The organism is Nafulsella turpanensis ZLM-10 (genome assembly GCF_000346615.1).
GTDB lineage: Bacteria > Bacteroidota > Bacteroidia > Cytophagales > Cyclobacteriaceae > Nafulsella > Nafulsella turpanensis.
Genome location: NZ_ANNU01000017.1, coordinates 57,672 through 115,342, shown reverse-complemented (window position 1 = coordinate 115,342; position 57,671 = coordinate 57,672). Strand labels below are relative to the sequence as shown.

The 57,671-nt window shown below is 47.6% G+C and carries 43 protein-coding genes (1 of these 43 only partly in view); 17 read left to right on the top strand and 26 right to left on the bottom strand.

The annotated features are described in order from the left end of the window. The first annotated feature begins 240 nt into the window (after nucleotides 1-240). The 6 genes from F752_RS25285 (at nucleotide 241) to F752_RS0108190 (ending at nucleotide 5,790) form a co-directional block, all read left to right on the top strand. Nucleotides 241-1,572: a YkvA family protein gene (locus F752_RS25285; RefSeq protein WP_017731252.1), complete on the top strand. Its 1,332-nt coding sequence runs from the start codon at nucleotides 241-243 to the stop codon at nucleotides 1,570-1,572. 197 nt (nucleotides 1,573-1,769) lie between these two features. Beyond that, nucleotides 1,770-2,180 carry a hypothetical protein gene (locus tag F752_RS0108210; protein ID WP_017731251.1) on the top strand — a complete coding sequence of 137 codons (411 nt, stop codon included), beginning with the start codon at nucleotides 1,770-1,772 and terminating at the stop codon, nucleotides 2,178-2,180. 121 nt (nucleotides 2,181-2,301) lie between these two features. Next, nucleotides 2,302-2,958, top strand: coding sequence for a deoxyribose-phosphate aldolase (gene deoC / locus F752_RS0108205; RefSeq protein WP_017731250.1), 657 nt, complete (start codon nucleotides 2,302-2,304; stop codon nucleotides 2,956-2,958). Then, a complete protein-coding gene (locus F752_RS0108200; RefSeq protein WP_017731249.1) occupies nucleotides 2,955-3,224 on the top strand; it encodes an acylphosphatase in 270 nt (89 codons plus the stop codon). Before deoC ends, F752_RS0108200 begins: the two co-directional genes overlap by 4 nt. Before the next feature lie 216 nt (nucleotides 3,225-3,440). Further along, nucleotides 3,441-4,778 (top strand): cytochrome ubiquinol oxidase subunit I, encoded by a 1,338-nt coding sequence (locus F752_RS0108195; protein WP_017731248.1) that lies wholly within the window; start codon nucleotides 3,441-3,443, stop codon nucleotides 4,776-4,778. 1 nt (nucleotide 4,779) lies between these two features. Beyond that, nucleotides 4,780-5,790, top strand: a complete 1,011-nt coding sequence (locus F752_RS0108190) for a cytochrome d ubiquinol oxidase subunit II (RefSeq protein WP_017731247.1) — start codon at nucleotides 4,780-4,782, stop codon at nucleotides 5,788-5,790. Nucleotides 5,791-6,094: 304 nt separating this feature from the next. Here F752_RS0108190 and F752_RS0108185 read toward each other — a convergent pair whose 3' ends face one another. The 11 genes from F752_RS0108185 to F752_RS0108135 form a co-directional block, all read right to left on the bottom strand. Beyond that, nucleotides 6,095-6,616 (bottom strand): PRC-barrel domain-containing protein, encoded by a 522-nt coding sequence (locus tag F752_RS0108185; protein ID WP_017731246.1) that lies wholly within the window; start codon nucleotides 6,614-6,616, stop codon nucleotides 6,095-6,097. Nucleotides 6,617-6,783: 167 nt separating this feature from the next. Then, a complete protein-coding gene (locus tag F752_RS0108180) occupies nucleotides 6,784-8,139 on the bottom strand; it encodes a PhoH family protein (protein WP_017731245.1) in 1,356 nt (451 codons plus the stop codon). 73 nt (nucleotides 8,140-8,212) lie between these two features. Beyond that, nucleotides 8,213-11,983 carry a PAS domain S-box protein gene (locus tag F752_RS25280; RefSeq protein ID WP_017731244.1) on the bottom strand — a complete coding sequence of 1,257 codons (3,771 nt, stop codon included), beginning with the start codon at nucleotides 11,981-11,983 and terminating at the stop codon, nucleotides 8,213-8,215. 129 nt (nucleotides 11,984-12,112) lie between these two features. Then, nucleotides 12,113-12,850, bottom strand: a complete 738-nt coding sequence (locus F752_RS0108170; protein WP_017731243.1) for an AlbA family DNA-binding domain-containing protein — start codon at nucleotides 12,848-12,850, stop codon at nucleotides 12,113-12,115. 89 nt (nucleotides 12,851-12,939) lie between these two features. After that, a complete protein-coding gene (locus F752_RS0108165) occupies nucleotides 12,940-14,487 on the bottom strand; it encodes a hypothetical protein (RefSeq protein ID WP_017731242.1) in 1,548 nt (515 codons plus the stop codon). A 2-nt stretch (nucleotides 14,488-14,489) separates the two neighbouring features. Continuing rightward, nucleotides 14,490-15,587: a vWA domain-containing protein gene (locus tag F752_RS0108160; protein WP_017731241.1), complete on the bottom strand. Its 1,098-nt coding sequence runs from the start codon at nucleotides 15,585-15,587 to the stop codon at nucleotides 14,490-14,492. Nucleotides 15,588-15,728: 141 nt separating this feature from the next. Continuing rightward, the gene (locus F752_RS23725) at nucleotides 15,729-16,436 is read right to left on the bottom strand and encodes an NRDE family protein (protein ID WP_017731240.1); all 708 of its coding nucleotides are present in this window, start codon (nucleotides 16,434-16,436) and stop codon (nucleotides 15,729-15,731) included. Nucleotides 16,437-16,472: 36 nt separating this feature from the next. After that, entirely contained in the window at nucleotides 16,473-17,306 is an 834-nt protein-coding gene (locus F752_RS0108150; RefSeq protein WP_017731239.1) for an NAD(P)H-binding protein, read from the bottom strand. 102 nt (nucleotides 17,307-17,408) lie between these two features. After that, complete coding sequence (locus tag F752_RS0108145) at nucleotides 17,409-18,026, bottom strand: sterol desaturase family protein (protein ID WP_017731238.1); 618 nt, start codon at nucleotides 18,024-18,026, stop codon at nucleotides 17,409-17,411. Nucleotides 18,027-18,117: 91 nt separating this feature from the next. Continuing rightward, on the bottom strand, nucleotides 18,118-19,266 hold the full coding sequence (gene bshA, locus F752_RS0108140) for an N-acetyl-alpha-D-glucosaminyl L-malate synthase BshA (protein ID WP_017731237.1): 1,149 nt from the start codon (nucleotides 19,264-19,266) through the stop codon (nucleotides 18,118-18,120). 63 nt (nucleotides 19,267-19,329) lie between these two features. Beyond that, entirely contained in the window at nucleotides 19,330-22,308 is a 2,979-nt protein-coding gene (locus F752_RS0108135; protein ID WP_017731236.1) for a glycoside hydrolase family 3 N-terminal domain-containing protein, read from the bottom strand. Between the two features lie 71 nt (nucleotides 22,309-22,379). Between F752_RS0108135 and F752_RS0108130 the strand changes: the two genes are divergently transcribed. From F752_RS0108130 to F752_RS0108115, 4 genes are all read left to right on the top strand, one after another. After that, on the top strand, nucleotides 22,380-22,745 hold the full coding sequence (locus F752_RS0108130; protein ID WP_017731235.1) for a bromodomain-containing protein: 366 nt from the start codon (nucleotides 22,380-22,382) through the stop codon (nucleotides 22,743-22,745). A gap of 179 nt (nucleotides 22,746-22,924) precedes the next feature. Continuing rightward, on the top strand, nucleotides 22,925-24,865 hold the full coding sequence (gene mutL, locus F752_RS0108125) for a DNA mismatch repair endonuclease MutL (protein WP_017731234.1): 1,941 nt from the start codon (nucleotides 22,925-22,927) through the stop codon (nucleotides 24,863-24,865). A 5-nt stretch (nucleotides 24,866-24,870) separates the two neighbouring features. Then, nucleotides 24,871-25,671 (top strand): rhomboid family intramembrane serine protease, encoded by an 801-nt coding sequence (locus F752_RS0108120; protein WP_017731233.1) that lies wholly within the window; start codon nucleotides 24,871-24,873, stop codon nucleotides 25,669-25,671. 12 nt (nucleotides 25,672-25,683) lie between these two features. Continuing rightward, nucleotides 25,684-26,628 carry a rhomboid family protein gene (locus F752_RS0108115; RefSeq protein WP_017731232.1) on the top strand — a complete coding sequence of 315 codons (945 nt, stop codon included), beginning with the start codon at nucleotides 25,684-25,686 and terminating at the stop codon, nucleotides 26,626-26,628. Between the two features lie 102 nt (nucleotides 26,629-26,730). Here the strand turns inward: F752_RS0108115 and F752_RS0108110 are convergent, their stop codons facing one another. The 8 genes from F752_RS0108110 to F752_RS0108075 all read right to left on the bottom strand — a co-directional run bounded on the left by F752_RS0108110 (nucleotide 26,731) and on the right by F752_RS0108075 (nucleotide 36,314). Then, nucleotides 26,731-27,588, bottom strand: a complete 858-nt coding sequence (locus F752_RS0108110) for a DUF4249 domain-containing protein (RefSeq protein ID WP_160164095.1) — start codon at nucleotides 27,586-27,588, stop codon at nucleotides 26,731-26,733. A 10-nt stretch (nucleotides 27,589-27,598) separates the two neighbouring features. Then, complete coding sequence (locus F752_RS0108105) at nucleotides 27,599-30,262, bottom strand: TonB-dependent receptor plug domain-containing protein (protein ID WP_017731230.1); 2,664 nt, start codon at nucleotides 30,260-30,262, stop codon at nucleotides 27,599-27,601. 31 nt (nucleotides 30,263-30,293) lie between these two features. Beyond that, entirely contained in the window at nucleotides 30,294-31,283 is a 990-nt protein-coding gene (locus F752_RS0108100; protein ID WP_017731229.1) for a FecR family protein, read from the bottom strand. Nucleotides 31,284-31,313: 30 nt separating this feature from the next. Then, on the bottom strand, nucleotides 31,314-31,736 hold the full coding sequence (locus F752_RS0108095) for a hypothetical protein (protein ID WP_017731228.1): 423 nt from the start codon (nucleotides 31,734-31,736) through the stop codon (nucleotides 31,314-31,316). A 100-nt stretch (nucleotides 31,737-31,836) separates the two neighbouring features. After that, entirely contained in the window at nucleotides 31,837-32,382 is a 546-nt protein-coding gene (locus F752_RS23720) for an RNA polymerase sigma-70 factor (protein ID WP_017731227.1), read from the bottom strand. Between the two features lie 241 nt (nucleotides 32,383-32,623). Then, the gene (gene rlmN, locus F752_RS0108085; RefSeq protein ID WP_017731226.1) at nucleotides 32,624-33,697 is read right to left on the bottom strand and encodes a 23S rRNA (adenine(2503)-C(2))-methyltransferase RlmN; all 1,074 of its coding nucleotides are present in this window, start codon (nucleotides 33,695-33,697) and stop codon (nucleotides 32,624-32,626) included. A gap of 119 nt (nucleotides 33,698-33,816) precedes the next feature. After that, nucleotides 33,817-35,052 (bottom strand): tetratricopeptide repeat protein, encoded by a 1,236-nt coding sequence (locus F752_RS0108080; RefSeq protein ID WP_026135599.1) that lies wholly within the window; start codon nucleotides 35,050-35,052, stop codon nucleotides 33,817-33,819. Between the two features lie 128 nt (nucleotides 35,053-35,180). Then, the gene (locus F752_RS0108075; RefSeq protein WP_017731224.1) at nucleotides 35,181-36,314 is read right to left on the bottom strand and encodes a serine hydrolase domain-containing protein; all 1,134 of its coding nucleotides are present in this window, start codon (nucleotides 36,312-36,314) and stop codon (nucleotides 35,181-35,183) included. Nucleotides 36,315-36,637: 323 nt separating this feature from the next. On the opposite strand from F752_RS0108075, the gene F752_RS0108070 reads away from it, so the two are divergent. The 3 genes from F752_RS0108070 to F752_RS0108060 all read left to right on the top strand — a co-directional run bounded on the left by F752_RS0108070 (nucleotide 36,638) and on the right by F752_RS0108060 (nucleotide 39,373). Next, a complete protein-coding gene (locus F752_RS0108070) occupies nucleotides 36,638-37,354 on the top strand; it encodes a PIG-L deacetylase family protein (RefSeq protein ID WP_017731223.1) in 717 nt (238 codons plus the stop codon). Between the two features lie 196 nt (nucleotides 37,355-37,550). After that, the gene (locus F752_RS0108065; RefSeq protein WP_017731222.1) at nucleotides 37,551-38,180 is read left to right on the top strand and encodes an ABC transporter ATP-binding protein; all 630 of its coding nucleotides are present in this window, start codon (nucleotides 37,551-37,553) and stop codon (nucleotides 38,178-38,180) included. Continuing rightward, the gene (locus F752_RS0108060; RefSeq protein ID WP_017731221.1) at nucleotides 38,177-39,373 is read left to right on the top strand and encodes an ABC transporter permease; all 1,197 of its coding nucleotides are present in this window, start codon (nucleotides 38,177-38,179) and stop codon (nucleotides 39,371-39,373) included. Before F752_RS0108065 ends, F752_RS0108060 begins: the two co-directional genes overlap by 4 nt. Here F752_RS0108060 and yidD read toward each other — a convergent pair. The 5 genes from yidD to F752_RS25275 all read right to left on the bottom strand — a co-directional run bounded on the left by yidD (nucleotide 39,370) and on the right by F752_RS25275 (nucleotide 46,872). Further along, nucleotides 39,370-39,618, bottom strand: a complete 249-nt coding sequence (gene yidD / locus F752_RS0108055) for a membrane protein insertion efficiency factor YidD (RefSeq protein WP_017731220.1) — start codon at nucleotides 39,616-39,618, stop codon at nucleotides 39,370-39,372. The genes F752_RS0108060 and yidD overlap by 4 nt on opposite strands. A 110-nt stretch (nucleotides 39,619-39,728) precedes the next feature. Next, on the bottom strand, nucleotides 39,729-40,313 hold the full coding sequence (locus tag F752_RS0108050) for a hypothetical protein (RefSeq protein WP_017731219.1): 585 nt from the start codon (nucleotides 40,311-40,313) through the stop codon (nucleotides 39,729-39,731). 62 nt (nucleotides 40,314-40,375) lie between these two features. Then, on the bottom strand, nucleotides 40,376-42,802 hold the full coding sequence (locus F752_RS0108045; RefSeq protein ID WP_017731218.1) for a TonB-dependent receptor: 2,427 nt from the start codon (nucleotides 42,800-42,802) through the stop codon (nucleotides 40,376-40,378). Nucleotides 42,803-43,048: 246 nt separating this feature from the next. After that, complete coding sequence (locus F752_RS0108040; protein ID WP_017731217.1) at nucleotides 43,049-43,480, bottom strand: Fur family transcriptional regulator; 432 nt, start codon at nucleotides 43,478-43,480, stop codon at nucleotides 43,049-43,051. Nucleotides 43,481-43,644: 164 nt separating this feature from the next. After that, nucleotides 43,645-46,872: a T9SS type A sorting domain-containing protein gene (locus F752_RS25275; protein ID WP_160164094.1), complete on the bottom strand. Its 3,228-nt coding sequence runs from the start codon at nucleotides 46,870-46,872 to the stop codon at nucleotides 43,645-43,647. 609 nt (nucleotides 46,873-47,481) lie between these two features. On the opposite strand from F752_RS25275, the gene clpB reads away from it, so the two are divergent. Further along, nucleotides 47,482-50,094 carry an ATP-dependent chaperone ClpB gene (clpB, locus tag F752_RS0108025; protein WP_017731214.1) on the top strand — a complete coding sequence of 871 codons (2,613 nt, stop codon included), beginning with the start codon at nucleotides 47,482-47,484 and terminating at the stop codon, nucleotides 50,092-50,094. A 193-nt stretch (nucleotides 50,095-50,287) separates the two neighbouring features. Further along, complete coding sequence (locus tag F752_RS0108020; RefSeq protein ID WP_017731213.1) at nucleotides 50,288-51,214, top strand: isoaspartyl peptidase/L-asparaginase family protein; 927 nt, start codon at nucleotides 50,288-50,290, stop codon at nucleotides 51,212-51,214. A gap of 76 nt (nucleotides 51,215-51,290) precedes the next feature. Here the strand turns inward: F752_RS0108020 and F752_RS0108015 are convergent, their stop codons facing one another. Continuing rightward, on the bottom strand, nucleotides 51,291-51,905 hold the full coding sequence (locus F752_RS0108015) for an outer membrane beta-barrel protein (RefSeq protein ID WP_017731212.1): 615 nt from the start codon (nucleotides 51,903-51,905) through the stop codon (nucleotides 51,291-51,293). A 564-nt stretch (nucleotides 51,906-52,469) separates the two neighbouring features. On the opposite strand from F752_RS0108015, the gene F752_RS0108000 reads away from it, so the two are divergent. Then, complete coding sequence (locus F752_RS0108000; RefSeq protein WP_152425070.1) at nucleotides 52,470-52,910, top strand: hypothetical protein; 441 nt, start codon at nucleotides 52,470-52,472, stop codon at nucleotides 52,908-52,910. 469 nt (nucleotides 52,911-53,379) lie between these two features. Here the strand turns inward: F752_RS0108000 and F752_RS25270 are convergent, their stop codons facing one another. Then, the gene (locus F752_RS25270; protein WP_160164093.1) at nucleotides 53,380-56,115 is read right to left on the bottom strand and encodes a PAS domain-containing sensor histidine kinase; all 2,736 of its coding nucleotides are present in this window, start codon (nucleotides 56,113-56,115) and stop codon (nucleotides 53,380-53,382) included. Between the two features lie 505 nt (nucleotides 56,116-56,620). Between F752_RS25270 and F752_RS0107985 the strand changes: the two genes are divergently transcribed. Then, nucleotides 56,621-57,671, top strand: the 5' portion of a protein-coding gene (locus F752_RS0107985) for a serine hydrolase domain-containing protein (protein WP_017731208.1). Its footprint extends 197 nt past the window's final position; only the first 1,051 of its 1,248 coding nucleotides appear in the window; its start codon is at nucleotides 56,621-56,623; its stop codon lies beyond the right edge, outside the window.

Below are 57,671 nucleotides of genomic sequence, written 5' to 3'. Positions count from 1 at the left end.
AAACGAATTAAAACCTAATAAGGTAGTATTCGTCTTAATATACAAATAAAGGAAATAGTTTAGCAGGGACAGGTTTTCATGGAATTCAGCGTCAAAAAATTAAAACTTTTTGACGAAAAGTCAGTTGATAGGAGTAGCCCGAGGTCCGGGTGTTTACTGCCATTCTTCCGTAATTTTTTGCCATGGAAGCCGGAACTGCTGGCAGGTATTTTTAATCGGTTCCAATAAACATTTTTTGATATGAAGAGAGATCGTAATTTAGAACAACTGAAGAATTCGTTACACGAAACACAGGATATTTTAGATAAGCTAATTGCTGAAACCAGTGCAGAGGTGGGCAAGCAGTGGGAAGGAACCCGCACCGATGCTACCAAACGACTAAAGGTTGCAAGCAAAAGGCTTGATAAGAAGTATGGGAAAGCCCGCACGCAGTTAGATAGTACGCTGCGAAATTCCACGAAGGAGGCTGAAAAACTATATGCCTATTCTCGTAAAGATGCAGAAAAGAAAATTAACCAAACGCGCCGTGACTTAGAAAAAAACTATGCGGAGGCTCGTAAATTAGCCAATAAGCGGCTGGGGGAGTTCAAAGGAATGGCGAATGCCCGTAAAGAAGAACTCCGACTCCGTGGTGCTAATTTAATGCAGGCGATTGCAGCTACTTTCCTGGCCGGCCGTAACCGGCTTGAGCCTAAGAAAAAAATGGCCCTTCGGAATGAAAAGGACAAGCACCACTTAGGAAAAGGAGGAGGCTTTAAGCGCTTTATTGCCGTTGCCTTAATTATTGTAGCTAAAAAAGACCTTATCTTGTCTTTAGGGCAGCAACTTTATTCGAAACTGCAGGATGGAGATGCCCGCAAAGCAATGAAGGACGATGCCCGCGAGCAAGTAGATACTATGCGTCGCCTGATGAAAGCCTATGCCAACGGACATTACCGTGAGTTTCCGTACACGTCCATCGTAAAAATTATTGCGGCGGTGGTTTACTTTGTTTCAGTTGCAGACCTTGTTCCTGACTTTATTCCGATTATAGGTATAACAGATGACCTTGCCATCCTTGCATGGGTTTACAGCTCTGTAAAAGACGATCTGCAGCAGTTTGTGGACTGGGAAGAAGCGAATGAGCGTCGTCGTGAAAAGATGGAGCAGCAAAAGTCCTCTTCCGGAAGTACCAAGTCTACTACACCGGCAGCCGACCGTGATGCTACTCCGGGAAGCACCGCTGCCCGCAGCGCCAGCAGCAGCACGAACAGTCAGGCCGCCACGGCAGCTGCCAGCACTGGCGGTACTGGTACACAAAAGGAAAGTGCCGCGACTGGAAGTACGGGAGGTAGTGGAAGCAACGTAAGTTCCACCAGCAACACAGGCAACACAGGCGCTGGCTCTACCAGCTCTAAGAGTGATAGCAACAGCAGTAATTCAACCAAAGGGAGTAGCGGTAGCGGAGCTACAGGCAGCACAGGTTCCAGTTCCGATAAGAGTTCTTCTTCCGGCGGAGGTAGCGCTAACCGTAGCACAGGCGGTACCGGTTCCTCCTCAGGAAATTCGGGTTCGAATAGCTCGAATAAATAAATTATAAGAAACCACCATTCTTTAAAAAATCCACCGGCTTTTGTCGGTGGATTTTTTTTGCTTTTGTTTATCCTTGAAGTTGGTGAAGGTCAATCGTTTTTCTGGAAACCACCTGCGAGTGAACTATTCAGCAGCCTTTGCAATTTTCCTGAAGGAACAGAGTTAATAGATAAACAGGTGTATTTAAACCAGTGTATATGAAATTTTCTAATTATTCCTTTTCTCTCCTTTTCGGATTAGTGTTTCTGCTGGCGGGCTGTGCCTCTAGCAAAAAGCCCGCCCTGAACCATGGAGCTTCTTCTTATGGGCAGGCAGCCCCCTCTTCCCGCACACCGGGTGAGAGCGGTAGTAATAATACGGCTGCTATTATAAAGGAGCAGAGCAATAGCAAAGGGGGTAGGCGCGGAGTAAAAGGCAAAACTCATGCAGATTTAGTAAAAGAGTATGAAGCCAGGATGGAAGCCAATGCAGAGCGATATGAAAAAGAAGCCAAAATGGCGGAGAAGCCACAGTATTCAGATTTTAGCTACTTCGGTCATAAAAAGAAGCCCAAAAAGAGACCTGTCGGCAAGCGTAAGTTCTGCAAAGAATGCGGTATCGTCCATTAAACCTCTTATCCATTTTCGTGTTAATTAGAAGCAGTACCCGTTGGTTGTACTGCTTTTTTGTTTTGAACTTTTATAAATCTGCCTAACTTGTTTAGCTTTTCTATATTTTCTGTCCTTATTCATGAAAAATTTACAACGCTATATTGAGCATACGAATCTCAAGACAACCGTAGATGCTTATGCCATAGAACAGCTTACTGCAGAGGCCGTGGAGCATCAGTTTAAGGGAATTTGTGTGCCTCCTTTTTGGGTAAAGAAGGTGCGGCGCGATCTGGGCGAAAGCGATGTTCAACTGGTAACAGTGGCTGGTTTTCCACTGGGTTACCATATGACGGAAACCAAAGTAGAGGAGATAAAAGTGGCCCTGCGCGATGGTGCTGATGAAATTGATTTGGTAATGAACATTTCGGCTCTAAAGGCACAAATGCCCTGGGTAAAGGTAGAGTTTGCAAAATGTGCCAAACTGGTGCATGAACAGGAGCGGATCTTAAAAGTTATTATTGAAACAGCCTACCTGAATGAACAGGAACTGGAACTGGCCTGCCGCTGGTGTGCCGATGCCGGGGTCGATTTCGTTAAAACCAGTACAGGATTTGCCCCCGAAGGGGCAAAAGTGGAAGTAATTCGCCGGATGCGGGAAATCTTACCCAGCAATGTTGGCATAAAAGCCTCGGGAGGAATTAAAAGCTATGAGCAGGCAGTGGCTCTAATCGAAGCCGGTGCAGATCGGATCGGCACATCCTCCGGAACAGAAATAATGAAACAGGCAGAACTATGATACGATACCGGATTAAAGTAAAAGGCAAGGTGCAAGGAGTTTTTTACCGTGCCAGCACTCAGGCAATGGCAAAAGAACTGGGACTGAATGGATGGGTGGCCAATGAAGAGGACGGCTCGGTTCTTATTGAAGCAGAAGGCGAGGAGCTGAAGCTGGATAAACTGCTGGAGTGGTGCAGGCAGGGACCCGGAGCGGCTATCGTAAATGAGGTAGTACATGAAGAAATTGAGCCAAAAGCTTCGGGTGGTTTTGAAATCAGGCAGTGAATTTGAGGGGAAAGTAGCAGAAGCATTCAGTTCCGGCCTCTTTCAATAACTTATTATCCCTTATAAGCCAGCGTTTTTCTTCTCTCTTCTCTGGTAAATCTTTTCTTCCAAACTTTCGCTTAAATGTGTGGGTAAAATCAGCGCTGGCTTGTACCTTTAAAAGGTAAAAAGAAGGGCAATTCCTTTAACATTTACCAAATTTTTAACCTCACGATAATGGAGGATCTACTGGCTGCACGTCTGCAAATGGCGGTTTCGCTCGGCTTTCACATTATTTTTTCCTGTATTGGTATGGCCATGCCTTTTCTAATGGCTATTTCCGGCTTTAAATATTTAAAAACAGGTAAGCAGCTGTACAAGGACCTTACAAAAGCCTGGTCTGTTGGCGTAGCTATTTTTTTTGCAGTTGGGGCTGTTTCAGGCACTGTTCTTTCTTTTGAGTTAGGTTTGCTTTGGCCAACGTTTATGGCGCATGCCGGTCCTATATTTGGTATGCCATTTAGCTGGGAAGGCACTGCTTTTTTTATTGAAGCCATTGCACTAGGGCTCTTTCTGTATGGCTGGGATAAGCTGCACCCATGGGTACACTGGGGAGCGGGAGTAGTCGTAGGAATTTCCGGAGTGGCTTCCGGTATTTTTGTGGTGGCCGCCAATGCCTGGATGAATGCCCCCGCCGGTTTCGACTGGATTAACGGCAAAGCCTATAATATCGATCCGGTGGCGGCGATGTTTAACGATGCCTGGTTTTCTCAGGCGCTTCATATGACTATTGCGGCCTTTGTGGCCACGGGTTTTGCCGTGGCTGGTTTACATGCCTTTTTACTCCTGCGCCGGCCTGGCAGCCTTTTCCATAAAAAAGCCATGCAAATTGCCCTTACTGTGGGAGCTGTCTCTGCCATACTGCAACCGCTGAGTGGAGACATTGCGGCTAAGGATGTGGCAGAACGCCAACCGGCAAAGTTTGCGGCCATGGAAGCCCACTTCGAAACGACACAACCTGCAGCACTTATACTCGGGGGTATTCCGGATGAAGAGAAAAAGACTGTTAACTATGCCATCCACCTACCGGGAATGCTGAGCTTTCTTGCTCATGGCGATTTTGACGCACCTGTTATAGGACTTGATGCTATTCCTGACGATGAGGAGCCCCCCGTCCTGATTACCCATCTTGCCTTCCAGGTAATGGTGATAACTGGAATGCTGATGGCCCTGATTGGTTTTCTATTTCTGTTGTTCAGCTGGCGCTGGAAACATTTAATTAACCGGCGCTGGTTTTTATGGCTGGTGGCACTGGCGACTCCCCTGGGTTTTATCGCTGTGGAAGCCGGCTGGACAGTTACAGAGGTAGGGCGGCAGCCATGGATTATCTACGGGATTATGCGAACCAGCGAAGCAGTTTCGCCTATGCCGGGGCTGGAGGTGCCATTTTATTTGTTTACTGTGGTGTATCTCCTGCTAAGCTTTATATTGGTGTGGCTGATGCGGCGGCAAATTGCTACCCTGCCAGAAAAGTACCCTTCTGTGAAAGCGGAGTATCTGACAAAAAATAAATAGTATGCTATTTTTCGTCATTCTTTTTTTAGCACTTTCTCTGCTGGCCTACGTCCTCTTCGGTGGAGCCGACTTTGGGGCAGGTATCATTGAAATTTTTGCTGGAAATAAAACCAGAAAAACGATTACACATGCTATTGCACCGGTGTGGGAAGCGAACCATATTTGGCTCATACTCGTAGTGGTCATTCTTTTTATGGGTTTTCCACTTATTTATGCCCAGGTTTCGCTCTACCTGCATATTCCTCTGGTGGTGCTGCTGTTGGGAATCGTTTTAAGAGGTACTGCTTTTACATTCCGGCATTACGATGCAGTAATCGACCGCTCGCAAAACTATTATTCCTTTATCTTTAAGCTTTCCAGTGTAATTTCTCCCTTCTTCCTGGGGGTAATTATGGGGGCTCTCATCTTGGGAAAAATTCCGCTGGAGCCTGGCTCCTTTTATGATGCCTTTATGGCGCCCTGGCTTAACTGGTTCTGTTTTGTGCTGGGGATTTTTACCTGCTGCCTTTTTGCCTTTCTGGCAGCCGTATACCTGATTGGCGAAGCGGAAGATCAAGTAATCAGAAAACACTTCCTGCGGATGGCAAGGAATGCCAATTTAGCTACTGTGGTAGCAGGAGGCTTTGTTTTTCTTTCGGCCGAAGTCAGCGGTTATTCATTGGCTACACAGTTCCTGCAGTCTACACCTGCCATCGTAGCCATGGTGCTGGCCACCCTGTCTTTGCCTGTATTGTGGTGGAGTCTTCTGCGGGAGCAGCTTATATTACCCCGATTCCTGGCAGGCTTTCAGGCTACTGCTATACTCGGAGCCTGGTTTTGGGTGCAATACCCGGTGGTAATCCGCTATGCAGATGGTTCCTATCTGGGCTTACTCGATACGGCAGCACCTTTTCCAACTATTCGGCAGCTGGCACTCGCCTTAATTGTTGGGTCCCTGCTCATATTGCCTGCTCTTTACTTTCTGATGAAGACTTTTAAAGCAAGAGAAGCCCTGATGGATCGTGAAGTATAAAAAAAGGAAGGGAGAAAGGAGGAGCATCAGTACCTGAGTATTAATTGGTGAAGGACAAAAGAAAAGCCTTCCCCAATAATACTATTTCGTGTGAAGAGGATTTTACTCAATAGTTTTTAGCGGGAAGGCTTTTGTTCTAACCTCAGGTCTTAATTTACAATTTATTTACTAAAGTTGGTATATTATATACTTTGTTTTGCCAGCTTTTGTTTCTAAAATTTTTCAAAAGTTTATTTTTGGCAGATAAAATTCTGAAATATGCCCCGGCACGCTCTTTGGAAAAGGCCTTGAGCTGTTAAGGAATTTATTTTTTATCTTTTGGTAAACCTTTCATTTTATCAAAGTCAACTTCGTCTTCTGTGTGAGAGCCCTTGGGCCCGGGATATTGTTTTGTAATCTCGTATGAGCCTTCTGCCGCCGGGTTGTGGTCTCCTACATCTTCGCCGCTCCGGTAGTTCTGGTGCAGGGGCTGGCCTTCCTGGCTTTCTTCCTTCCAGATATTTTCGTAACCGTAGTAGTTATATATTTTGATGAGCTCCTCTCTGTCCCCATCGTGGAGGCGGTTCATATCAACTTCCGGTGCGTGCTCTACCGTTTCCTTATTCAGCTCTGCCGTTACATGCCGGGTGTTGGGATTGACCCGTAACGCCTGAAAGGGGAGCACAATGGTATCTGTGGAGCCTCCGGATGAGATAATTGCTAAAACAGCCTTCCGGTGGCCGGGAGAAAAAAGAATATCCCTGATGGTTCCGTAGTTATTGCCAAGGCTGTCGGTCACCTTTTGCCCGATAAGTTCTTTGGTAGTAGCGTAGTCTAAAAGTTTCATACCTAAGTGTTTGCTTTATAAAATGAACGGCGTTAAAAAAGAAAGGTTTAGCGGGTATGGCCTGAGAAAGAGCGTACGCTTGGTAGAGGCAATATGACCATGCTTATGTGTCTTAGCTTTGGATAAATTGCTAAGGAAGAAAGCATTAGACTTCTTCTGGGCCTTAATTAGAGCAGCTCATTTGCCAGATTCGCCAGCTCGGAGCGTTCTCCTTTTTCGAGTGTAATATGGGCGTAGAGCGGATGATTCTTCAGCTTATCAATTAAGTAGGACAGGCCATTACTCTGGGTGTCGAGGTAAGGAGTATCGATCTGGTAAATATCGCCGGTAAAGATGATTTTTGTATTTTCGCCTGCACGGGTAATAATGGTTTTTACTTCGTGGGGCGTGAGATTTTGAGCTTCATCCACAATAAAGAAAATATTGCTGAGGCTTCGGCCACGGATATAGGCAAGGGGGGTAATAACAAGCTTTTCCTTTTCCACCATTTCCGTTATTCGGTGGTAATCTTTATCAGACTCATCGAACTGGTTCTGAATAAACTTGAGGTTATCCCAGAGCGGGTCCATGTAGGGGTTCAGCTTAGACTTTATGTCGCCCGGCAGGTAGCCAATGTCTTTATTGCTGAGGGGAACTATGGGCCTGGCCAGGTATATTTGCCGAAAGCTGCTTCTTTGTTCGAGGGCTCCTGCCAGCGCAAGAAGGGTTTTGCCGGTACCGGCTACACCCTGCAAACTTACCAGCTTAATATTAGGGTTGAGCAGGGCATGAATGGCAAAAGTCTGCTCGGCATTGCGGGGCTTAATACCATATACCTGCTTTTTCTCTACCTTCTCAATTTGCTGTTCCAGTGGGTTATAGTAGGCCAGAACGGAATTTTTGCTGCTTTTAAGGATGTAATAGCTGTTGTCGACCGGTTTGCTTTTTTTTAAGGCCTCTCTGGCCTCACAGCTGCCGTTTTCGTATAGCTTATTTACCGTTTCTACAGAAATCCGGGAAACTTCATTTTTACCCTTGAAAAGCGTCTGGACATTCTTGATCTTCCCGGTTTCATAATCTTCAGAAGGCAGGTTTAGCGATTTGGCTTTTAAGCGTAGATTAATGTCCTTGCTTACGAGCACCACTCTGCGGGCCGACTTGCTCTTGTTTTCTTCTTCCTGCAGCTTTAAGGCGGCATTGAGTATGCGGTGGTCGGCTTTTTCTTCACCAAACACCTGCCGGGCATCCACCTTGCTGTCGAAGCCCATGAGCACCTTAAAGTGGCCCTTTTTATCGCTGCGGCTATCGATAGGAATCCAGGTGTGCAGCATTTGGTTGGCGGAAAGCTGGTTGAGCATCCGGATGAATTCGCGGGCCTCAAAATTTTTATTTTCGTTGCCCTTCTTAAACTGATCAAGCTCCTCCAGTACGGTAATTGGAATGGCTACATCATGTTCGGCAAAGTTCATGATGGCATTGTGGGCGTACAGAATTACAGAGGTATCTAAAACGAAAATTTTGCGGGTAGCATCTCCTGTAGTCATACGAGCGGGTTTGGTGAAGAGTAGATACTAATAAAATTCTTAAACCCGCCGAATTGTTTTGAAAGATGGTCGCTTATTCCTTAACGGTAAGGCTACTTTTTTCCAGGGCTTTCTGAAGGGTTCGACTGGTTCTATCCATTTCTTCTATAAATTCTCGGCTTAAGGCACTAATAAGGCTGATGTCGGCAAACTCATTGTGCAGTAGCTGATGAATTTTGCTGCTCAGCTGCAGCATCCTTTCCTGCCTGAGCATACTTATAGATGGCTTCATTTTATGAAAAATCCTGCGAAGCTCTGCCGTATCCTGGGCATTCAAACCATTTAAGGCTTCCTCCCTGAGCAGGCGGAACTGTTCGATGTAAAGCCTTATCAGTTCCTGCATAAAAGTAGGATCGTCGCCGGCAAGTCTTTCCATTTCTGAGAAATCTACCTCGGATCCGGAAACTGTGTGGTTAAAGCCGGCCCCGCCTTCATTCATGGAGCTCTTGTTCAATCTTTGGTAGGGGCAGTACTGCCGGAGTTTATTTAGTAATGCATCTGGCTTAAAAGGCTTGGAAAGCATACTGTTCATGCCAGCCTCCCTCACTCTCTGCTCAATGCCGCCCTTACCCCCGGCAGTAACGGCAATAATGGGAGTGGTGCGATGGTCGGGCTGTGTGAGCCTGCGAATCAGGCGGCTGGCTTCATAGCCATCCATCAGGGGCAGCTGCAGGTCCATGAGAATAAGGTCAAAGGCTTTTTCCTTTGCAGCGGCCACTGCTTCCATACCATTTTCGGCAAGGGTGAAGCTAATGCCCCAGCTTTTGAGAAATTTCCCGGCTACTGTCTGGTTTATTTTATTATCCTCTACTAATAAAAGGTGTAGGCGGCTCAGGTCTGCTTCCGAACCGGTAGTGGATGGCTCTGGCAGTAATGTTTCGGACTCTGGTGCCACCGAATAGGGGAGGGTAACAGTAAAGGTACTTCCCTGTCCCGGAGTGCTGTTAACACTTATTTCCCCGTTCTGAAGCTCTACAAGCTGCCTGGTGATAGAAAGGCCCAGCCCGGTGCCGCCAACATACTGGTCACGGTCCTGAGGAGCCTGTTCGAACTTATCGAAAATCAGGTCCAGCTGTTCAGGTGCAATGCCTCTGCCGGTATCTTTTACGCTGATGGTAAGCGCATAACCTCCATTCCCGCTTAAGTCTGCTGAAAGATACACCTCAACACTTCCTTTAGGGGTAAATTTAATGGCATTGCTCAGGAGGTTTGTCAGTATCTGGATGAGCCTGTGGGGATCGCCCAGCAGCTGCTCGGGGATATGATCGTTCAGGTACACTCTAAAAGAAAGTCCTTTTGCTTCGGCCTGTGCCAGGAAGCTCTGTTTCAGACGATTAATGACATCCTCTGGTTTAAAAGGCACCTTCTCTATTTTAACTTTTCCTGCTTCTATTTTAGAAAGGTCGAGGATATCGTTAATGAGGTTTAGCAGGTTTTCGGCAGAGAATTTTAGGATGTTTAAATCTTCGAGCTGGTCTTCGCGGGGCTCATTTTCCAGCATATGGTGGGTAAGACCAATGACTGCATTAAGAGGCGTTCGTAGTTCATGACTAACAGATGAAAGAAAGTTCTCCTTACTTTCGGCCACTAATTCTGCTCTTTCTTTGGCTATTTGTAACTGCTGCTCATAAGCCTTTACCTTATCCAGATTGGTATAAACCGACACAAATTTATGCAGCTCACCTGCTGAGTTGAAAACCGGGTTAATGGTAAGGTACATCCAGCGATCTTTTTTACTTTTATCGCAAATCAGAATTTCATCTTTAAAGCTTTTACCTTCCTGCAGGCAGCTGTTTATTCTTCGGATGGTTTCAGTGTTGGTTTTTTCTGAGAGCAGAAAGCTTGCAGGAAAATGGCCTTTTATATCCTGCAGATTATATCCTGTGCTCCGTTCAAAAGCGCCGTTTACCCATTCCACCCTAAAATCGGCATCGGAAATCATTACCGCATTATCGGTGTGGCTGGCGACCAGCGAAAGGTTGGAAAGTAGTTTTTCATCCATTTTCCTTTCTGTAATGTTGCTGCCCATTACCATTATGCCACTTACTTCGCCCTGGCTGTTTTTTACCGGGCAAAAGTAAACCTCAGTCCAGTATTCTTCGTCGGTACTATTCATCCCCTTGTATTCAAGTAAACTGCTTTCGCCGCTGGCTGCTCGTTTAAGGTGTGGTTTTAGCTGAGCGAGCGCAGCAGGAGGAATTACATCGGGGATATGCATTCCTTTTTTCAAGTCTACTTTCCACCACAACTTCAACCGCCAGGAAGCTTCATGGTTAAAAGCAAGGAGGTGGTAATCGAGGTCGAGGATGTAAATACTATGGCGCGGATTGTTAAAAGCGGCTTCGACATACGACTCAGAAAGGGCAAGGGCCTGCCGGTTGAGCTGGATCTGTGATACATCCTGTACAGTGCCTAAAATTTTAATCTTATTTCCTTTCTCGTCGCGGATGAGCCCGGCTTTGCTGTTCAGGTAGCAAACACTGCCGCCATGACTAATGGCCCGGTACTCCAGTGTAAATTCACTGTTTCTGGTAATAGCCTGCAGCAGGGTGTTGCGTACCTGTTCCCTGTCATCAGGATGAATGTACTCCAGGTGCTGTTGCAGTTTAAGTGGGGCGGGTGCGTCAATACCAAGAATTTTGCATAAACCGGCCGAATAGGTAATCAGCCCTGTTCCGACATTGATTTCATAAAAGCCGGTGTGGGCAATTTTTTCAGCCTGCTCAAGCTTGGCGGCATTCTCCAGGGCTGCCTGCAGTACTTTTTTTCTGTGCGAAATATCTGTTGCGGAACCTTCGTACAAAATGCTTCCTGTATTTTCATCACGCCTCACAGCGCAGCTTAGCTGGACCCAGAATTTCTCTGTACTACTATTTTTATTCCGGCGGCTTACTTCCACTTCCATGCCCTCGATAAAACCCTGCTCATTCACCTTTCGGCTAATTTCTTCGAGTTGCTGAACGCTGAGGAAGGGAACAGTTTGTTCTGTTATTAGCTCATTGGCGGAATTGTAGCCGAGCATTTGGGCAAAATGATCATTAGCATAGGTAAAGCCATTTTTTCGGTCGAGCCTGAAAATCCCCTGCTGCATATTTCGGTTCAGGGAATTAAGGGTGTGCTCCGTCATGCGCAGCATGGTGTGGCTGCTGCGGAGCTCGGCCGACTGTGCTTCTATTTTTTCAATGCTTTTAAGGTTTCTTGCTTTCAGTTCATGGACAGAACGTGAAAGTAAAAAGAAGATGCTTCCAAACAGCAGGTGGTCGAGCAGGTGAGTGTACCAGATGGAAGCTTCCTGAACAGTGAAATAAAGGGCTAAGAAATAAAGGACATGGGCGGTGCCCAGTAAAAGAATCAACTGTTGTGCGGACCAGTAAAGGCCGACCATTAAAGCTGCGGTAGTGAATAAGAACACTGATACCTCGGAAGAACTGCTGTAAGTGGCAATGGAAGTCCCGGCAGCATGTAATAAAACAATTGAAATAAAGGCATTTATGAAAATATTCTTACTCTTTGGTTTATTTTCTACACTGAATGAGGGGGCGATCCAGTAAAAGAGTAACATGAAGAGGGTTACCGATAGCTGAAGTATTAAAACAGGTATGGAAAGCTCGGCCGTAAGCTCAGGAATGCTCAGGAAAATAAGTATATCGGGGATTGCTGCAAATAGAATGACTGCTATAGCAATGATGAGGGAAAACTTTCGAATCCTTTCAATATTGATATTGGCTAGTTTCTCCTCATAGCGGCTGTAATCCCAGTCCTTTAGCGAGGAGGGGAAGTAGCCAGATAAGAACGTTTTGAGCATATACCCTGCCTTTGTTCCGTCAAATAAATTTATTTAAATGTACCAATTCAATAAGCTTGTTTTGATGTAGTTTAGACAGATACAAGAGTCATGTAGGGAATTGGATGTAAATGAATGTTTATTTCTGGCTTAGGTGTTCTCCTTCATTACAAACTTATCCTCTATTTCGGCAGGGATAATTTTGAGAACATTGCCCAGCACCAGTAGAACCAGCGTGCGTGAAGCCTGGTAAGGGCGGATACCAGCCAGCCGGGCAAATTCCTTAACTGTAATGGATTGGTGTTCGCTCAGGTATTGTACCAGCTGCTGTTCCCGCTCTCCCCAGCTAAAGCGGATATCTCGTTGTTTACGTTGCCTGCGAAGAATTTCCCGCAGCTCACGACTGGCCTGAATGCTTCGGTCATTTACCCTGAAGTAGGCACGTTTACGGAGCTGTGCTACGGAGGAAGACTTCTTTACTTGCCCATTTACCTTTTTATTCTGTAATGATTGGGAGGCATTGTTTATTTCTGTAGTGGAAGCTACTTCTGTTTCCACCACATGGTGGGGCTTTTGGGAACTTTCAGGAATAAAATAACGGACAATCGTTTTTTTATCGGAAATTGCTATGTACTCTCTCTGGTACTCAATGGCAGGCCGGCAAAGCCGGTTTATTTCCCGCTCCAGCATATAAGCATCTTCATCAGGAAACTTAAGACCGGTTAGATTGCCATCGTCATTTACCCCAATAAGAAGATTACCGCCACGGGTATTGGCGAAAGCCACTATCTCCTTTACAATTTTTTCAGGATGTGCCACCTTTCTTTTAAATTCAAGGGTAGTATGCTCTCCTTCTTTTACTAACAGCTGTAGCTCTCTTACAGTCATCGGGCAGATTTTCGCGGGAAAAGAAGGCAGCTGATGAGCTGCCTTCTAAAAAAGCTAATGGTGCAGCTTTAACGCTGCCATTCTTAATTTTAATAATCTTCGTCCTCGTCTTCGAAGTCGGCCATGCCCGGCATCGAAAACATGCTGCTGAGCAGGTCGCCAAACTGGGTGCCGGCGGTGAGTTGTCGTTTACTGAGCATACTGTATTCGGCAAGGCCGTGGAGCACAAATTCCATAAAAAAGAAACGATCCTGTGCAGGTACATCGGGCTGATGCCTTTTAACAAGCTCCTGCAGCCCGGGTACTTTCAGGAGTGCCTCCTGGTAAGCATTATTGCTGGCATCGCTGAGTACATCTACCGTATGCCCTTCTCCAAACCAGTCGGTAATGATTTTATAAGGTGTAGCCTGCTTTCCCTTTGGCTTTTGCCCGTCTTTTTGGTTATTAGCAGGTTTAGGGTCCGGAAAATAATTCACAAACTGGCTGCGGATGGCCTTGCCAAGCAGGTTTTGGGCAACAATGCCGGCACCTTCCTGCTCTCCTTCATACACCAGCTCAATTTTACCGGTTACGGCCGGAATTACCCCAACCAGGTCGGCCAGCCGAATATGTGTTTGCTTATCGCCATTGATAAGCGTACGCCTTTCGGCGGCGCTTATCAGGTTTTCATAAGCCGAAATAGTCAGTCGGGCCGATACGCCGCTTTTGGCATCGACATACTCGCTGTTACGGGCTTCGAAAGCAATTTGCTCGATAAGGTCCTTGATGGTTTCGTTCGTGCTAATTTTTTCCTTTTGGGCAGGGGTGAGGGCCGCTTCCTGCTGTGTGATGTTTTTGCCCACCTCAATGGAACGTGGGTAGTGGGTAATAATCTGGCTGTCGATACGGTCTTTAAGCGGCGTTACAATGCTGCCCCGGTTGGTATAATCCTCCGGATTAGCGGTAAATACGAACTGAATATCGAGCGGCAGGCGCAGTTTAAAGCCACGAATCTGGATATCGCCTTCCTGCAGAATGTTGAAGAGGGCTACCTGTATGCGCGGCTGCAGGTCGGGCAGTTCGTTGATGGCAAAAATACAGCGGTTCGAGCGGGGAATGAGTCCGTAGTGGATAACGCGCGCATCGGAATAAGGGAGCCTTAGTGCGGCGGCCTTTATTGGGTCCACGTCTCCTATGAGGTCTGCTACACTTACATCGGGCGTAGCCAGCTTTTCAGTATAGCGATCGCTGCGGTGCAACCAGGCAATAGGGGTCTGGTCTTCATTTTCTTCAACCGTTTTACGGCCAAAGTAGCTGATGGGGTTTAATGGATCGTCGAGCAGTTCGGCACCATCAATATAGGGAATGTACTCGTCGAGGAGCATCACCATCTGGCGGGCCATGCGCGTTTTGGCCTGGCCGCGGAGGCCCAGCAGGTTAATATTATGGCGGGAAAGAATGGCCCGCTCCATATCCGGTATCACTGTTTCTTCATAGCCCAGGATGCCTTCAAAAATGGTTTCTTTCTTTTGGAGCTTTTTAATCAGGTTTTCGCGAAGCTCTTCTTTTATGCTGCGGCTTTTGTAGCCGGCTGCTTTTAACTCTCCAAGAGTAGTAATTTTTTGTAACTGCTCGGCAGAGCGTTCATAATATTGCATAGTTAAAAGTTTTTTCTTCTGTTCCGACGATAATCTTCAAAAACGAGATGCCCCAACCCCTGCAGGTTGCTGTAATAAGCATTGCCATTATTTACCTTCGTAAATTCCTGCACAAACTGCTTCAGGTAAGGGTCGGAGGCAATCATAAAAGTGGTAATAGGTATATTGAGGCGGCGGCACTGCGCAGCCAGGTTTAGTGTTTTATTCAGGATTTTGCTGTCGAGCCCGAAGGAATTTTTGTAGTACTTAATCCCCTGCTTCAGGCAGGTGGGCTTTCCATCGGTAATCATGAAAATCTGTTTATTCGAATTTTTACGCTTCCTGAGCAGGTCCATAGCCAGCTCCAGCCCGGCGACGGTATTGGTGTGGTAGGGGCCCACCTGCAGGTAGGGCAGGTCTTTGACCTGTATTTGCCAGGCATCGTTGCCAAACACGATAATCTCGAGCGAATCTTTCGGGTATTTGATCTTGATAAGCTCTGCCAGGGCCAACGCTACTTTTTTGGCCGGGGTAATACGGTCTTCGCCATAGAGAATCATGGAGTGGCTGATATCAATCATTAGCACCGTGGAGGTTTGGGTTTTAAAGTCTTTCTCGTGCACCTCCAGGTCATTCTCGGTAAGCATAAACTGCTCCATGCCATGGTTTACCTGTGCATTCCGTAGCGAATCGGTTACGGAAATCTGGTCTAGGCTGTCGCCGAACTGGTAATCGCGCAGCTCGGTACGTGGCTCTTCGCCGGCTCCGCCAAAATGAGTATGGTGGTTGCCTTTGTTGCCCTTTTTCAGTTTTCCGAAAATCTCCTCCAGGGCAGAGCGGCGGATGGATTGCTCACTTTTAGCGGTTAGCTCGAAGCGTCCTTCAGGGTTTTCATCCGTGATATACCCTTCCTTTTTGAGGTCTTCGATAAAGTCGCCGATGCCGTAATCTTCGGAGCTGAAGTTATACTGCTTATCGAGATTGCTTAGCCAGTGAAGCGCTTCCGATACATCGCCGGAAGTAACGAGCAGCAGCTGCATAAATATTTTCAGGAGGCTGTCGAAGGTGGCTTCGCCGGCCATTTCCTGGGGTATATACTGGGAGAAACGATATCCTAACATCTGATTTCTTTTGCTTTTATAGGTTAGGGACTGCAGGAGAACAGCAGTTTAAAGTTATAACGATGAACTATTGGCTGAAGGTATGCAGCCTCCTTTTCAATCAACAAAATAGGATTTATTAAGTTTCATTCCGGCAGCGCTTCAGGGGTCAGTTTGTAAAGGGATGTGCCTCATTTCCATTCCTTTATCGTTTGCCTGTACCTGGGTAATGCTCACCGTTTTTACCTGCTCACGCCGAAGGAGCAGGCTGTGCTCCGGCTGCTCTTTTCCGCCACTTCCGTGGCGGCCACGGAAGTGGAAGTCCAGAATGGCTTCGGGAGTTCGGGAAGGGTTTGTCTCCAGCCATTGCAGAAACCAGCTTTCCCTTTCCTGCTGCTGAGGGGGCGAATATAATTGAGGGGCGGACCAGATGTGAGGACGGGCCGGATCATGGGTGCGGGTATACTTTAACTTACCATTCCACTTGAGTTCATAGATGGCAAGGTTATGCTCCTTTCTCTCAAAACAGAGCAGCGTAAAAGGCTCTATACCCTCCAGTGAATAGTCTTCTGCAAAAGCTGAGAAAGAACCACTGGCAGCATCGAGCAGAATCTGCCCGCGGCTCTGCCTGTATGGCGGCTTCGGTTGGTGGTGCCCAATTCCGCCGTTCATGAGGCAGAAGAGGCGCTTCCTGCAGTCGGTGGCTATCCAGGAGCCGCCTCCCTGCGGGTCCTGCGGGAAGAGCAGTTCCGTTTGGTTTCTTCTTTCCTTTACCGGAAACACCGCTGGTGAACGCAATGGGCTCTCATCGCGATTCTGGGTTAGAATAAAGCCGGCAGTAGAAATGGGCAGGTAAGTGATGGTGCACATAAAGGTTGTTTATGTTTCTGGATACTCATGCAGTGGTTAGGAGTGGCTGTAGGGAAACTCCAGCGGGTTTGGGTGCAGGAACTGATAGTTTAGCTCGCTGAGCAGTTTGTCGCTGCTTACAACTTTAAAACCCTCTGCTTCGGCTGGAGCAAAGGTGGGTGCTTCAAAATCAAATTCCCGTGCATTCTGCTCATAAACCTCCTGCCGGGTGGGGTGTTGCGGAGCCACTGCATTGAGCGTTTCATTCCAGTAGTTCTGCCTGATAATGGCTGTGATGATGCCGATAACATCGTCGCGATGGATGTAGTTGACCGGCACCTGCCCTGTGGTGAGATTCTTTTGTCCGGCAAAGTAGCGGCCGGGTATCCGGTCGTAGCCCATAAGGCCGCCGCAGCGGAGAATGGTGCAGTTTAAGCCGGAAATACTTTTTAAAATATTTTCTGCTCCGGAAATGGCCGCGTGCCCACCTTTAATCCCTGCATCTTCTTCCTTTACCTCCCGCTCCAGGTTTGGGTATACCGATGTGGAGCTGACATACAGGCAGTGGCTTATTTTATGCTTTTTAATTTCATCCGAAATGGCTTTTATCTGTGCAGGGTGAAAGTCATCTCCCTCTTTACGGCTTTTTGGCGGTATGTCAATAATGAGCAAATCGGTCTGGAAGAAATCTTCCGCACTACCCTGCAGCCCAGGTTCCAGCCGCAGCAGGAAGGGCTCAATGCCTACGCCCTTCATTACGCTCATCTTTTCGGTGCTGGTGGTGCTACCTTTTACGGTGTAACCTTCGGCCAGCAGTCGCCTTGCCAGTGGCGCACCAAGCCAGCCACAGCCTAAAATACTTATCGTCGAATTTTCAGCTGATTTTTTCAAATTGCTATTGCTAAAGTTGCGGAGAGCCCGGTTATGCAGAAGTCGGAGCGTATCGTTTTCTGTTTACCATTCTATCATTCCTTCATTCACTCATTCAAAAATTTATTTGGGCATGGTCCGGAAAACATAATCCCACAGGGGAGAGGTAACGCCAAAGGCAACCTCAGGGTCTTTATAATGATGGATGCCATGGTGTACCCATAAAACCTTCAGGAAATTTTTAGGCGGCTGATAGGCATGGACAATGTAATGGATAGATAAATAGGTTGCATAGCCCATCAGGATGCCGGGCAGAAATCCATACACCAGGTCGCCCAGCAGAAAATGGAAGAGGAAGTAGAGAATGGTGGCATATATCAGCGCGATAAAAGGAGGCATGGCCAGGCGGTCTTTGTCTTTCGGATATTCGTGGTGGATGCCATGCACAGAGTATTGCACCTTTGCTTTTACTTTATTGGTGGGCAGCATATGGAAAAAATAGCGGTGTGCCAGGTATTCCAGCAGGGTAAAAAATAGAAATCCTGTTATAAAAAGACCGGCAGTTGTTAAAGCACCCAGTCCTTCTTCGGCCAGGGCATAGTATAATAGGCCGATGGATAAAATGCCAAACAGGCTAATGGGTATGGCTACATTTGTTCGGGTAAGGCGTTCTAAAACAGGGTTCGAGAACAAAGCCCTGGTTCCTTTATTCTTTGGTCTGATGTGAGTATACTGACTCATGGTTTCCTTAAGTATCAGTTAAAAATATAAGTACAGCGGAACGGCAAAAGGCCGTATCCTTAAAAATGAAAAAGGGTAATTCTGTGCCCCGTTAGCGGGTTTCGGAGGTAAGCAGGTCCTGTTCGGCCTTTACTTTTTTGTAGATGTCTTCGTACATCGGTAAGATGTTAGCAACATCAAATTCCTGAGCCCGCTGTAAGGCATTTGCTTTAAATTGCGGAAGGTTTTCTTCCTGTAATATAAAAAGAGCTTTTTCGGTCATTTGTTTAACATTTCCGATAGGACTCACAAAGCCGCTAATGCCATCCTGCACTAATTCCGGTAAACCTCCGGCATTAGAGGCCACTACAGGTACCTCGCAGGCCATGGCTTCCAGGGCGGCCAGTCCAAAGCTTTCTTTCTCCGAAGGCATAAGGAACAAGTCGGCAACACTCAGTACTTCCTCCACCGCGTCGAGCTTCCCGAGCATGCGCAAATCATCGCAAATCTGTAATTCGCGGCACAGGCTTTCGATGTTCATCCGCTCAGGACCATCGCCCACCAGGAGAAGCTTACTCGGAATTTGTTTACGAATTTTGCTGAAAATCCTGACCACATCCTCCACCCGCTTTACCTTTCGGAAGTTAGAGGTGTGGACAATCAGCTTTTCTCCGTTCGGGCAGATAGCGGTTTTGAAATGATCTTTCTTTTGCTTTTTGAATCGCTCCAGGTCAATAAAGTTCGGGATAACCGCTATATTTTTTTTAATATCGAAGTGCTGATAGGTATCCTTTCGGAGGTCTTCCGATACGGCGGTAATGCCATCCGACTCATTAATGCTGAAGGTGACCACCGGTGCATAAGAAGGATCTTTGCCTACCAGGGTAATATCTGTACCGTGGAGAGTAGTAACAACGGGTATGTCAATGCCCTGTGTCTTCAGGATTTGTTTCGCCATATAGGCGGCCGAAGCATGCGGTATGGCATAATGCACGTGCAGCAGGTCGAGTTTCTCGTACTGCACCACATTTACCATTTTACTTGCCAGTGCCAGCTCGTAAGGCGGATATACGAAAAGGGGATAGGAGCGAATGCCTACTTCATGATAAAAGAGGTTTTCGTTAAAAAAGTCGAGGCGCGTGGGTTGAGAGTAGGTAATAAAGTGTACCTGGTGCCCTTTTTTAGCCAGGGCTTTACCGAGCTCTGTGGCCACTACACCACTACCACCAAAAGTGGGGTAACAAACAATGCCTATTTTCATCCGGATATTGATTTTAAAGCACAACACTCCATTATTTTAACGGAGATTGCCGCCTTTTAAGCGCTAAGGTACGAGCTTATATTTATTAAAGCTTTGCATAGCCTTATAAATTTCGTCCTGTATACGGGTACGAAAGTTGTAACGAATCAGTTTAGTATTTCCGGCATCGGGGTGAATGCGATTCGATAAAAAAATATATACCAGGTCAAATTCCGGGTCAACCCAGGCGGCAGTACCGGTAAAGCCGGTATGACCAAAGGTGGAGGGGGAAGCAAGGTTAGAGGCCGGTCCGTAAAATTCATCGAGGGCTGGTTTGTCCCAGCCAAGGCCGCGGCGGTTATCTTCAAATTGTTTCTTGCTAAACCTGCTCACCGTACCAGGAGCAAGGAACTTGCGGCCGCCATACACCCCATCCTGCAGGTTCATCTGGAGTAAGGTGGCTAAATCGCGGGCGTTGCTAAAAACACCTGCATGACCTGCAATACCACCAAACATGGCGGCTCCCTGGTCGTGTACCATGCCGCATACCAGTGAATTACGGAAGTAATTATCCTGCTCGGTAGGGGCAATCCGCTCCATCGGAAACTTACAGAGGGGCAGGTAAGTCATGGTTGTCAGGCCCAGTGGTTCATAAATATTCTGCGAGAGGAAGGCGGCCATTGGCTGGTTCAGTGTTTTCTCTGCAATCCGCTGCATGATGTAATAGCCTACATCGCTGTATTTATATTCATGCTTTTTCTTGCCCTTTTCCAGTGGGAGCAGTTCAGAATGTTTAATCCACTGCCAGATGGAATCCTGCAGACTGTTGGCGGCATAGATGCCACTGGCCACCTGGAGGTTGTAGTCGGGTATGGGGTAGGCACTGTAGAAATCCTGGTTAAGTCCTGTTTCTGTTACGGTGTTTTTCCAGAAAGGAATATAGGGAACCAGCCCGGCCTGGTGCGTAAGGATATTGCGAAGGGTGAGGTTGGCCTTGTTGCTTCCTTTCAGGTCTTCCAGATAAGTGACGATGGGTTTATCCAGCTCTACCAGCCCTCTTTCCTCCAGAAACATCATTACCTGCAGGGTAGCCGCTACTTTGGTAATAGAAGCGATATCGTATATGGTTTGGTTGTTAACCGGCTGCAGACTGTCGTAGCTCAGGTGCCCAAAAGATTTATGATAGACAATTGAGCCCTTACGCGCAACCAGCACCTGTGCACCAGGAGTGGCCTGTATTTCGATGGCCTCCTTTACAATTTCATCGATATTGGCCAGCACCTTCGAGTCCAGCCCTACATCTTCGGGGGTGGCATAACTCAGGCGGTCCAGCTCCCGGGTGGCTTCGCCCATATCGCGCCGAAGCAGGCCGGAAACAGTTACAGGGAGCTCACCTTTTGCCCGTAAGCCGCCGAAAATAATAGCAGGTACTATTTTGCGGGTGTAGGTATTGTCTTCGTAGGCAACAATGAGGTGAGGAGCCTCCTCGAAGTATTTAAGACTGTAAGGGGATCCAAAGACTGAAAAGATAATATTCGGCTTTCTTTTTAGTTTACTGATAAAGGTAAGTTCCGCATCCGTTAAGCCGAACTGCTCTTTGGCCGAGCGTTTCATTCCCTGAACACCTACTACTACATAATCGTAGAGCATTAATTTTTGGTAGAGCGCTTCTATCTCCTGGCCTGTAGCATTTTCGGGCAAACTGTAGTGGGTAAAAGGGGCATATTCGTTGAGCATTCGGCTAAACTCGGCAGTGGCTTCCGCACTTTCTGCCCCGCCAATGGCGACAGAAGCAAAGTTGCGCTCTTCCAGCCGGCGGATTGGAATGGCTTCCTTACTGTTTCGTACCACCGTAGTGCTGTGTTCATAGAGTTTCTGGCGAATAAGGTCGGAGACAGGTTCGTTAATCTGGCGAACAAGGTTAGCGGTATCGGTAGGCTGGTAGTTATGAAGTCCGGCCCAGTATTTTGCCATCAGTATTTTTCGTACCCGTTCGTCTACTTCTTTCTGGTCAATTTCGCCCCGGCGAATGGCGCGCTTGAGCTTACGAATAGCATCGGGTACATCTTCTGAAAAAAGAAGAATATCATTACCCGCCTTAAAGGCTTCTACATCTACTTCCCCGGGTTCGTAAAAGTTGCTTACGCCCTTCATGTTCAGGGCATCGGTAAAGATGAGGCCTTTATAGCCGATTTCCTTTTTCAGGAGGTCGTTAACCGCTGCCGGGGAGAGGGTGGTGGCTACATTTGGGCGGTTGTCGAGGGCGGGCACATGCAGGTGGGCCACCATTATGCTGGCCAGGCTGTCTTTAATCAACTGCTCAAAAGGGTATAGCTCTACACTTTTCAGCCGCTCCATATTATGGCGGATAACCGGCAGGGTAAGGTGAGAGTCGGTGTCGGTATCGCCATGGCCGGGAAAGTGTTTGGCAGAGGCCAGCACGCCATTATGCTGAAGGCCCCGCATATAGGCTATGCCTTTACGGGCCACATTCATTTTGTATTCTCCAAAGGAGCGGGTGCCAATTACCGGATTTTCGGGATTACTGTTTACATCGACAACAGGGGCAAAATTAATGTGTACTCCCAGCAGCTTTAACTGGCGGGCAATTTCGGCACCCATGGTGTAAATCAGCTGGTTATCCTGTATGGCTCCCAAAGTCATTTGCCGCGGAAAATCAGGAATGCTGTCGAGCCGCATACCCAGTCCCCATTCGGCATCCATGGCTATAAAAAGAGGTACATCGGCTTCGGCCTGCAGCTCGTTGGTGATGAGTGCCTGCCTGACGGGGCCGCCCTGGAAAAAGATGAGCCCGCCAATTCCCTGGCGTTCTACCAGCTTTCTGAGCTCTTTAAAATGATCATCATCACGGTTCGAATAGGCCGCAACCATAAACAGCTGGCCCAGCTTCTCTTCATCATCCAGGCTGTTCATGACGCTGTCTACCCAGCGGTCCCGCTTTAACAACCAGGCTTCCTCCCCAGCACCTTCAGTAATTTCCTGGGCGTGCAAACTGCCGCCTAACAGAAAGAGAATGAGTGCTATACAAACTTTTCCGGACATACCAACGTTACCAAACAAATTTTATAAGAATAATCAATTATCTTTGTAGCAGAGATGCAAATTACTGAATTATGAAATTTCCTTCCCTGATAAAACTCCCTAAATATAATAAATTTAATTTCGAGCCTCGGTATTACGATCCTGTTAAAGAAGAAATCGAAATCAGGACAAGTAAGATAAAACAGGAATTGGAAGCCGAAAGCCGGATTACTACTGACCAACGGGCTCAGTTTAAGGCCGAAATGGAACAGGTGTTCAGGCGAAGAGCGAACGAGGATCGGCAAACCGGCATCATTCAGGCCGTCTTTATCCTGCTGTTCGCTTCTGTTTTTGTAGGATACCTGTTCTATGGTAATAACGCTTTTTACGTTGCTTTGATTTTACTTCCGATCTATATTTTGTACCGGAGGAAGAGCTTTACGCGTAATAAAAAATAAAAACTTCCTGTTTTTAAGGGAAAGAAAGCTGCTTTTACGAAGGCGGCTTTTTTTTTGCTGCTCACACCTCAGTTGTGGTAGTTTTGAGCGTTTAAAGCTGCGGGCGCTTTGTGCAAATTTTGTATATTTGTTGTTCTGAAAAACCAGCCCTTTAACGGTTTAACCTATAAATTTTTTCCATGTCAGATATCATCAAGTTACTTCCGGATGCCATCGCCAACCAAATTGCTGCCGGCGAGGTAGTGCAGCGGCCGGCTTCCGTGGTAAAGGAGCTGATGGAAAATGCCATTGATGCCGGAAGTACACAGGTGCAGGTCCTTATTAAGGAAGCAGGCAAAACCCTTATTCAGGTAATCGACGACGGTAAAGGAATGTCGCCTACCGATGCCCGTATGAGTTTTGAGCGCCATGCCACTTCTAAAATACAAACCGCCGACGACCTTTTTTCTATCCGTACCAAAGGCTTCAGGGGCGAAGCACTGGCCTCCATTGCAGCGGTTGCGCAGGTAGAGCTTAAAACGCGGGAGCGGGAAGCGGAGTTGGGTACCTGTATAAGCATAGAAGGTTCGGAATTGAAAAACCAGGAGCCGGTAGCCTGGCAGGAGGGAACGTCCATTGCAGTAAAAAACCTCTTCTTTAACGTCCCGGCCCGGCGAAACTTTTTAAAATCAAATGCCGTGGAAATGCGGCATATTGTCGATGAATTTCAGCGGATTGCCCTGGCGCATCCGGATGTAGCCTTTAGCCTGTTCCAGAATGACCTGGAAACCTATCAGTTAACGGCCGGAAAGTTAAGTCACCGCATTGTACAGCTGTTTAATAAGAGTTATAAAGAGCAGCTGGCCTCCTGCCGCGAAGAAACGCCTCATGTAAGCATCCACGGGTACATAGGCAAACCCGAATTTGCCAAAAAGACCAGAGGAGAACAGTTTTTCTTCGTTAATAACCGCTACATCAAAAATAATTACCTGCACCATGCAGTCATGAATGCCTATGAGGACCTGCTCGCTTCAGATACCTATCCTTTTTATGTGCTCTTTATCGAGATAGATCCGAAAAACATTGATATCAACGTCCACCCGACGAAAACCGAGATTAAGTTTACCGACGAACGGACTGTCTATGCCATTGTGCAGTCGGCCGTACGCCAGGCCATTGGTTCGCACAATCTTACCCCTTCTATTGATTTTGACCAGGATGTAAATTTTCAGGCCTTTATCACCGGCACCTCAGGCCCGCGGACGGACGAGGAAAAAAGTGCAGGCAGGCAGTGGGAACAGTTTCGGCAGCCGACATCCGGCCATGGAGCACAGGAGCGGAATAACCTGCAAAACTGGGAGAAGCTGTTCGAAGAAGAAAAGCCGCGGCAGTCCCGCTTTCCGTTCGACCCGGGGCATTCGCCGCAGCCCGGACAGGCGAGTCCCAGCCATTCGCGCGAAAGCATTATTCAGCCTTCCAAAGCTTTTGGAGAATCGGTTACCTTCGAGAGTGCGGCCAATGAGTTAAAGCAGGGCACTACTAAAACAGAGGCCAGCTCTTTTGCTCCCAGCGAAGCCGAGAGCAATACCTTTCAGCTGCATCAGCGGTACATCATTAGCCAGGTAAAATCAGGCATGATGCTGATTGACCAGCAGGCTGCCCATGAGCGTATTCTATACGAAAAGTATATTTTTAACCTGGAGAAGAAAAGCGGCGCTTCACAGCAGTTTTTATTCCCGCAGAAAGTAGAGCTGAGTACAGCCGATTTTGCCCTGGTGAGCGACCTGATGCAGGAAATACGGGACCTTGGCTTTGATGTAGCACCTTTTGGTCAGCAGTGCGTGGTGATAAACGGTGTGCCGGCTGACCTTGCCGGAGCCGATGAGAAGCATCTTTTTGAAGGACTGATTGAGCAGTTTAAGCACAACCAGGCAGCACTAAGTCTCGATAAGCGCGAGAATATGGCAAGGGCCCTGGCAAGCCGCTCATCCATTAAAAAGGGACGGAAGCTGAGCGGGCTGGAAATGCGGGCTCTCATAGACCAGCTCTTTGCCTGCCGGAATCCGAACTATGCCCCTGACGGAAGGCTTACGTTCTGCATTCTGGAAATGGAAAAATTAGCAAACTTTTTCACTAAATAAATCAGATGTTCCGATTCAGTCCTGTAGTTAAAAACCTTTTAATTGCGAATGTTGCGATATTTGTCCTGTCGTTTCTTTTATACAGCCAAACCGGTATAGACGTAAACGATTACCTGGCCCTTTATTATTTTGCATCCGATAACTTTGAGCCATGGCAGTTTGTTACCTATATGTTCCTGCATGCCAACTTCAATCACATTTTCGGGAATATGATAGGGCTGATCGTGTTTGGCACCTGGCTGGAGGAGGTGTGGGGCTCGAAACGCTTTTTGCAATACTACCTTATTACAGGCGTAGGAGCAGGTGTTTTATTTATGGCGGTCGATTATTTTGAAAAGGCAGCCATAGAGGAGAAAGTGGAGGCCTTTTTAACCGAGCCTGCCCCTAAAGATTTTGAACTGCTGGTGGGAGAGTACTTTTCCCGCGGGTATAATTATGAGTCTGGTTTTATCGATGCTTATTATGAAAATCCTGAAAGCAATCAGTACGAGCGGCAGGCAAGGATTTTTATACAGGATGCCTATAATCAGCAGTTAAATATTCCGATGCTGGGTGCCTCCGGGGCAGTTTTTGGTATACTGCTGGCAGCCGGTCTCTTATTTCCGCGCCGCCGGATTATGCTTCTAATTCCGCCGATACCTATGCGGGCGAGAATATTGGTTGTTTTATATGGGGCTTATGAGATTTACTCCATCTTCCAGCGGGCGCCCGATGATAATGTGGCCCATTTTGCCCACCTGGGTGGCATGCTGGTAGGATATATTCTATTGTTAGCTTGGCAGGAACACAATACCCGATACGAATAATTTTAATCGTTCATGAACCGATTCGCTGAAGAATTAAAAAATGCCTTTAACAGGCCTAATAATGGTTTAATCAGAATTATCCTGATCAACCTGATTGTGTATGCGGTGCTGATAGTGCTGAGGGTAATCCTTAACCTTTCAGGAGCAGCGGAGGTGTTTGCGCTCATTATGAGCCAGCTGATGCTGCCGGCTGATTTTACTGCCTTTTTATACCGGCCATGGACGGTAGTTACCTATATGTTCACCCACCTGGATTTCTTCCATATCCTGTTCAATATGCTGTTCCTGTACTGGTTTGGACAACTGATTATGGATTATCTGGGGAGCAAAAAATTCGTTAATATCTACGTACTGGGTGGTTTGGCAGGAGGAGTGTTTTATATGCTGATGTATAACCTGCTGCCTTATTACCAGGAGCAGGTAGCGGCCAGTGTTTTGCTGGGCGCATCTGCCGGCGTTTCGGCCATTATTATTGCCGCTGCCACACTGGTGCCGAATCATTCCTTTATGCTGATTTTTATCGGCCCCGTTAAAATCAAGTATATCGCCATCTTTTATGTTGTCTTTAAATCATTTGCCGGTCTCGACGGCCCTAATGCCGGTGGCGAGCTGGCGCACCTTGGTGGTGCCCTTATCGGTTACCTCTACGTTCAGCAGTTGCGAAGTGGCAATGATATAGGCAAATGGATTTCCGGACTTCTGGACTGGATAAAGAACCTTTTTGAGCGGAAACCTAAAATACGGGTAAGCCATAAACAAAGCACCTATACAGGTAATAAAAGTACCTATACCCGCACGGCAGAGCGCCATCGGAGCGCCACCTCTACCACTACGGGAAGCCGTACGGCTGTGGAGCAGGATGAAATAGATGCCATTCTGGATAAAATATCTGCCAAAGGCTATGAAAGCCTGAGCAAGGAAGAAAAGCAAAAGCTTTTCAATGCCAGTAAACGGTAGGGAGAAGTTTTAGAATTGAAAAGAAGTAAGGGAGCTTGCCGGTTAATGACCGGCAGGCTCCCTTACTTCTTTTAGATGCCCGTTCAAGGTATAGCCTGTTCTTTATTCTACTTTAAAAGTGAGCGTCTGGGCATTGTAAGCACCAAAAAGGCCCATGCCATTTATAATATTATTGCTGACGGAAACAGGCGTTAAATTTAAGTTATCGCCATAAGATTGCTTGTCCAGTGTTTTTACATACTGGTAGTATTCCTTTGTAACTTGTGCTATCTGCACATAGGTTGTTCTATAGGGGTTATTTTCGAGATTTAGCTTTAGCTCTAAGGCCTCTCCGTTAAAAAGTTTGTCGCTAAAGAACAGGCGGGTTTCCATTGAGAACTCATATTCAATTGGCGAAGACGATTCAAGATGTACATACCTGTTGAATGCCTCTCCATCCCCCGTGGTATCAGGTGTAAATGCCTGGAGATAGTAAAAGTTTTCCTCATTAGGCGTATCCTTAAGGGTGAAAAAAGCATTGAGGGTCGTTCCCTCCCAATCGGAGCGGGCAGGTTCGACAGTCGCCTGTAAGTTATCAATAACCGCCTGCCCGGGAACACTGGTTATGGCACTGGCCTGAGGGAAACCGGCTGCACTTACGCGTAGTTCGTACTGTTGAAGGGCTTCGGGTTTTTCTGCTGCCTGGTAAATACCGTTGCCGATGTGCGGGAAGTCTAATAAGTGCTTTCCTTCCTGAAAAAGACTAACAGTTGCATTTTCAAGCTGTTGGTGTTCGTTGTTGGAGAAGGCGCTTTGGCTGGCGCTAACATCTACAGTAAGCAGGCTATCAGGATTAAAAACAGCATTTACTACTAACTTTGGTTCATGTTCGGGAAGATCTATTTCCACCACAGTCTGGCAACTCCAAAGCAGGAGCGAAAAAGCAGACAGGCAAGCAATAATATTTTTGAATCCTTTCATTTTAACTTTCTTAGAATTTAAAACCATAACTAACAGAGGGGATAATAGGGAACAGGGAAACCTTATACAGCATCCGTTGCGAACTGTTCTTATAGTAAGTGCCGGGACTGGAAAGCTGTATGAAATAAGGGTTCATGCGATTATAGGCATTGTAAACTGATATGTTCCAGGAGCGCTCTCCCCATTTCTTTTTTTTGGTGTGGGTCATGCTCAGGTCGAGCCGGTGGTAGGCAGGCATACGGTAGTTATTGTGTTCGCCAATGTAATCAACTGTTTCGATAGAAGGCGACCAGCTATCCGGCTGATAAAGGGGTTCGTTGTATGCTTTATAGTTTGCCGATGGAAGTGTGGTTATAAAGCCAGTATGGTATACCCAATTGCCGCCTATACTTAGCTTTTCGGTCAGCTGGTGGTTGATTACGATGGAAATATTATGCCGGCTGTCGTAGGTGTAAGGATACTTTTGGTTAAAGTTAATGCCCTCCAGCTGCCGCCACGACCAGGCAAGGGTATAGCCAAGCCAGCCGGTGGTTTTGCCATGGCGTTTTCGCAGCATCCACTCCGAGCCATAACTCCAGCCCTCGCCGCTGCTTATGCGGGATTCATATGGCGGAGCAACAAAATTGGCGAAATTCGTTTCCGGTCCGCTGCGTAAGAAGTCATTTACAAAGTTACTTCCCGCCTTAAACTCTGCTACATCTTTCATTTTTTTATAGTAGAGTTCAGCGGTAAGCTCCAGTTTATTTTGCGCCAGCAGGGTGGCTCCACCCAGAGTAACCTGCCAGGAGCGCTGCGGTTTTACCTTGTCGGTTGCCGGTACCCAAATGTCGGTAGGGGTGCCGGTAGAGGTGTTGCTGAGCAGGTGCAGGTATTGTGTCATGGTGGCGAAGGAGGTGTGCACACTTAAATTATCGGAGAACTTATAGCCAAGTGCCAGCCGGGGCTGCAGCGATTTATAAAAGGTGCCGTTTACCGCAAAGCCTGAAAAGTGCGCCCCTACCCTGGCCTGTATATGCTCGTTAAGCTGAATCTGATCTTCGGCATAGGTATAAAACTCATGGGCAGATATGAGGGAAAAGGAATCTGTCGTGAGGCTGATGCTGTCGGCCTGCACCCGTACAGCTTCGGGCCTGAAATGGTGGAAGGTGTAACTGCCACCAAAGCGGATGTGGTGCTTTGGGTGGGCCGCATAGTCGAAATCGGCTTTGGCGCCCCAGTCCCTGATGCTTGAACCATAATCTACCTGGCGCTTAAAAGTGATGTCCTCTTCCGCAAAGCGCGATTCGGTAGTTTTCAATTCTGTATCCTGTCCAAAGCTGTATCGGCTGTGGGTAAAGGTAAGGTTGCTGAACAAGCTGGGGCCATATACATGGTTCCAGCGCAGGGCACTCGTAATGTTGCCCCATTGCATCCTGAATTTTTGCTCCTCCAGAACACTGCCGAGAGAAAATTCCTGTTTGTCTGAAAATTTATCCTGTCCGGCATATACACTTAAAAAGATGCGGTCCTTTTCAGAGAAGGTATGATTGATTTTTGCATTCAGGTCATAAAAATTGTAGCTGGTCATTGACTCTCCGCTCAGAGCACCCAGGGTGGCGATTATCAGGTCGAGGTAAGTACGGCGTGCAGCAATTAGGTAGGCTGTTTTGCCATTTTTAACAGGTCCTTCCAGCAGCAGTTTAGAAGAAATAAGTCCTACAGCGCCTTCACCCGAAAAGCGTTGGTTGTTTCCTTCTTTCAGTTGTACGTCCACTACAGAGGAGAGCCTTCCGCCATAGGGGGCCGGAAAGCCGCCTTTAATAAGGTCGACGTTTTTTATGGCATCCGGATTAAAAACGGAGAAGGTACCCAGCAGGTGCGAAACGTTGTATACCGGCACGCCATCGAGCAAAATCAGGTTCTGGTCGGGACTGCCACCGCGTACAATCAGGTCGGAGGAGCCTTCTCTGCCGGCCATGGCTCCAGGCATTAGCTGAATCGCCTTTATGGCATCGGCTTCGCCCATCATGCGGGGAAGCTCCTTCATCTCCTCCCCACGAATGGAAAGCAGGTTGGCTTCTTTCAGATCTGTGACTTTTCGGGCGCTTATTCCTACTTCCTGCAGCCGGAATGGTGCTGGCTGTAACTGAAAAGAAATAGTAGTATCCTGTTTTAAAGCAGGGAGCCGGAGGTAGAAGGGATCATAGCCGAGGTAGCGGAGGTGCAGGGGAGCGCCATCTACCCTTAGACTGTAGAATCCATAGGTATTTGCAGAGGCTCCCGTTTTTTCTGTTATAATGGTGGCTCCCGGCAGAGCTTCTCCGGTGGCAGCATCTGTAATATATCCGCTAATGGTATAATGCTCCTTTTGCTGAGAGTTCTCTTTTCTGCTCACGGGGTTCAGGATAATCTGCTCTCCAAGGAGGGTGTAGCGGATATTCTTGTCGCGGAACAGCTCATCCAGCACCAGTTTAAGAGGCTGGTCTTCAGCCTGAATGCTTACCTCCTGCTGCAAAGGCACTAAGTTGTTGCTGTAAGAGAAGCGAAGGCCATAGGTAGAAGACAATTCCGTGAGGATTTCTTCAAGGGTAGCAGTCGTATGAAGGGTAATTTTTTGCTCCATGGCCGATTGGGCCAAGAGGGAGCAGGTAAAAAGCAGCCAGCTTACGCTAAAGCATAAGATATTTTTACGCATAGTTATAGTTAAAGAATGTTGTATGCTGAAATTATTTGTTGCACCCTTGCCCTGTTAAGGTATAAGTTTGTTCGTTCTGCCGGGTGTATTCCAGCTGCAGAGCAGTCGCCAGTACCTGCAGCACTTCTTTTAGGGCAGGCTCCTGAAAGCTGCCGGTGAAGCGACAATTTGCCAGCTGAGGGTTCTGTAAACGAAGATTTACTCCATAATAGCGCTCCAGTACAAGGGCAACCTCTGCTAAAGACTCGCCCTTAAATGTAAGGCTGCCGCTTTTCCAGGCCCAGGCATTTTCTGATAGGTTCCGGAATTTGCTGATAGTATTTACCGGCTTCTGCAGGATGGCTGCATAACCTGCTGGCACCAGGGCCTGAGCCTGCTCTTCTTCTGCAGCAAAGGCCACTTTGCCCGTAGCCACCCTTAGCTCAACAGTTTCTTCTTCGGGGTATGCCCTGAGGTTAAAGGAGGTGCCCAGTACGGTGGTAAGAGCTTCGGCTGTTTCTACTGTAAATGGTTTTTCAGGATCGTGTTTTACCTCGAAAAAGGCTTCTCCTTCTAAAATTACCGCACGTTCCGCACCCTCAAAGTCGGGCTGGTATATTAGCCTGCTGTGTTTATTCAGCCATACCTGGCTGCTGTCGGGGAGTAAAAACATCTTTTGCTCATTTCCGGAGGCCACCACTTCCATAGAATAATAGGGGAAGAAGAGGAGTTGGACAAGCCAGGCAAGGCCGATAAGCAAAGCTACTGAGGCGGCTATTCTGGCTGTTAAAGGCCAGAGTGGTCGTTGTTTTATCTTCTGCTGTTCCGGGCGAATGGTCTTCCGGACTTTTTCCCAGGCAGTCTGCGTGTCGATTTTAGCTGGAGGCGGTGGTGAGGTGAGTACCCACAAACGCTTTTGTTCCTGGTACTGCTTCTGGTGGGCCGGGTCTTCGGCCAGCCATTGCTGCAGTGCTTCCAGTTCCGAGGGCGATGCTTTCCCTTCAAGCTGTTTGGCTGTTATTTCCCAGAATTTAGTATTCATGGCAGGGGTGAAGTTTGGGTGGCTTTCCGCTTATTTCTTTTTCAGGTCGATTACAACATCATACTCTTTACCAGCTTCAGCAGTACCCGAAAAGGTAATGCGGCTGCTGCTAAAGTTATTTATTTGGTAAGTGCCTCTGAATATAATTTCTGCTTCGGAGAGGGTGCTGATATGTACTTCTTTTGGGCTGGCCTGGGCATTGTAGCCAATCGATCCCCTGTCGTACCCTTCCAGCTCATAGTAGCCGCTGCAGTTGCCATTGCCAAGTTTACGTTTTTCAAAGTAAAACACGCCTATGGGCGCTGAAGCTATGGAGTCCTGCCCATTCGACGTGAACACTATTTGCTGAATTTCCCACTCTCCATCGAACTGGTTTGTTAAACTCTGGTCTTTGTCGCAGGCAGTAAAGAACAGGAGAAAACAGAAAATAAAGGGGTAAGAGTGCTTTTTCATCTTTATAAGATTCTGTTGGGCAAAAATGTAACTTCAGGAGTGGGTGTGAATTCCTGTTCCTGTAATAATGACCAGTGCAGGGAGTTTTACCGCTACTCAGTTAAGAAAAAAAATAAAAATAAATTTGAAGAAGGGCCAGGAACAGCCCTAACAGCACTTTCCGGAAAGCCGCCAGTGCTTTTTTGATGTGGTTATCGACGGTGTTCGGAGAGATCTCCAGGAAAGAGGCAATTTGCTGGTGCGACATGCCTTCGTAGCGGCTAAGCATAAATACTTTTTGGCACATTGGGGGGAGCTTATCTATGATTTGTTGTATTTGCAGCTCCAGTTCCTGCTGTTCCAGCTCCTGCTGAGGATTTTGCCCTGCTTCCTGCTTTTGCGCCTTAAATTGCTCTTCCTGCAACTGTTTTCTGCGTTGTGTGCTGCTAACATAATTTAAGGCTTTATTAATGGAGGCTTTGTATAGGTAAGCATCAGGGGTTTGTATGGTTTGTTCTGGCTTGTTCCAGAAACTAATAAATACCTCCTGTACAATGTCTTCGGCGGCATTAAGGTCGTGGGTAATGCGGTAAACCCGCTGACAAATACGCTGATAATTGCGCTTGAATATTTCTTCGAAATAGGCTTCGTCCTCTCTGGCAGACATAGGAGTGGGTGTGCACTTTTAGCAAAGATATCAATTTTTTATAGCTGACATAAAAGCAATACGATTTGTTAGCGAAGTGATTCCAAGACCTAAAGGTTAATAGGCGCGATTAGAACCACAGCCGACGAAGGCTGGCTGAAACAGAAAAGATGGAGGTGAGAGGTAGCAGCAGTACCTCCTGATGCAATAAGTAAACAGGGAGACAGATAGGAGAGGCTTGGAGCCTTCAAAAGGTTCCCGCTTAGGCTGCCGATTCTTTCTCTTTATCCCGGTTGGCCAGCTGCCCGCAGGCCGCATCGATATCTTTGCCACGGCTTCGGCGAACATGCACGTTCACCCCTTTTTTGCGGAGGTAATTACTGAACTGATCCAGCCGGTCCTCTTCGGTATTAATGAAATCAGCTTCTTTAATAGGATTGTACTCAATGATGTTTACCATCGAAGGCACCTTTTTAGTGAAGCGGTAGAGCTCCTCTGCATCTTCGAGGGTATCATTAAAATTATAGAATACGATATATTCGAAGGTAATTTTGTTTTTCGTCTTCTGGTAAAAGTACTGCAGGGCTTCGGCCAGGGCTTCCAGAGTATTGCTTTCGTTAATAGGCATAATCTGGTCGCGCTTTTTATCGTTGGCGGCATGCAGCGAAAGAGCGAGGTTAAACTTTACCTCATCATCGGCCAGCTTTTTAATCATTTTGGCGATACCTGCCGTAGAAACGGTAATGCGCTTAGGCGACATGCCCAGTCCATCCGGAGAAGTGATATAGTCGATGGATTTGAGTACGTTGGCATAGTTCAGCAGGGGCTCACCCATGCCCATATATACAATATTAGTCAGGGGTTGCTGATAGTTTTGCTCCGCCATATTCTTTATTTCCACCACCTGGTCGTAGATTTCGGCGGCATCCAGATTGCGCTTTCGTTCCATATAGCCGGTCGCACAAAATTTGCAGCTAAGAGAACAGCCTACCTGGCTCGATACACAGGCCGTCATCCGATCATCGGCCGGAATCAGCACCCCTTCCACTAAGTGGGTGTCGTGCAGGCGGAAAGCCGATTTGATGGTTCTGTCGCTGCTAATTTGCTGGTTATGTACTGCTATTGGGCGGAGGCAGAATTCCTCTTTCAAACGTTCGCGCAGCGCCACGGAAAGGTTAGTCATTTCCTCAAAATCGCGGGCAGATTTCTTCCAGAGCCATTCATAAATTTGTTTGGCACGAAAGGATTTCTCGCCCCAGGTAAGCAGGCTGGCTTTCAGTTGCTCGAGGCTGAGACTACGGATATCTTTTTTAGTGGAAATAGCAGTGGCTGTCATGCTGCAAATATAATTGAAATTAAGCGCAAATCATTTAGCCCCACCCGAAAGTAGGGCCATAGAGTCAGAACAGGAGCGCAGGCGGAAAGGTTCTTTTTCGTTTTAGTGGGTAGAATTTATTAGCGGCAGTGGGTACGAAAGGCTTCTTTAGCCTCTTTTGAGCCAAGCTCGGCGGCTTTTGCCCAGGCGGCGCAGGCGTCTTCCTTTTGCCTCCACTGAAAGAAGTTTTGCCCCTGTAAAAGGTAAGCCGTCGGATTCTCCGGTCGTAGAAAGATAGCCCAGTCAAGCGCCTTTTGTGCTTTTTTGTGCATTCCCAGCCTGGTATAGGTTTGTCCGAGGCCGCAATGGAGCTGGTAGTGGCTTTCGGGCGTTTTAACAGGATTGACCACAAGGGCATAGGCCTGGCCATAGAGGTTCTGGTATTCCTGCACTACAATATTGGTGGCATCGTGGTACTGCTTTAAAGCCTCCTCGTAATTTTCCATTTTTAAAAAGAGGGCTGCCATACGGGTGCGGGCCTCTATGGTGAAAGGCTCTGCCTTCACTACCTTTTTATAGGTTCGGATAGCCTTCTCATAATCCTCTGTCATTTCGTAGCTGTTTACCAGTTTGGCATAGGTAAGGGCATTATAGCCGGGCTGGTTTTGGGCCAGCAGCTCGAAAAGCTCTGCCGCCCTTTTGTAATTTGCCTGCTCGAAATGCTGGTTAGCCTCCTGCTCCAGCTCGCCTAAAATCTGCTGCCTGAGCAGGCCTGCTTCATAGGAAAGGCTGTAATCTTTGTTCAGGCTTTTGAGCATGGCAAGGGCATCAGCATAGTTCTGCTTCTGATAAAAGAGCACTGCTTTCTCGTAGATGCTTTCAGAAAGAGCAGCCTGTTCGGCCAGTTCTTTTTCGTGCTGGTAGGACTGGTAGCCCCCTAAACCCATTACAATGGCAGCGATGGCAAAGAAAATACCAAATGCCCAAGCCGTGGCAACCATGTTTTGCCGCCTGCTTACGAAAGGCGGTGTATGGTAAGGTTGCCAGCTATAAGGGTTTCGCTGCCGCCGACCAGTATAGGGAGGAGGACTATAGGAGGCTCCATTACTGGCTTGCTTGTAAGCCTGCTCCTGTTGAGGTTGAATGGTTTGTGCCTGAAAGTCCTGGTAATCCAGCATATGGTCATGCTGTTCCTTTTTTAGCGGGTTTTTTAGAACCTGATAAGCATGGCTGATTTCCTTAAAGCGCTCCTCTGCATAGCTGCTACCCGGATTCCTGTCAGGATGGTAGCGGAGGGCCAGCTGGCGATAAGCTTCCTTTATTTCTTTCGCCGACGATCGCCGACTCACGCCCAAGATGTGGTAATAATTAATCAATGCTCTTTTAGTCCTACAATGGTGGATACGTACGTAATTAAATCCACACTGCTACTGACGGGCAGGTGGTAAAGCGGCAAAAAGGCTATACATATAATACCAAAGCAGGCGAATATGTTCCCTCAAAATTACGGAAGAAGTGAATAGGCGGCATCCAGGTACAGGTACACATCTTTTGGGTGGTGCTGAATATATTCCGAATCGCGCTCGTGACCGAGGCGTACAAGTACAGATTCTTTATCTGGCAGCACAAAAATATACTGCCCTAGTATGCCTCTGGCATACGGAATGGCCTTTCCTTTATAATTGACCACCCACCACTGATACCCGTAAAAGTCAACAGGAGCGCCCTCTTCATCTACAAGATGGGCGGCTGGCTTCAGTGCCTCCTCCAGGTAAGCCGGCGAAATAAGCTGCTGGCCCTTCCATTTTCCTTTATTAAGTACCAGCTGGCCCAAACGGGCAAAGTCGCGTGCATTAGAGTTAAAGCAGCAATAAGCTTTTTCTGTACCATCTGGTTTGTCGAGGCTCCAGAGTGCCGGCGAAGATGCACCCAATGGCTTCCAAAGCTTTTCAGAAGCATATTCGCTTAACCTTCTGTGGGTGGCTTTTTCCAGTACCAATGCCAGCAGCTGCGTATTGCCACTCAGGTATTTCCACTCCTTACCGGGGGCTTCAATTACCTGCAGCTCATTAACAAGTTCCGGCAGGTCACTGCCATAGTAGGCTTTGGTGGTAACGGAAAACGGACTGCCATAGCTTTCGTCCCAGTTGAGACCGCTGCTCATGGTGAGCAGGTGACGAATGGTCAGCTGGCTGTTATCTCCCTGCTGGTAGGCTGGCAAATAATTCCCGACAGGCTCATCAAGGCTTTTGATGTATCCCTCTTCAAGGGCAATGCCTGTTAGCAGGCCCACAATACTTTTGGCCATAGAGAAAGAGTTAGAGTAGCTCTGGTTACCGTAACCATCCCAGTACTGCTCATGTACAATTTCCCCATCCTTAACGAGCAGAAAAGCTACCGGATCCAAGGTTTCAATGGCTTCCTGAAGGGTATCTGCCAGTGGAGTTGTATTATACGCCCTGCTTAACGGCCATGGATGTACACTGCTATTTGGTACCTTCCGGTTCTCGAAGATGGTATAATCATCTATATTGGCGTGGTAATAGGTGAGTGCATTGCGCAGGTAAGAGGGCAGCACAGCATAAATGACCAGTAAAAGCAACAAGGCCAGGAGAGAGATTTTTAAACCTTTTTTCATAAAGAATACCTTAAGCTACCGAAGTAAAAGATAGTGGTGGTAAAGCCGGCATTATTTTACAAATTACAAATTCTTTTGGTAAAGTACTATGTGGTGAGGGTAAAGAATTATTGGTTCATTATTATAATGTGCTGTATCACAGCTTTGTAAAGAGGTTTGCTTGAGCAAATCTTCTTTTGCTGTTTAAGCCCTTTCCACAGGAGTTAAAAGGAGAGGCCCTTTCCAATCAATTTATTTCCTATCCTGCTAGGAATTTATGACCTTTAATTTTGCCTTAAGCGCCTATCCTTGTTTTTCACTAACAATATTATAACCACTAACATATGAAGTACCTGTATATTTTTCCTCATCCCGACGACGAATCTTTTGGTCCGGCGGCGGCCATGCACCAGCAGCTGGAGCAAGGTCATGAAGTCCATTTGCTGACATTGACAAAAGGAGGTGCCACTAAGCAGCGGCACCGACTGGGTTTAAGCATAGAGGAGATGGGAGAGGTTCGGTACCAGGAAATGCTGGCGGTGGAGGAAAGTCTGGGTCTGAGCAGTATGGCGGTGCTCGACTTCCCCGATAGTGGCCTTGCAGAGCTCGACCCCCGGCAGATAGAAGAGGCCGTTCATGCCTATATCGAAGAAATAAAGCCCGATATCCTCGTTTCTTACCCTGTACATGGGATTTCCGGCTTCCACGATCACCTGGTGATGCATGCAGTGGCGAAACGGGTGTTTTTGCAGATGAAAGATGAGGGAGCCGCTTACCCGAAGCGCCTGGCCTTTTTTACGCTTCCCGATAGTGGGGCTCCTTCGATGCAGAACGGGGAGTTCAGGATGAAGTTATCGGCACCTGAACTCATTGACTGCATAGTGCCCCTCCGGCCCGAAGACCAGCAGGCGATGGTCAATAGCCTGAAATGCTATGAAACCTATAAGGATACAATAGAAGCCACGGGAGTGGTGGAGCAGATAGGAGATAAAGTCCATTTCGAAATTTTCAATGAGGTCTTCGAACCTCCTATCCATGACCTGAGCCTGCGGTTGCCATAGGGTAGCCGCCAAATATTTTTTATTTTTGATAAACATTTTTATTCTAAACATCTTATCAATATACAACAACCAATTTCCCACCTTTTAACCTTTTTATCTATTCTTTTGTGAGTTTATCAGCCCGCTGCCTTTAACCAGGCAGTGGGTTTTTTTTGCCCGCTACTCTTCACTATTTTTAAGCCCAAACTACTGATATATGATTGAAGCAAGGCAATTGCAATATACTTATGCAGGAGGCGGGCAGGTTCTGCAGTTTCCGGATATAAGCTGCGGGAGCAGGGAAAAGCTCCTGATTACCGGCCCCTCGGGCAGTGGAAAAACAACGCTCCTGCACCTGCTTGCCGGCCTCAGGCTGCCGCAAAAAGGCGAAGTAAAAGTAAAAGGAGAGTCGCTTACTAACATGTCCTCGGCTGCGCGCGACCGTTTTCGCGGGCAGCAGATTGGAATAGTTTTTCAGCAAATGCATTTCGTGCATTCGCTTAATGTACTGGAAAATATAATGCTGCCGCAATACACTGCCGGTTTACGACAAGATGCCGGGCGGGCCGAAAGCCTGCTGGAGCAGCTGGGACTCCTTGCTAAAAAGAACAAAAATATCCGGCACCTGAGCCAGGGCGAACAGCAGCGGGTGGCGATTGCCCGTGCCCTGGTGAATAAACCAGCTCTTTTGCTCGCCGATGAGCCAACCTCCAGCCTCGACGACGCCGACAGTCAGCGTGTTATCAGGCTGCTCGAAGAAATGGCCACCCGCGAAGAGGCGGCCCTGCTGGTGGTAACCCACGACCAGCGCCTGAAAGATGTTTTCTCCCAACAAATAGCCCTATGAATATTCTGCAACTGAGCATCCGAAGCCTCAAGGCACGTCCGGCAGCAACGACTGTTAGCCTTCTTCTGCTGACCCTCGGGGTGGCCATTATTTCCCTGCTGTTTATGCTCAACCAGCAGCTGGAGGAGAAATTTCAGAAGAATATCAGTGGCATCGATATGGTGGTGGGAGCGAAAGGAAGCCCGCTGCAGCTGATTTTATCTGCCGTATTCCAGATCGACTACCCGACCGGAAACATTAAACTGGAGGAGGCTCGCGGACTGCAGCGGAACCGCTATATCGAACGGGCTATTCCGCTGGCTTATGGCGATAGTTACCAGGGCTACCGGCTGGTAGGAACAGATAGCAGCTACCTGAGTCTCTATGAAGCAGAGCTTGCAGGAGGTAGACGATGGGCTGCACCCTATGAGGTGGTGCTGGGCAGCAAGGTGGCCGAAGCGACAGGTTTAGAGGTGGGCGATTCTTTTTTTAGCGCCCATGGAATGGTGGCCGGCGCAGCTGCGCACGATACCCACCCTTACACGGTGGTAGGTGTACTGGAACGCTCCAATGCTGTGCCGGATGGCCTCATCCTTACTTCGGTAGAAAGTATATGGGCAATTCATGCACATGAAGAAGGGGGAGAGGCAGACAGTGCTGCTAAAGAGGAGCGGGAGCTGACAGCCATGCTTATCAAGTTCCGGAGCCCGATGGGAATGGTAATGCTGCCCCGGCAAATAAATGAGCGCACCAATATGCAGGCAGCCATTCCGGCCATGGAAATAAACCGGCTGTTCAGCTTGCTGGGCATTGGAATTGAGCTCCTCCAGGCCATTGCGTTCTCCATTATCCTGATTGCCGGCCTAAGCTTCTTTCTCTCGCTGTACAGCTCTTTGCGGGAGCGGAAGTACGAGCTTGCCCTTATGCGGAGTATGGGAGCCTCACGGACTAAAATTGTTGGGCTGGTCGTGCTGGAAGGGATTCTTCTGAGCCTTGCAGGTTACATCTTAGGTCTGCTGCTGGGGCATGGTGGGCTGGCATTGCTCAGCAGTCTATCGGAAGGTGCGTATGGCTACGGCTTTGATTTTGTAGGTTTAACGCAGGATGAGCTGCTCTTAGGTTTGGCGGTATTGGTGATAGGACTTATGGCTGCCTTTGTTCCGGCCATCAAAGCCATGCGTACTCCCATTTCCGAAACGCTGGCCCAGTCTTAATGTGCCTTCTTTCTTTTAGGGACAGGATCATACCCATGAGTACCCCAGGGATGGCAGCGGGCAATGCGGCGTAGTCCAAGCCAGAAGCCCTTTAAAGGCCCCCACTCCCGTATTGCTTCTATGGTATACTGCGAGCAGCTGGGGGCATGGCGGCAGTTATTCCCCAGCAAGGGCGAAATAAACAACTGGTAAAAGCGAACGGGCGCTATCAGCAGGAGGCTCAGTATATATTTTAGGTGTTGCATGCTTAGTGGTAAAGCAGCCGGAAGTTACGAAAGGTTCAGTATGGAACAAAAATAAAGCCTTGCATGATAACAAGGCTTTATTAGCACAGGCTTTTGGTAGAGAAATAATATTATTCGGTTATTTCTATATCCCAGATAACATCCAGGTCTGTTGCCCCATCGTTTATTCCTGAAGTAGCCGATTTTATATCCGGCTGGTGTTTAAGCACGAAACGGAAAGTTCCTGAGGCAGGTTCGCCGGTGGTCCAGGTGGTTTCGAGGCCGAGCGGGAGACCATTTGCATCAAAATCACCGTAATTTACCGGGTCATCACGCTCATCTATATTACCGTCTCCTTCAGGGTCGCTGAAGAGGCCTTCCGTCCAGGCAAAGAGGAGCAGGTGCTCATCGGCTTCTTCTATTATCTGTTCCGTTATGCCGGTTTCAGTCGCGGCAGGGTCCAGCTCAATACTTAGCTCATAGTTTGTATTGGCCTCCAGTACAATCTTTTCCGCTACGATAGTGTTGCCATCTTCTGCTGAAGTGTCGCTGGCATTGGCAATAACGGCAATACCTCCATCGGTAGGTGTAAAAGTAAGGGTTACAGCAGTAATCAGCTCTTCTTCATTTTCTGCTTCGGGGAATGAATCGTCGTTGCAGGCAGTAAAAATAAATGTGCTGCAGAATAGAGCGAATATGGTGGTGAGGCTTCTCATGGTTTATCGGGTAATTAACGCAACAATGATGCAATTAAGTCTTATTCTCTTGAATCTCCAAATCAGAGGGTATATTTTACGGAAAACATAAAGTTTCGGCCCAGTTCATCGGCAAAATATCGCTGGCGGTTGGTGTAGCTGCGGTACTCGGTGTTGAGTATATTTCTTGCCTGAAGGCGAAAGGCAAAGTTTCCTTCAGAAAAAGCAAGGTAGCTGCTGGCAAGAAAATAGCCCTGCGGAGGCGCCACAAAATCAAAATTCTGGCTGCCGGGGGCAAACAGTTCTGTCTCTCTGGCTTCGGCTTCCTGTATTTCTTCGATGGTAATAACCGGCGGCGCCTGGTATTGCCGAAAGGTATAGCTGGTTTCAAGGCCGGCGCTAAAGTTATTCATAAAGCTTAGCTGCTTATTTTTATAGCGCAAGAGATAGGACAGCCTGTTAGGTGCTATCCCGGTAAAATACTGGTCGTTTACCAGATCTCGGGCATACAGCAGACTTCCTTTAAGCTGCGATTGCCAGCTTTTATTATGCTCCTGCACAAGACTTGCATCCAGGCCCATTATAAAAGCATTCGTCTGGTCATACACAAAAAAAGGAAAGGCCCCCCGGATGGTGGTTGTAATGCCCGCGGCTCTTGCATAGATAAAGTGCTGCAGGTAATTGGCATAGCCACTCACTTCCAGTGCAGTTTTGTCTTTATGCCAGGTGTAGGTATTAATCCATTTGGTCCCTATTTCGCTCTCCACCGGCCGGTCTGCTTCGGTAAAGACGCCGGTAGTTTCTCCGTTATGCCGCCAAAGCCCGTACTCTATGATAAACTCATGTTTGCCATAGCTGTATAGCTCCGAGATATTAGGCGGCCGCCAGGCGGTTCCAAGGTTAGAGCGAAAAGCGGCATGCTCGCCTAAAGGAGTAAAAATACCAACGGAGCCGGATAGATTATGGTAGGAGAGCTCATTGCTAAAAGTGCTTTTATCTGCATCCCTTCCGCGAATATTGCTGTACCAGGCATCGTAGCGCAGCCCTACTTCCGTCGTAAACCTCCCAATTTCTGTGGCTTCTACTACAAAGAGGCTAAGATTGGTATTTTCGAAATTAGGGATAAAAGGGGCGGTGTTGGTACCGGGAATATTGTTGTTAAACTGGTACAGCAGCTGGGCACCTACACTGCCCTTCCAGTGGCCAAAGGAGGGGTGCTTCCATTCCGTATCAATGGTGTGGGTGACTAACTCCAGGTTCAGCGAAGGAACTCCGTTATTGGTGCCCCTGCGGATGTCCAGCTCCTGGCGGTGGTTGTACTGCAGGCCATACTGAAGCAGCAGACTGCTTCCGGAGAAGTTGTAATTGCCGCTGAGTTTTAAGAGCTGGTGGTTTACCTCCTGGCGGGGAGTGTTAATCTGGTAAGAGAAAGGAGAGGTATAAGCGGGAGGCTCATGGCTCATGGCATGGGCCAGATCGTCCAGGTTACCGACTACAGAACCTCTTAAAATGCCTAATTCCTGGTCAAAGTAATTGTAGTACAGGTCCACATCGAAGTTTCGCTGGTGGTAACGGGAAGCAAAGGAAAAACTCAGTTCTCTGGCGCCTGTATTGGTGAGCTGGTAATCAGGGGCATGTAAGTCGCCCTGGTATAGGCCTGATGCCTGAGCGTTCCAGGCAAACTGTTTTCCACCCTGTTCAAGGAAAAGGCTGGTTCCTACAGCTCGCCCATTCGTTTGTGCGCTTAACTCCAGTTCAGCATCCAGGTCTTTGTCCAGCTCGGGCCGGGGTGCATTTATAACGACCACACCGCCTAAAGCTTCCGGACCATATTTAATGGAAGCGGCGCCTTTAATGAGGGTAATATTTTCGGCCAGGGAAGGGTCTATTTCCGGAGCATGCTCTGCACCCCATTTCTGGTTGGCATGACGAAGGCCGTTATTGATCATCAGTACTCTACTGCTATGCAGGCCATGTACAACAGGTTTAACTACATTCTGACCGGTTTTTAAGGTGCTAACCCCTACCATGTTCGAAAGGAGCTCGCCCAGGCTTTCGCCACCGGAATTTTCAAGGTCCTCAGGACTTATGCGGCTTTCGGTCAGGGAAAGCTGTCCGCTCTCTATTCTTGCTCCTTCTATTACCACACTTTCCAGCTGAAAGTTGGCAGGTGAAAGATAAATGACAGGTGCCTGGTGGTAAATATCGTGGTGGTGGGTGAGAGGCTTATAGCCTACATAAGAAATGACCAGGTCGAATTCGTCGGTGCAGAGACCGTGCAGGTGGAATACACCGTTCTCGTCGGAATAGGTGCCATTATCTGTTCCTTTAACCAGTACAGAGGCAAATGCCAGCGGTTCTCCGCTCAGGCGGTCCACAATTTTCCCTGTCAGCTCACACTCGCAGTTGGCGACGCAGGGGGCAGTTTGTGCCTGCAGGAAAGTAAAAGGCAGCAGGAAGGTTAGAAAAAAAATAAAGCTCAGAGGCTGAAATCCAAAAATTCTGTCCATGGGTGTAAATAGCCGTGGAATAAAGCAATGTTTCTAATTAAAACAGATAATTATAATTACAGAAGGTTAAGGAGTGTTTTCTTTCCCTCTTCCTTATAGAAAGGAAAATTAAACAAAATATTTTACTTACCGCAACACAGTTGCATTTATTGTGGTGGGTAAAAGTAAATTATCAGGAAAGAAGCTGCTGACAGGAGAAAAATTTCAGTTAAAAGGAATAGAGAGACAGAGCAGGATGAGTCTGTGTTAGCGGGATTCGGAGCAGTTTTTGCAGATGCCCTCCACCAGCAGTTTGGCTTCGGTAAACACATAGCCTTTGGGCAGCCGAATCTGCGGAATTTCCACTTCTTCCAGGCACTGGATCTTTTCGCAGGCACTGCATTTAAAGTGCACATGCTCATGCTGATGTTCCTCTTCGGAACAATGGTGACCACAAAGGGCAAAGCGGGTGGTACCGCTGTCGTCGAGCACCTTGTGCAGAATTCCGCTGCCCTCAAAAGAGCGGAGAATCCTGTAGAGGGTAATCCTGTCGAACTGGGGAGGAAGTACCTTTTCAATATCGGCCTGGCTGAGGGCAGTCTTTTTATTCGTAAACACCTCCAGTACTTCAGACCGCTGCCGTGTCAGGCGCAGACCTGCTTTCTGTAAAATCTCTTTGTTATCGCTCGTGCTGCCCATAGCTTCTGTTGATATACAAAGTTACATAATTTGCCTTGTAACTTCAATGGAAAGGCAGATGGGGCCGAAACAGTTCAATACCATGCGCAGGGCATTAAAAAAGGCTGGCTCCAGATGGAGGCCAGCCTTTCGAGAGAGAGGAAGTTAACATTTATAAAACATATTTATAAAACATATAGTTGTTTGGTAATTACATGTCCCTGCACTTCCAGCATCACCACATAGGTGCCTGATGGAACATAGTTCAGGAGCACCCGAATTACATTATTCTGCGGCGATACTGTAGTTTCTGCCCTTAATACCTCGGTTCCGGTAAGGCTGATAATGGTTAAGGTAGCCTGGCTTTCCTTGGAAAGGTCATTAATCTTAACATTCAGCTCCTGGCCTTCGGCATATGGGTTAGGATAGAGTTCGAAATCCGGCAAAATCACTATTTCACCCCAGCCACCGCCAGGCTGCTCTGTAGCGGTTCCTTCTTCGGCTCTGTCGTAATATACACAGGTGCCCGCTTTATAGGCTACTAAAGGACCGCAGCTGTTTTGTGCCTCCTGGCAGCTTTCGCCATCGCTGCAGAGCGTGTAGGTAACGGTAAAGCTTTCATTTTCGCTGAAGCCTTTTATGTCGTCTACTTTAATGCCATATAAGCCTGTGGTAGGGTCATAGGCATTCAGCTCCATTGGCCAGCCTTCGGAATTGCTTACGTTGCTTACTGAACCACATCCAACCGCCACGTTAAAGTGCGACAGGCCGTAGCGGCAGTCGGCACCTGCATTTACCTGCAGGGTAATGGTTTTACAGCTTCCTTCTGTAGTGCTGCTGATAATTTTAGTGTCGAAGCAGCCATCCTCACAAACTGTTGTTTTGCTTGCATCCGAAACCTGAATGGTGGCCTGTCCGCTCGCGCTGCCTTCTCCGCAGCTGTTGCTTACGCTTAGCAGGGAATAGGTGGTTTTGCTTTGCGGGCTTACTTCCAGCAGGTAAGGGTTCGCCATGGTCGTAATGCTCTGTTCCTTATTGCCCGCTGTATAACGGAGGGTATAAGGACCTTCGCCTTCGAAGTAGACCGGGAGGCTGGCAGTGCTTCCGCGGCTAATTACCGTATCGGCACAATTTTGCAGGCTGGCGGTTGGTGCGCTGCTTCCGGCTTCATCTACGATGGTAAAGCTGCGGATGGCGACACATTTATTGGCATCTATTAAGGTAAGGGTATAGCTTCCGGCAGCCAGACCTTCTAAGTTGCTGCTTTGGCTTCCATTGTTCCAGATGTAGCTGTAAGGCGCGGCACCTCCGTTAACACTTACGCTGATGCTTCCTGCAGGCATACCGCAGCTGCTGTTGTTTTCAACTACGGCTGTGATATTTAGAGGCTGAGGCTCTGTAATGGTAAAGGCCAGTACTTCGCTGCAGCCATTGGCATCGGTTACCTGTACAGAATAAATACCTGCCGTTAGGTTAGCGGCTGCCTGGCTGTTATGGCCGCTCGACCAGTCAAAAGTATAGGGGGCTACGCCGCCATTTACCGTCAGGCTGGCTGTGCCATCGTTGCCGCCGGCACAGCTAACATTAGTGGTCGCTGCCTGCAGGCTCAACGGGGATGTCGCTTCCTGTAAAGTATAGCTTGCGGTGCTGCTACATCCGCCGGCATCGGTTACGGTAACAGTATAAGTATTGCCCGGCGCTCCGCTGATGCTGCTGCCTGTTTCGCCACCAGCCCAGCTGTAGGTATAAGGCGATGTTCCTCCGGTTGCACTGGCGCTGAGGGTGTAGTTATCGCCACAGCCTGTAGAGGAGATGGAAACGGCTGGTACGCTATTTTCGCGCATGTAGAAGCGGCGTTCTGCCGAGCAGCCATTTGCATCGGTAACAGTTACGGTATAGTAGCCGGTCGACGTAAAGGTGGCGGTGGCTTCTGTGGAACCATTGCTCCATTCATAAGTATAAGGGGCCGTACCGTAAGAGGCCGATACGGTAATTTGTCCTGCATCGCCATTACAGCTGATGTTGGTCGTTTCTATTGGCCGGATGTAAATCGGGCGAGGCGCTGTTATGGTAATGCTGGCGGTACTGGTACAGCCTCCGGCATCGGTAACAGTCACCTGGTAAGTGCCTGCACCCAGGTTGGTTAAATCTTCGGTGGTTTGCCCGTTGCTCCATTCATAGGTATACTCTCCGCTGCCGCCACTTACACTTAAATCAATGCCGGCATTGCTGTCGCCGTAGCAGAGCAGGTCGGTAGTGGAATAAGAAAGGCTGATAGCATTTGAAGGATCGGCAACTGTTACAGACTGGCTGCTGCTACAACCGCTGGCATCGGTAACGGTAAGTTCGTAAGTGCCGCCACTGGTGTAGCTGATGGCGGCGGTCGTTTCGCCGGTACTCCATTCGTAAGTGTAAGGAGCTGTTCCGCCCGTTACGCTGGCTGTCAGTTCACTGCTCTGGCAGTTTTGTCCGCCGGCAATGCTCAGCTGCAGGCTTTCCTGCGTAATAGTATAGCTTCCGGTAAGGGTGCAGCCGTTAGCATCGGTAAGGGTGAGGCTGTAAGTGCCTGCAGTGGTGGCCTCCAGGGTTGCAGCAGTGCTGCCATTCGACCAGAGGTAGCTGTAAGGAGCAGTTCCGCCGGCAGGGCTCACGGTAACTGAGCCGCTTCCGTTACAGCTGATAGAAGTAACGTCAGACTGCAGCGAAAGAACCTCCGGGCTGCTAAGGGTGGTTTCAAGGCTGAGGGTTTCGCCTTTTGCATCGGTAACGGTTACGCTGTAAGTACCGGCGGCGATGTTCTGTAAATCTTCAGTGGTGGCACCGTTGCTCCAAACAAAGCTAAAAGGTGTCTGTCCGCCGCTTACCTCCAGCTGAGCCGCTCCATTGCTGCTGCCGGCACATTTAGGCTGAGTAGCTGTAATTGCGCCGCTCATGGGAGTATAAGGATTGCTTACCTCCTGGTAATGCACACAGATGGCTGCTTTGTAGGCGACTCTTGCAGGGAAAAGTGCTTCGCTTTCACAGCCTCCGTTATTACAAATAGTATAGGTAACGGTAAACACCTGTGGGCTGTCTCCTTCGCCGAAACCTTTTATATCATCTACCTTAATGCCGCTTATGCCAGTGGTAGGGTCGATAGTGCCTACTTCCATGGCCCATCCTTCGGAATTGCTCACATCTGTAACCTGTCCGCAGCCTGTTTCAATGCTGTAGTGGGAAAGGGCATAAGGGCAGGCGCCATCGCTCGATATTTCCAGGGTATAGGTAGTGCAGTTGGCCTGCGTTTCCTGGCTGAGAATCCTGGTTTCGAAACAGCTGTTGTCCGGGCAGTCGGGTTTTACATCGGCCTTTACTGAAAGCGGCGATAGCCCCCAGCATAGTACAGCTGCCAAAAAGGTAAAAGTTGTTCTCATAGAAATAAAATTTAGGATAAGGGAAAGTGGCCCAACCGGAACCATTCAGCTCCTCACCAAAAGGAATTATGCTTTGAATTTCGATAAAAAGACGGGAAGGGTAAAGGAAGTGTTGGAGTAGGGAAAACAGGTAGTATTTGAATGGTGTAAGATTTGTTCCTGCACGGGTGGAAATCTGAAGCCCTTCTCCCTTTTAGGCTCACAAATTTCCGGTAATTCTTTAATTTTAAAAATTTGATACATCCGCTTGTTTCTTTTTGTTGGAAGCAATAAACGGTGGGTATATAAGGAGCGTAGAAGTTATACTGCTGAAAAACAGCTTTTTGTGCTACTTATGAAGTGTGGTTTAGGACTGAAGCTGAAAAAACACCTCAATTCGGAAGATTTATACTTACACAGGTAGGAAAACAGGAGGCTTTGTTACAAAAAAAGAAGCTGCTAAGGTTTGCCAGTTTGCATCTTTTTTAAGACAATATGTCCTAAAAATTGCAATTTAAGAGGTTAGTCAGGACAATTTGTCTGTAAAAACCATCTCTTTGAGTCTTGGTTTAGATTTTGATACACAGAGGTAAAGCGAGTTTAACAGACTGAATAAGAAAAATTTACAATATGAATTTCGATAAATATACCATCAAATCTCAGGAGGCGCTGCAAAAAGCCGCGGAGATTGCTACCGGCAATCAGCAGCAGGCAATTGAGCCGGGGCACCTCCTCAAGGCCCTGCTGGCCTCTGATGAAAATGTAGTCCCCTACCTGTTTAAAAAACTGAATGTAAACCGGGTGCAACTCGACAGCCGCCTCGAAGAAATTATTAAAGCATACCCGAAGGTATCTGGTTCCCAGCCTTACCTGTCCAATGCTTCGGCTGCTGCCCTGCAAAAGGCGGAAAATTACCTGAAGGATTTTAAGGATGAGTTTATTGCCATCGAGCATATTTTGCTGGGCCTGCTGGGCGGGAATGAAAAAACGGCTGCCCTGCTGAAAGAGCTGGGCATGAGCGAAAAGCACCTGATTGCTGCCGTAAAAGAACTGCGCGGAGGAAGAAATGTAAATGACCCTAATGCAGAAGCTAAGTATAAGTCGCTCGAAAGGTATTCTAAAAACCTGAACGAGATGGCTAAAGCAGGTAAAATTGACCCTGTAATTGGTCGTGACGATGAGATACGGAGGGTGCTGCAAATCCTGAGTCGTCGTACCAAAAATAACCCTATTTTGCTGGGCGAGCCTGGTGTGGGTAAAACCGCTATCGTGGAAGGTTTGGCGCAGCGGATAGTAGACGGAGATGTGCCCGAGAATCTCAAAACAAAGCAGATTGTATCGCTCGATATGGGCTTGCTGGTGGCCGGGGCCAAGTATAAAGGTGAGTTCGAGGAGCGCCTTAAAGCCGTAATTAAAGAAGTGCAGGATGCCGCCGGGGAGATCATCCTCTTCATAGACGAAATCCATACGCTTATCGGAGCTGGTGGTGGCGAAGGGGCCATGGATGCCGCCAACCTGCTGAAACCAGCACTGGCCCGTGGCGAACTACATGCCATTGGAGCCACTACGCTGAAGGAGTATCAAAAATATATTGAGAAAGATAAGGCCCTGGAGCGCCGCTTCCAGGCCGTAACGGTCGATGAGCCAAGTGTACCCGATGCGATTTCCATCCTGAGGGGTATTAAAGATAAGTACGAGGTACACCACGGAGTGCGCATTAAAGACGATGCCGTTATCTCGGCTGTAGAACTGAGCCACCGCTATATTTCGGAGCGCTTCCTGCCCGATAAGGCTATTGACTTGATGGACGAAGCCGCTTCGAAGCTAAGGCTGGAAATTGACTCCCTGCCCGAGGAGCTTGATGAATTGCAGCGCCGTATTATGCAGCTGGAAATCGAGCGCGAGGCCATTCGCCGCGAGAAAGATAAAGAAAAGGAAAGCCAGCTTAACAAAGAAATTGCAGAGCTTACTGAGCAGCGGAATGAGCTAAAGGCCAAGTGGGAAAGTGAAAAAAGCGTGATTCAGGGCATCCGTCAGGAGAAAGAAAATATTGATAAATATAAACTGGAAGCCGAACAGGCCGAACGTTCCGGAGATTATGGCCGTGTGGCAGAGCTCCGCTACGGTAAAATTCGCGAGAGCGAAGAGCGCCTGCAGGAACTTCAGCAACAGGTTAAGGAGCTGCAATCTGGCAATGCGCTGCTAAAAGAAGAGGTAGATGCAGAAGATATTGCCGAGGTGGTAGCCAAGTGGACGGGTATACCGGTCAGTCGTATGCTCCAGAGTGAGCGCGAAAAGCTGCTCCATCTTGAAGAAGAGTTGGGCAAACGCGTAGCCGGTCAGAAAGAGGCCATTGGAGCCCTTTCCGATGCCGTTCGCCGTAGTCGTGCTGGCCTGCAGGACCCCAAACGGCCCATCGGCTCCTTTATATTCTTAGGTACTACCGGTGTGGGTAAAACAGAGCTGGCAAAAGCGCTGGCGGAGTTCCTGTTTAATGACGATAACGCTATGGTTCGTATCGATATGAGTGAGTACCAGGAGCGGCATGCGGTAAGCCGCCTGGTAGGAGCGCCTCCCGGATACGTAGGCTACGATGAAGGTGGCCAGCTAACGGAGGCCGTGCGCCGGAAGCCTTATTCCGTAATCCTGCTCGATGAAATTGAGAAAGCGCACCCGGATGTGTTCAACATCCTGTTGCAGGTGCTCGACGATGGCCGCCTCACCGATAATAAGGGACGGGTAGCGAACTTCAAGAATACCATCGTCATCATGACGACCAACATTGGTTCGCACCTTATACAGGAACGCTTCAAGGATATCAACCCGCTGAACGAGCCTGAGGTGGTGGAAGAGGCCAAAAATGAGGCTTTCGAGCTGCTGAAAAAGCAGGTGCGCCCTGAGTTCCTGAACAGGATAGACGAAATTATTATGTTCCGTCCGCTGAACAGGGGCGATATCCGCAAGATTGTGGACATCCAGTTCCGCCTGATTCAGCAGCGCCTGGAAGAGAATGGAGTGAAGGTAGAGGCCACTGACGATGTGCTCGATTACCTCGGCCAGATTGGTTTCGACCCAACCTATGGTGCAAGGCCGCTGAAGAGGGTAATGCAGCGCGAAATCCTGAACCAGCTGAGCAAGGAGATATTGGCCGGCAAGGTGAATAAAGATGATGTGGTAGGTATTACACTCAACGACCAGAAGGAGATTGAGTTTATGAACCTCAATGAGGTTGAGATTGAATAATAGACGTTGGATTGGGGATACAAAAAGCCCGGACTCTTTATTGAGTCCGGGCTTTTGTTTTGAGTGGCCCGACCTTTCCCTTTTCTTGGAAGTACCCGGCAAAGGTGTTATGTTGAGGAATAGTTACATCAATAGTGAAAAGTAGCACCTGCTGCTCCTTTTTATAAATCGTTTTTTTATTTAATCAGTTCAAATGAATGCACCCATTGCAATTGTTATACACGGCGGTTCCGGAAGGCTTTATAAGGAAGAAATGCCTCCTGAAAAAGAAGAGGCTTACAAGAGCGCGTTAACGGCCGCTGTACAGGAAGGCTATGCCATTTTAAAAGAAGGAGGAACGGCGGTGGCGGCGGTGGAAGCCAGCATCCGGATGTTGGAAGATTCGCCATTATTCAATGCCGGTAAAGGCGCTGTTTTTTCGAGCGACGGGCTTAATGAGCTGGATGCGGCTATTATGGATGGCAAAACCATGAAAGCCGGATCGGTGGCAGGAACAAGAACAATCAGGAATCCAATAACGGCAGCCCGGGCTGTGATGGAACAATCGGAGCACGTCATGTTAACCGGTGCCGGGGCTGATGGATTTGCGGCCGCTTCAGGTTTACAAATTGTCGACCCTTCTTATTTTAAAATTGAAGAGCGTTGGGAGCAGATTCAGCAACTGAAGCAACAGGAGCAGGCCTCCGGTAAACAATCAAAATACGGCACGGTGGGCGCTGTGGCGCTGGATAGGTCGGGTAGTCTGGCGGCGGGCACTTCTACCGGCGGTATGCTCAATAAAAAGTGGGGCCGCATTGGCGATACACCGGTTATTGGCGCCGGCACCTATGCCAACCAGATAAGTGCGGTGTCCTGTACCGGCTATGGTGAATTCTTTATTCGTTATACGGTAGCCCGCGATATTGCTGCCTTAATGGAATATAAAAACCTGTCAGTGGAAGAGGCCAGCCGGGAAGTACTTTTTAACAAAGTAACAAGAGCCGGTGGGGCTGGTGGGGTGATTACTTTGGATGTAAAAGGCAATATGGCAGCTCTCCACAGTACGGAAGGGATGTTCTGGGCAAGTATGATAAAGGATAATCCGTGTCAGGTGAACGTCTGCAACATGATTATTGAATAGAAAGAGCATTTAATTTATTGGAGTTTTTAACCAACAAACCAAATGCTCTTTAGATAGAATCAGACGGATATAATTATTATAAACGGTAGGTTAGGCCCAGAATAGCATTAGAGGTAGAAGTTACCTCGAGTTGAGCAGCCCATTTTGGGTTAAAGAAATAACGGGCTCCTGCCTGTGCCCAAAGTTTGGCATCAGAAGAAGTGGTCGGTTCAGTCTCAGGGAACTCATAGCCTTCGACCAATTGGCCGTTATAGTGGTAATTAGTGCTGCTGTGAAAAACTGCTACACCAAAAGTTAAGCCTCCATACAGGTCAAGCTCGGCAGGAAGACCACTGATATGGCCGCTAAAGTGGTAATCGCCTCTAAAGCTGGGAACCACGACTGTCGTTCTTGAACTTATCTTTGCTTTATCCCATTCCCTGTTGCTGTTAAGGACGTCCATTTCACGAGAGTCTCCTTTTGTTCCTACTACAACACGAGGTCCAATGGTTATGAATTTGCCTACTCCAAAATCCATACCTGCGTAAACGGGAAATCCCCATCCTTCTAATTCGAATCCGAAGTTCACCTGTTTATACCCTTTGCCTGGAGCAAAACCGGTAGTGGAGCTTTGTCCGAAAGAAGCTACTGAGAGAAGGCTGAGTGCACCTGTAAGTAACAGCGCGCTAACGATTTTGTAAATTTTGTTCATTTAAATAAGTTTTATTTGGCTGATTTATGGCACAAGATTACAAGTTGTTTATCATTAAAAAAGTGGAAAATGTGCCTTCACCTTACAGGCAGGATAATTTTTTCTTTACTGTTAATTCTCTGCACTACAGGCGGTGATTTTCTTCCAAATAATGTTACAGAAGAAAAGAATGGGGAAAGGTGCCGGGAAGGAGTTATGTAAGAATGTATTTCATACCTTCCTTTCGGTAGAATTTATATGGATATATCCAGAAAAAATGGCCTGATGCCATTTGTATTTCAGCTTTTTCAGCAAGTTGGCTACTTTACCTTCTTTTCCTAGCAGATCATTTTCTTTGAGGTAAGGCGCTGGAATTCCACAGTTTTAGTGTTGAGAAGTTCTACGGACTGTAGAGCTTTTCAACGTTTAGTTGCAATCGTTTTTGCTCTGATTTTTTGTAAGTTACTGATTTGCAGGCGTTAATGCAGGGATAAGGATTTTTGGCACAGTTATTCCATTACCCTTCGCAAATACCTGAGAATAAATTGTGAACATAATTTTTTTGAACTTAAAATTTTTAGAAAGATGAAAAAGACATTATTGACCTTTATAGCATGTGGTTTTGCCTATTCCGTTTCTTTTGCCCAAACTGCTGCTCCGGTAGAAAATAGCACCCAGTTACCTGCAGAGCAGACCGCTGTGGAAGAACAGCAGGTAGCCAAAAAGCAGGTGAAGATGCAGGATTTACCTGAAGCTGTAAAGGAAGCGTTTAATAATGGTGAGTATAAGGATATGGACGTGCTGGCCATTTATGTACAGCCCGCGGCTAAATCAGCTGAAGCGGCCGTATTTGAATTTGAACTGGCCCAAAAGGCTTCAGGGGCTGCTTCGGAAGAAGGTGCGGCCAGTTTAGAGATTGAGCGTGTAAGCGAACGCCAGCCAGACGTTATTCTGCAAATAAATGAAAATGGTGAGCTGCTGGAGGAAAAAGACCTTGATGCCATGGATGCCCCTAAAAGGCGATAAAACAGCCATATTGTTTACCCTTTTATGCCCGCAGCTCCGGGAGAGCTGATTTTTCGGGACTCGTTCGAAGTTTAACTGATTTTTTCATTTCAAGTTGTTGAGTAATACCCACCCATGGTGGGATTGTAAAAGCTTCCTGTTTGAGGTTGAAGAAAACCCTTCACTTAAAAACAGGAAGCTTTTTAATTCTCCTCCCGCCAAAGGAGCCCAGGTTTGAGAGGGAGCAATGTGTACCACCTACACCTTTCTTTTTAATTTTCCGGTTGCAGGGCTATTCCAAAGTTGCCTGAGAAAAGAAACAGACTGTAAAAATTAAGGTGCAGAAGGGTAAAGGAAGCTACGTATAGGCTGCCTTAAAAGGTTAGATTGAACTATCAATTGACTTTTCTTTAACTGAGAAGCCAAATAAAGCTTTTGCTCTTTTCCTTGTGCTGCAGAAGGCTACACCTCCTTATGTTCTAAAAGCCGGCTACAGTTTTTTAGATTTAACTTCAGGCTCAGGCAGGAAAATGATAAACTCCGTACCTTTACCGAGATTGGATTTTACCCTGATAGTACCCCCCAGCTTTTGAATGGCTTCTTTTACAATGTAGAGGCCTAAGCCGGAACCAGAGGACTTGGAGGAGGCCCTGAAAAACATACTAAATATTTTTTCCTGGTGTTCCTTTGCTATCCCAATACCATTATCCTGGATTCTGATGGTAGCGCCTCCTCTTTTCTCTTCAACCAGAATAAAAATAGAAGGCTCCTTACCCTCTGTGGAGGCATACTTAATGGCGTTGGAGATCAGGTTGGTAAATATCATTTTCAGGCGACTGCTGTCGGAAAGGAAATGAGAACCGCTTGGGGTGACATAGGAGATCTTTATCTTATTTGCCTGCTCAAGAAAGGAAAGACTTTCCACTACCTCTTCAATAATAGCCTCGAAATTTACAGGCTCAAGGCTCACTTCTACTCTTGTGTTGCGGGAGTAATCCGTAATTTCCTGAATGGTTTCATCCAGCTTGGTAACGCTTTTTTCGATGAGTTGGAGGTAGGTATTTAAGTCAGCTCCCTCAGGATAATTCTTAATGAGATTGAGAATGCCTAAGATAGAGGTTAAGGGGGCCCTAAGGTTATGCGAGGTGCTGTAAACAAACTGGTCCAGCTCATGATTAATTTTAAGTAGCTCCTCATTACTCCTGCGAAGCGTTTCTTCCGTTTCTTTGAGGCGGGTAATGTCCCAGTTCAGGCCTAATAATCGCCTGGGTTCTCCCTGTTCATTCTCAAAGACTTTTGCATACGATTTTATCCATCTTACTTTTGATTCAATAATGATTCTGAACTCCGAATCCAGCTTTTTATATTTTAACACCTCCTGCAGGAGCAATTCCTGTTCAGGAACATCATCCGGGTGCAGGACCTTTTTGTAATCGTCAAATTCCACTTCTGCCTTATCAGCAGGGAGACCATACAGCTCTCTCATTTGCTGGTCCCACACTATTTTATTGGTTTCCAGGTCCCAGTCCCATATACCAATACCCGCGGCCTCGGTGGCCAGCTGTAGCCGCTGGGCATAGCTGCGTATTTCGTGTTCTGCTTTCTTTCTATCGGTAATGTCCTGCATGCTGCCTTTTACGAGCACCACCTTATTGTTTACTGTTTCTGACTGCCCCAGCATGCGAACCCACATTTCCTTTTTTGTAGCGGTAGCCATTTTTAGCTCCAGGTCGAAGGCAGTACCTTCTGTCACCAGCTTCTGAAAGGCCTCCAACAAAACAGGCTGAAACTCGGGCAAATAAAATTGGGTGGCCCTTTCAATGCTCAGTTCTTCTGTAGCAGGGATTTCGAACAGCTCATAGGATTGGGCAGTCCAGGACATAGTATTAGTAAGGAGGTCCAGTTCCCAGCCGCCTATACGGGAAATCCGGCTGGTTTCATCCAGCAGGCGCCTGCGATGTTTTTCTTCGCTTACGTCCTGAATCGTAAGGATTGATTTTACAGGAGAGCCGTTTTTATCCCTGATAAACCGGCTTCTGGTTCTCAGGTACTTCAGCCTTCCACTGGCACTAATGATCCTGAACTCAAAGGGGGTAGATTCGACTTCCCTGATTTTTTCATCTGAAAGCTTGGCCAGTTCTTTTATCCATTCTTTACCGGCGGGCCTGTAGTTCTCAAAAAGATTGGGGGCTTTGTCAGCATCTTCGGGGTGTATATACTCAAAGCCGTTGAACTGGTCTTCGGTAAAAACATCAAGATCGAAATCGTAAATGGCGTAAACGCCTGAGCTATTTTTTACTTCGCCCGAAACAAGGTCGAACTCTGCACTGCCTAAATTAGCCACATGCTGGGCTAAGTTTAAGGAGGCTTCGCTATCCCGTAGTTTTTCCTCTACCTCTATTCTTTCTGTTACATCCCTGAAGTTAGATACGACGGCACGTACATTTTCATCGTGTAAAAGATTCGTTGTATATGCCTCTGTCCATATATAGGAGCCATCTTTCTTTCTTACCCGTTGCACAATGTAAACCTTATTGCCGGGGGCCTCCATCATTTGGGCCAGAAGCGCTTTTGTGCGGTCTTTGTCATCCTCATGAATAAAAGACATTCCCTTCTTGCCCAGCATTTCTTCTGCAGAATAGCCGAGTGTACTGCTTACGGAGGGGGAGGCATAGGTGATAAAGCCGGGCTCGTCGTAAAGAATAATCGCTTCGAAGCTATTTTCCAGGAGGCTCTTAAACTTCCTTTCGTTTTTGAGAATATAGTGGTTGAGTTCAGCGGTTCTTTCCTGCTTCTGGGGTAATTTATCTTCATTCGCCTGTAAGGCTTCCCTGCCCCTGGCAGAAGGAGGCAAACCCGGGTTAGGAAAATCTTGCTTTAACTCGCTGACCATGGTAATAAGGTAACGCTCCTCTGCTGATAACTGAAGAACATAGCTGTTGGCCATTACCGCTATACGGGCTCCATCTTTTTTTTGTGCCAGCCAGTGCCTGAAGGTTCTTTCTGAGCTTGTTCCTTTTACTTCCTGGGCGAACAGAAGCTGGTGTGTTTCCATTGCCTCTTCCCTTTGCTCGGCAACTATTCCATGACTAAACATGCTTCCCTTAAGCTCTTCTTCTGAATAGCCTAGCAGAGAGCAGTAGGCATCATTTACCAGCAGGATAACTCCTTTTCTGTCGGTAATCAACACCCCGGGGTCAACCGACTCAAAAAAACCTTTTAACAAACGGGAAAGGTCCATAAAAGAGAAAAAAATCAGCAGGCTGATACCTATGGAATAATCGCTTATACAATATAATAAAAATTTATGGGAAAAGTTATTTGAAGATTACACCAGTTGAACAAAGCTGTTTCTGCATGTTCCGGTTGCTTCTTTCTGTCCCTGGCAGCCTTCTCTCTTAGAAACTTTTTATTTAAAACCTTTTTGGTAGCTACTTATTTCTCCTCTTTTCCTAGATGAAGGTATATCTGATTCAAAGCAGGCTAATTATCGGCTTTACCTTTTTTACCTACAGGCAAAATGGACCTGGCGCGTTAGAGATGTCTTCAGTTGTTCGGATAAAATATGTATTTTAGGAAATTAAGCGGGAGGAATTTTCCTGGAAGCTAGCACAAATACCTGGCCGCTGGTGATTTATTTCTACGGTTCCTGAGGTAAAAGACTGTGGTTCAAATAGGGGTGAGGTTCTGTTAGTGGCGCTTATAAAAGAACTTATTGCTAATTAAGATGTATGAAAATGATGAGCAGCGGAAGGTTTTATTGCCTGTTATTCTTCTTTTGGAGTGTGTGTTTACCTGCCGAGTCTTTCGCACAGCAGAAGAAAGGAAAAGTTTACTTTCCATCAGCGGAACACTGGGAAAGGAAAGCTCCTCAGTTGGTGGGAATGGATGAAGAGGAGCTTCAGGAGGCAGTTGAGTTTGCCATTGAAAATGAAGCCACCGCCCCGCGGGATTTAAAACAGGCCCATTACCAGAGTTTTGGTAAAGAGCCCTTCGGAGATGCCGTGGGGCCATTTAAGGAGCGGGGAGCGCCAACAGGCTTAATCATTAAAAATGGCTATATCGTAGCCGAATGGGGCGAGCCCGAAGAGGTAAATATGACTTTTAGTGTTAGCAAGAGCTTTTTGTCTACAGTAGTAGGCCTTGCTCTTGACCAGGGGCTAATACATGAGCTGGACGATGCTGTGCATGAATATATGGCACCGGTTATTCTGTTTGAGCCGTATGCCACCGGTAATAAGGCCGACAGGCTCGCGGATGCTGATATTATACAACCCTTTGACACAGAGCACAACAGAAAGATTACATGGGACCACCTCCTGCGGCAGACGAGCGATTGGGAAGGTACCCTTTGGGGAAAGCCCGACTGGGCTGACCGGCCGGAAGGGGAAGCCTCTACCTGGCTTAGCCGAAGCAGGAACGAACCCGGAAGTACCTATAAGTACAACGATGTGCGGGTAAACGTGCTGGCGCTTGCTGCTACCAATTTATGGCGGAAACCTTTACCCCTTGTTTTAAAAGAACAGCTAATGGATCCCATCGGTGCTTCCCGGACCTGGCGCTGGCTGGGCTATGAAAACTCCTGGATTGTACTGGACGGGCTGCCTGTGCAGGTGGTAAGCGGTGGAGGGCACTGGGGAGGCGGTATGTTCATAAATGCCATGGACCAGGCCCGGTTTGGCTATCTTACGCTCAACAGAGGAGAATGGAATGGAGAGCAGATTTTGTCTGAGGACTGGATTAGCAGAGCCCTAACACCCACTCCGGCAAAAACAGACTATG

What these genes read in the sequence shown, in the direction of transcription:
- mutL (WP_017731234.1), top strand. Translation starts at nt 22,925, where the DNA reads ATGTCAGATATCATCAAGTTACTTCCGGATGCCATCGCCAACCAAATT.
- F752_RS0108045 (WP_017731218.1), bottom strand. Translation starts at nt 42,802, where the DNA reads ATGGACAGAATTTTTGGATTTCAGCCTCTGAGCTTTATTTTTTTTCTA.
- F752_RS0108020 (WP_017731213.1), top strand. Translation starts at nt 50,288, where the DNA reads ATGAATGCACCCATTGCAATTGTTATACACGGCGGTTCCGGAAGGCTT.
- F752_RS0108070 (WP_017731223.1), top strand. Translation starts at nt 36,638, where the DNA reads ATGAAGTACCTGTATATTTTTCCTCATCCCGACGACGAATCTTTTGGT.
- F752_RS0108115 (WP_017731232.1), top strand. Translation starts at nt 25,684, where the DNA reads ATGAACCGATTCGCTGAAGAATTAAAAAATGCCTTTAACAGGCCTAAT.
- F752_RS0108180 (WP_017731245.1), bottom strand. Translation starts at nt 8,139, where the DNA reads ATGACTACAGGAGATGCTACCCGCAAAATTTTCGTTTTAGATACCTCT.
- F752_RS25285 (WP_017731252.1), top strand. Translation starts at nt 241, where the DNA reads ATGAAGAGAGATCGTAATTTAGAACAACTGAAGAATTCGTTACACGAA.
- F752_RS0108015 (WP_017731212.1), bottom strand. Translation starts at nt 51,905, where the DNA reads ATGAACAAAATTTACAAAATCGTTAGCGCGCTGTTACTTACAGGTGCA.
- F752_RS0108185 (WP_017731246.1), bottom strand. Translation starts at nt 6,616, where the DNA reads ATGAAACTTTTAGACTACGCTACTACCAAAGAACTTATCGGGCAAAAG.
- F752_RS0108160 (WP_017731241.1), bottom strand. Translation starts at nt 15,587, where the DNA reads ATGTTAGGATATCGTTTCTCCCAGTATATACCCCAGGAAATGGCCGGC.
- F752_RS0108165 (WP_017731242.1), bottom strand. Translation starts at nt 14,487, where the DNA reads ATGCAATATTATGAACGCTCTGCCGAGCAGTTACAAAAAATTACTACT.
- deoC (WP_017731250.1), top strand. Translation starts at nt 2,302, where the DNA reads ATGAAAAATTTACAACGCTATATTGAGCATACGAATCTCAAGACAACC.
- F752_RS0108065 (WP_017731222.1), top strand. Translation starts at nt 37,551, where the DNA reads ATGATTGAAGCAAGGCAATTGCAATATACTTATGCAGGAGGCGGGCAG.
- F752_RS0108110 (WP_160164095.1), bottom strand. Translation starts at nt 27,588, where the DNA reads ATGAAAGGATTCAAAAATATTATTGCTTGCCTGTCTGCTTTTTCGCTC.
- F752_RS0108050 (WP_017731219.1), bottom strand. Translation starts at nt 40,313, where the DNA reads ATGAGAAGCCTCACCACCATATTCGCTCTATTCTGCAGCACATTTATT.
- F752_RS0108190 (WP_017731247.1), top strand. Translation starts at nt 4,780, where the DNA reads ATGCTATTTTTCGTCATTCTTTTTTTAGCACTTTCTCTGCTGGCCTAC.
- F752_RS0108105 (WP_017731230.1), bottom strand. Translation starts at nt 30,262, where the DNA reads ATGCGTAAAAATATCTTATGCTTTAGCGTAAGCTGGCTGCTTTTTACC.
- F752_RS0108130 (WP_017731235.1), top strand. Translation starts at nt 22,380, where the DNA reads ATGAAATTTCCTTCCCTGATAAAACTCCCTAAATATAATAAATTTAAT.
- bshA (WP_017731237.1), bottom strand. Translation starts at nt 19,266, where the DNA reads ATGAAAATAGGCATTGTTTGTTACCCCACTTTTGGTGGTAGTGGTGTA.
- F752_RS0108135 (WP_017731236.1), bottom strand. Translation starts at nt 22,308, where the DNA reads ATGTCCGGAAAAGTTTGTATAGCACTCATTCTCTTTCTGTTAGGCGGC.
- F752_RS0108195 (WP_017731248.1), top strand. Translation starts at nt 3,441, where the DNA reads ATGGAGGATCTACTGGCTGCACGTCTGCAAATGGCGGTTTCGCTCGGC.
- F752_RS23720 (WP_017731227.1), bottom strand. Translation starts at nt 32,382, where the DNA reads ATGTCTGCCAGAGAGGACGAAGCCTATTTCGAAGAAATATTCAAGCGC.
- yidD (WP_017731220.1), bottom strand. Translation starts at nt 39,618, where the DNA reads ATGCAACACCTAAAATATATACTGAGCCTCCTGCTGATAGCGCCCGTT.
- F752_RS23725 (WP_017731240.1), bottom strand. Translation starts at nt 16,436, where the DNA reads ATGTGCACCATCACTTACCTGCCCATTTCTACTGCCGGCTTTATTCTA.
- F752_RS25275 (WP_160164094.1), bottom strand. Translation starts at nt 46,872, where the DNA reads ATGAGAACAACTTTTACCTTTTTGGCAGCTGTACTATGCTGGGGGCTA.
- F752_RS0108040 (WP_017731217.1), bottom strand. Translation starts at nt 43,480, where the DNA reads ATGGGCAGCACGAGCGATAACAAAGAGATTTTACAGAAAGCAGGTCTG.
- F752_RS0108095 (WP_017731228.1), bottom strand. Translation starts at nt 31,736, where the DNA reads ATGAAAAAGCACTCTTACCCCTTTATTTTCTGTTTTCTCCTGTTCTTT.
- F752_RS0108170 (WP_017731243.1), bottom strand. Translation starts at nt 12,850, where the DNA reads ATGACTGTAAGAGAGCTACAGCTGTTAGTAAAAGAAGGAGAGCATACT.
- F752_RS0108210 (WP_017731251.1), top strand. Translation starts at nt 1,770, where the DNA reads ATGAAATTTTCTAATTATTCCTTTTCTCTCCTTTTCGGATTAGTGTTT.
- F752_RS0108075 (WP_017731224.1), bottom strand. Translation starts at nt 36,314, where the DNA reads ATGAAAAAAGGTTTAAAAATCTCTCTCCTGGCCTTGTTGCTTTTACTG.
- F752_RS25280 (WP_017731244.1), bottom strand. Translation starts at nt 11,983, where the DNA reads ATGCTCAAAACGTTCTTATCTGGCTACTTCCCCTCCTCGCTAAAGGAC.
- F752_RS0108120 (WP_017731233.1), top strand. Translation starts at nt 24,871, where the DNA reads ATGTTCCGATTCAGTCCTGTAGTTAAAAACCTTTTAATTGCGAATGTT.
- F752_RS0108060 (WP_017731221.1), top strand. Translation starts at nt 38,177, where the DNA reads ATGAATATTCTGCAACTGAGCATCCGAAGCCTCAAGGCACGTCCGGCA.
- F752_RS0108000 (WP_152425070.1), top strand. Translation starts at nt 52,470, where the DNA reads ATGAAAAAGACATTATTGACCTTTATAGCATGTGGTTTTGCCTATTCC.
- F752_RS0108145 (WP_017731238.1), bottom strand. Translation starts at nt 18,026, where the DNA reads ATGAGTCAGTATACTCACATCAGACCAAAGAATAAAGGAACCAGGGCT.
- F752_RS0108100 (WP_017731229.1), bottom strand. Translation starts at nt 31,283, where the DNA reads ATGAATACTAAATTCTGGGAAATAACAGCCAAACAGCTTGAAGGGAAA.
- clpB (WP_017731214.1), top strand. Translation starts at nt 47,482, where the DNA reads ATGAATTTCGATAAATATACCATCAAATCTCAGGAGGCGCTGCAAAAA.
- rlmN (WP_017731226.1), bottom strand. Translation starts at nt 33,697, where the DNA reads ATGACAGCCACTGCTATTTCCACTAAAAAAGATATCCGTAGTCTCAGC.
- F752_RS0108200 (WP_017731249.1), top strand. Translation starts at nt 2,955, where the DNA reads ATGATACGATACCGGATTAAAGTAAAAGGCAAGGTGCAAGGAGTTTTT.